The sequence below is a fragment of the Streptomyces vinaceus genome (genome assembly GCF_008704935.1).
Classification (GTDB): Bacteria; Actinomycetota; Actinomycetes; order Streptomycetales; family Streptomycetaceae; genus Streptomyces; species Streptomyces vinaceus.
Window position 1 is genome coordinate 7,086,354 of record NZ_CP023692.1, and the last position, 55,645, is coordinate 7,141,998.

The following is a 55,645-nucleotide window of genomic DNA, read 5'->3' on the forward strand; positions in this document are numbered from 1 at the left end:
GCCGCGCTGGTCTTCGGCTTCGCCGTCACCCGCCTCTACGACCGTCGCGGGCTGCACCGCATCCCCCGGCCCGACGCCGAGTCCGGGTCCGCGGCCGTGGCCGGCACTCCCGAGGCCCCGGACGCCCCCGACGCCCCCGAGGCCGCGGCGAACGCCACGGCCTGAGCAGGGCCTCAGAGCCGGACGACGACCAGGGCGGTGTCGTCGGTGGCACCGCCGACGGGGAGCAGGTCGACCAGCAGGGCGTCCGCGACCCGCTCGGGATCGGCCTCACGGTGGCGGACGAGGGCTGCGGCCAGCCGGTCGAGGCTGGTGTCGATGTCCTCGCCCCGCCGCTCCACCAGCCCGTCCGTGTACAGCACCAGGGTGTCGCCGCTCCCGAACGCCGTCGTGGCCTGCGGCCTCGGGAGGTGCTCGGGCCGGGCCCCCAGCGGCGGATCGGTGGCCTGGTCGAGGTGGTCCACCGTTCCGTCGAGGCGTACGAGCAGGGGCGGCAGGTGGCCGGCGCTGCTGTAGGTGATCGTGTGGGCCGCCCAGTCGATGCAGGTCTCGACGACGGTGGTGTTCTCGGCGCCGTCGACGGAACGCGCATAGAGGCCCAGGACCTCCAGCGCCTTGGCCGGGCCCTCGGCCACCCGCGAGGTCGCGCTCAGTGCGCTGCGCAGCTGGCCCATGACGCCCGCGGCGACGAGGCCGTGGCCCACCACGTCGCCGACGGCCACCCCGATGCGGTCGCCGGGCAGGTCGACGAGGTCGTACCAGTCTCCGCACACGTTCAGCGAACCGACGGCGGGACGGTAGCGCACCGCGATCCTGGCGTCCCAGCTCGGCAGGGTGACGGGGAGCATCGCGCTCTGCAGGGCGAGGGCGACCTCGCGCTCGCGGGCGTGGGCCGTACGCAGGCGTTCGTTGAGCTCCTGGAGTTCACGGGCCCGCGTGTAGAGCTCGGCCTCCAGGACCCGGCCCCGGCCGCTCGTCGGCCGGCCCCGGGCCCGGATCAGTTCGGTGACCTCCTCCACCCGGTGCACCAGGAGCACGACCCGGCCGTCGGAGTCGAGGACCGGCGCGTTCACCGGGCTCCAGTACCGTTCCTCCCACTCGCCGGGCCGGTCCGCGGACTCCACGTCGTAGCGCTGCAAGGCCATGGCGTCCCGCTCGCCGGTCTCCACGACGCGGCGCAGCGACGCCGCCAGGTTCCGCATCCCGGTCGCGGACGGGTCGTTCGGGTTGTCGGGGAAGACGTCGAACAGGTAGCGGCCGATCAGCTGGTCCCGGGTGCGGCCCGAGGAGTAGAGGAACTCGTCGTTCGCGTCGGCGTACACCAGGTCCGGGGTCAGCAGGGCGACCATCCCGGGCAGCAGCCGGAACACCGCCGCGTAGTCGATCACCGTATCCGGCATGTACCGCCCGCCTCCGTGCCCGCTGCGTCCGAGAACCTCCCCATATAAACCCGCGACGGCCGCCGCGGGAATCTCGCCACGACGGCGTTCACGGCAACGGACCCCCGCGCCCGGGACGGCGCGCCGTCGGCATGACGTGCCGGGCGGGACGCCGGGCCCGCCTTACCGTCGGCGGTATGGACGGTGATCACGGACAATGGCGCCGGTGTCTGCTCGGCGGGGCGGTGTTCGCCGTGTGCATGGCCGGCACCACGCTGCCGACCCCCCTCTACGGCCTCTACCAGGAGAAGTTCGGTTTCTCCGAGCTCCAGGTGACGATCGTGTACGCCGTGTACGCGTTCGCCGTCATCGCGGTCCTGCTGCTGGCGGGGAACGCCTCCGACGTCGTGGGCAGGAAGCCCGTACTCCTGACGGGCCTCGCACTCGCGGCGGCGAGCGCCGGCTGCTTCCTGTGCGCCACCGCGCTGGGCTGGCTCTACGCGGGCCGGCTGCTGTCGGGCCTGTCCGCCGGCCTGTTCACCGGGGCCGGCACGGCCTACGTCATCGAGCTCGCGCCGAAGGACGGCTCCTCCCGCGCGACGTTCGTGGCGACGGCCGCCAACATGGGCGGGCTGGGCTGTGGCCCGCTGCTCGCCGGCGTCCTCTCCCAGTACGCTCCCTGGCCGCTGTACCTGCCGTTCGCCGTGCACCTCGCCCTCGTCGCCGGCTCGGCCGGCGTCCTGCTGCGACTTCCCGAGACGGTACGGGAGCGACAGTCGCTCGCGGCGGTACGGCCTCAGCGGCCCGCTCTGCCCGCGTCGGTGCGGGCGGTGTTCCTGCCCGCCGCGACCGCCTCGTTCGTGGGGTTCGCGCTGTTCGGCGTGTTCACCTCGGTCAGCCCGGCCTTCCTCGTCGAATCCCTGGGCGTGCACAACCGGGCCGTGAGCGGGCTGGTCGTCGCGCTGGCCTTCTTCGCCTCGACGGCCGGACAACTCGCCGTCGGCCGCGTCGGGGTCGGCCGCTCCCTGCCGCTGGGCTGCGCGGCGCTCCTGGCCGGTCTGGCGCTGCTCGCGGGCGCCCTGTACTGGGACCTGCTGGCCCTGGTGGTGCTGAGCGCGCTCGTCGGCGGCGGCGGGCAGGGCCTCGCCTTCCGCGGGGCGCTCTCCGCGGTGGCCGGGGCGTCCCCGCCGGACCGGCGCGCGGCGGTCATCTCGATGCTCTTCGTGGTGGCGTACGCGGGTATCTCGGTGCCGGTGATCGGAGTGGGCGTCCTGACGGGCCCCCTCGGCCTGGAGGGCGCCGGACTGGTGTTCCTCGGCTGTATGACCGCTCTGGTGTCGACCGCGGCCGTCTACCTGCTGCGCCACCCCGTACGCCAGGCGTAGGCCCTGGCCTCGGGATCACGAGGGGCCCGCGTTTCCCCGATCGGGGGATGTGCGGGGCGGGGGCGATTCGTATGCGGCCGTACGGCGTTACACGATCTGGAGCTTGATCAGAGCCCCGGCGTGCGCCGGGGCGCGACACGGCCCGTGACCGGATGTCCGGACGCGGGCGAGGGAGCACGATGCCAGACCTCATCCAGACGTCCACCGGTCGCGAGAGACTTGCCGCGCGCTGCCGCGACGTGTGCGAGGCACCCGTGTTCTCGTTGGCCGTCATGTCCGTAATCCTCCTCAACGCCCTGCTGCTGGGTGTGGAGACGTACAGCGGACTGTCCGTGGAGTACCGCGTTCCGCTCCACTCCGCCGAACGGTTCTGCGTCGCGGCGTTCAGTCTGGAGATGCTGATCCGCCTGGGCGCGCACGCCGACCGGCCGAAAGCATTCTTCCGCGATCCGTGGAACGTGTTCGACCTGCTCGTGGTCTCCTCGGGCTTCGTCCCGTTCCTGCGGGACAACACCACGCTGCTCCGGCTCCTGCGCCTCGCGCGGGTGCTGCGCACCGCGAAGTTCATGCCGCAGCTGCGGGTCCTGCTGGTCGCCGTCGGCCGCAGCCTGCCCGGAACGGTCAGCTTCCTGTTCGTGGGCGCCCTGATCCTCTACGTGTACGCGATGATCGGCTGGATCTGCTTCGCCGGCCACGACCCGGCGCACTACGGCTCCCTCGGCCGGGCCGGGCTGACCCTGTTCCTGCTGATGACGCTGGAGGGCCTGGGCGATGCCGTCCACGGCGGGCTGGCGGTCTCGCCGTTCAGCATCCTCTACTACGCCTCCTACGTGCTCCTCGCCTCCTTCGTCCTGGTCAACGTGTTGATCGGGGTCGTCCTCAACGCCTTGGAGGAGGCGCGCGAGATGGAGGAGGAAGAGAAGCGGGCCGAACGGGCCGCGGCCCGGCGCCTCGCACGGCCCGCAGGGCCGGTGGCCTCGCAGGAGGCGGACGAACTCCGCCTGCGGATCGCGGCGGTGCGCCGCGCCCTCGACGACGTGGAGGCCCAGCTCGACCCCTCGGGCCCGGCGGCGTCGCCGGTCACGGCCGCGTCCCCCTCGCTGGCGGGGGCGCCGGCGGGCGCCCGGTAGGGGGTGTCCGGCCCGGGTTCGGGCCGTCAGCCGTGCGGGCCCCGGGCCCGAGCCGCCGGCCGTCAGCCGCGCCGCTGCCATTCCTCCGCCAGCAGGCGGTAGGAGTGCACCCGGTCCGCGTGCCCGTGGGTGATCGTCGTGATCAGCAGCTCGTCGGCGCCCGTCGCGTCCCGCAGCCGTTCCAGGTGGTCGGCGACGGTGCGGGGCGAGCCCACGAACTGCGTGTCCACCCGGTCGGCGACCAGCTTCCCGTCCTCCCGCGACCAGGGCAGGTCCCGCGCCTCGGCCGGCGTGGGGTACGGGATCGCGCCCTCGGCCGTACGGATGCTGCGCACCCAGGGCGCGTACCCGGTCGCCAGCTCGCGGGCCGTCGCGTCGTCCTCCGCGACCACCACGTCGGCGGAGACCGTCAGGTACGGCCGGTCCAGCTCGGCGGAGGGCTTGAAGGCGGCCCGGTACCCCTCGGCGGCCTCCAGTACGGTGGCCGGGCTGACGTGGTAGTTCGCCGCGAAGCGCAGCCCGTTGCGGCCCGCCGTCTCCGCGCTCACCCCACCGCTGCTGCCCAGGATCCACACCTGTAGGTCGGCTCCCTCGCCGGGAACGGCGTGCGCCTCCACGCCCTCCGCCGTGCGGTACTCCCCGCGCAGCAGCGCGAGGACGTCGTCCACCTGCTCGGAGTAGTCCTGCGGCTGCGCGCCGGGCAGGTTGAGCAGCTTCTGCTGGAGCGCCACCCGGGGATGGCCCAGCAGGTGGGCGAAGGAGAACCGGTCCGGGATGCGCAGCCCGTTCGGGGTGCGGCCGTCGACGACCGGGGTGGCCGGGACGACCGGCTCGGACGGCGCCGCGCCCTCGCCCCCGCTCTCGTCCTCCGCCGGGCGGCGGCGCTGCGGCGGCCCCGCCGAGCGGCCCAGCCCCAGGTCCAGTCGGCCGGGGTGCAGCGCGTCGATGAGGCCGAACTCCTCCACCGTGGACAGCGCCGTGCGGTGCCCGAGCTGGACGGCGCCCGAGCCGATCCGGATGGTGCTGGTGGCGGAGGCGGTCAGGGCCAGGACCACCGCCGGGGAGGTTCCGGCGACGCCCGGATTGAGGTGGTGTTCGGCGAACCAGTAGCGCGCGTAGCCGAACTCCTCGGTACGGCGCGCCAGGTCGATGCTGTGGGCGAGGGCCTCGGCCGCGGTCGAGCCGGACGAGACCGGCACGAGGTCGAGGACCCCGAGGGGGATGGGGGACATGACCTGGCTCCTTACAGTTCGGGGAAGGACGGGTCGGGTATCTCCCGGCGCAGCACCGGGGCGATCTCCGACTGGAAGAGTTCGAGCGAGGCCTGGTGCTCCGCCTCGGGCAGCCCACCCGCCTCGGCCTGGAGGTGCAAGACGGTGTGGCCGAACTGCGCGTGGTAGCGGTGCACCTTCTCGATCACCTGCTGGGGACTGCCGATCAGCGCCGAGCTGCGCTCGACGAAGTCCTCCAGGGTGGCGAAGACCGGCTCCACGCCCTGCGCGCGGTGCGCCGCCAGGTACCGGGCGAAGGCCGGCCGGTACGCGGCCACGGCCTGCTGCGAGGTGCGCGCCGCGTGGTAGCCGGCCGTGCCCGCGCCGACGACGGCACGGGCCGGATCGTGCCCGTAGTGCTCCCAGCGCTCCCGGTAGTGGCGGACCAGCTCCGCGTACGGGCCGATGGGATGGGTGACGTTCGCCGAGAACAGCGGATCCCCGTAGCGCGCCGCCAGGTCCACCGATTCCCGGCTCGTCGCGCTGCCGTGCCACACGCGCAGGGTGCGCTGGTACGGCCGCGGCAGCACCTCGGCGCCGGCCAGGGCGGGGCGGAAGCGCGGCTCTGCGCTGACCTTGTCCTCGCGCCAGATCCGCCGGAACAGCTCGTAGCTCTCGGAGTTGCGCTCCCACTGGTCTTCGGGGGTCACGTGGAACAGCTCGCGCTGCGCCGTACCGTTCCCCTTGCCGATCATGAGTTCCAGGCGGCCGTCGCAGAGGTGGTCCAGGGTCGCGTAGTCCTCGTACGCCCGCACCGGGTCCAGCAGGCTCAGGGTGGTGACGGCGGTGAACAGGCGGATCCGCCGGGTCAGCGCCGCGATGTGGCCGAGCACCACGGGCGGCGAGGACGACAGGAACGGCCGCTCGTGGCGCTCGCCCACGCCGAACCCGTCGAAACCGAGCTCCTCCGCGCGCAGCGCGCTCGCGACGACCTCCCGGAACCGCTCCCGGACGGGGGGTGCGGCGCCCGTCACCGGGTCCGCGCCGTCGGTGATCAGGGTGATGGCGAGGAACTTCACGAGGCCGCCGCCCGTCGGCCGGAGGCCGCCCGCGGCGCCGCGAGGCCGAGGTGGTCGCGCAAGGTGGTGCCCTCGTACGCGGTGCGGAACACCCCCCGTTCCTGGAGCAGCGGGACGACGGTGTCGGCGAAGGCGTCCAGGCCGCCCGGGGTGATGTGCGGGACCAGGATGAAGCCGTCGGCCGCGTCGGCCTGGACCAGCGTATCGATCTGCTCGGCGACGGTCGCGGCCGAGCCGACGAAGGTCTGGCCGGAGGTGGTGGCGATGACCAGTTCCCGGATCGAGAGGTTCTTGGCCTCGGCGAGCGCGCGCCACTGCCGGGCGGTCTCCAGCGGGTCGCGGAACTGGCGCACGCTCGCCCGGCCGAGGGCGATGGTGTTCTCGCCGGTCTCCGGAGCGATGTCGGGCAGGGGACCGTCGGGGTCGTAGCCGGACAGGTCCCGGTTCCAGACGTGTTCGAGGTATTTGATCGCGGTCTGCCCGCTGACCTGGAGGCGGCGCACCTCGTGAGCGGCCTCGTGGGCCTCGGCGTCCGTGTCGCCGAGGATGAAGGTGGCCGCGGGCAGGATCTTCAACTCGTCCTGCGTACGCCCGTACTTCGCCAGGCGGCGCTTGACGTCGGCGTAGAACGCCCGCCCCTCGTCGAGGGTCCCGTACCGGCCGAAGATCGCGTCGGCGTCGGAGGCGGCGAACTCGCGGCCCTCGTCGGAGTCACCGGCCTGGAAGATCACCGGGCGGCCCTGCGGGCTGCGCGGCACGTTGAACCGGCCCTCGATGTCGAACTGCGGGCCCTTGTGGGCGAAGGCGCCGGCCCGGGCGTCGCGCAGGAAGGTCCCGGATCCGGCGTCGGCGACGATCTCGCCGCCGTCCCAGGAGTCGAACAGCTCGTGCGCGGTGGCCAGGAACTCCTTGGCCCGGCCGTAGCGCTCCTCGCGGGGCAGGAAGCCCCCGCGCCGGAAGTTCTCGCCGGTGAACGCGTCCCAGGAGGTGACCACGTTCCAGGCGGCCCGCCCGTCCGACAGGTGGTCCAGGGAGGCGAACTGGCGGGCCACCTCGTAGGGCTCGTTGAAGGTGGAGTTGATGGTGCCGGTCAGCCCCAGGCGGTCGGTGACGGCCGCGAGGGCGGCCAGTACGGTGAAGGTGTCGGGCCGCCCGACGACGTCCAGATCGTAGATCTCCCCGCCCTGTTCCCGCAGGCGCAGCCCCTCGGCGAGGAAGAGGAAGTCGAACTTGGCGCGCTCCGCGGTCCGGGCGAAGTGGACGAAGGAGTCGAAGTCGATGTGGCTGCCGGCCGCCGGGTCGCTCCAGACGGTCGTGTTGTTGACGCCCGGGAAGTGGGCCGCGAGATGGACCTGCTTGAGCGGCTTGGTGGTCATGTTCTTCCTTCGGAGGCGGGGCGGGGCGGGCGGGCTGGGGCGTGCTTCAGGCGGCCGGGAACGGGGCCGCGGCATAGCGGTTGGCCGGCCGGCCGAGCCCCAGCAGCCCGCGCAGGGTGTCCGCCTCGTACTCCCGGCGGAACAGGGCCCGCCGCTGGAGCTCCGGCACCAGGGCGCGGGTGATGGCGGGCAGGTCGTGGGCGATGACCGCCGGTCGCAGCAGGAAGCCCGACAGGCCCGCCTCCCGGCGCTCCTGGAGCAGCTCCGCCAACTGCCCCGCGGTACCGGTGAACACGGAGGTGTCGCCGTCGAACGGCTCGCGCGCGGCCTCGTCGAGGCGGCCGCGGCGCTCGGCCGCCGCCCCGGCGCTCTCGTCGAGGAACACGGTCAGCTCGCCGAAGAGGTGCAGCGGCCGCTCGGCGAGCCCCGCCGAGGCCCGGAGCCCGCGGACGGCGGTCACGGCCGCGCGCGTCTCCGCGGTGTCACGGGCCACCAGGTGCCCGATGTCGGCGGACCGCGCGATGAGCCCGTACGCCGCGCTGTCGGCGGCGCGCGCGCTCACCAGGGGCTGCCCCTGGGGCGGGCGCGGGGTGATGGACGGGCCCCGCACGCTGAAGTGGCGGCCCTCGAAGTCGATGTGGTGGATCTTGCCGCGGTCCACGAACCGGCCCGTGGCCACGTCGCGGATCTCCGCGTCGTCCTCCCAGCTGTCCCACAGGCGCCGCACGACCTCGACGTGGTCCACGGCCTCCTCGTACAGCTCCTCCTCCGCGAGCGGCCCCGGGCGCCGACCGAAGTGCCGCTCCTCGTACGGGAGTCCGGACACCTGTACGTGCAGTCCGGCGCGGCCGCGGCTGACGTGGTCGAGGGTGGCCACGGCCTTGGAGATGTGGAAGGGCTCGGTATGGGTGGCGGTCACGGCGGCCACGAGCCCGATGCGGCGGGTCAGCGGCGCCACCCGGGCGGCGGTGAGGACCGCGTCGAGCCGGCCGCGGACCCGGTCGGTGCGCTCGTCGTGGCCGGCGGGGGAGGAGGACTGGAGGGTGAGCCCGTCCTCGAAGGCGACGTAGTCGAGGAGCCCGGCCTCGGCCTCCGCGACGAGGCCGGCCCAGTAGCGGGCGGTGAACAGCTCGGCGGGCCGCGCCCCCGGCTCGCGCCAGGCGGCCGGGTGCCGGCCCGCGCCGTCCAGCGAGACGGCGAGGTGCAGAGGTGCGGAATGGGAAACGGGCATGCTGAATTGCGCCTTCCTGACCGGCGTGCGGAAAGAGGGGCCGATGCGGGATGGGCGAATTCAACCCGTCATCAAAATCTTTCGAAAAACGCTACGCCGGGCGGCTGTGCCGTTCAATGGCAGGAACATTAAGAGAATTTGGCGGTCGTGTTGCCCGGTCCGCCCCGCCCGCCCGGTGCCCGTACGGCCATGAACGAGGGCCGCCTGCGCAGGGTGAAGCCGATCGACTCGTAGAGCCGGATCGCAGCGGTGTTGCTCGCGGCCGTGTGCAGGAAGGGGGTCTCGCCCCGCTCCCGGATGCCCGCCGCCACGGCGCGGACCAGCCGCGTCGCCAGGCCCTGCCCCCGGTGCTCGGGATGGGTGCAGACCGCGCTGATCTCGGTCCACCCGGGCGGCCGCAGCCGCTCTCCCGCCATCGCCACCAGCCGGCCGCGGTCGCGGATGCCCAGGTACGTGCCCAGCTCGACGGTGCGGGGCAGGAACGGCCCGGGCTTCGTCAGCGCGATCAGGGCGAGGATCTCCGGAACGTCCGCCGGGCCCAGTCCGACCGCCTCCGGCGCGGCCTCGGCGCGCACGGCGGTGTCGACGAGTTGGACCCCGGGAACGGCGCCGACCGTCTCCCACCCCTCGGGCGGGTTCAGCACTCCGGCCAGCGGCGCCGTCCCGCCCTCGCCGACCAGCGCCCGCAGGTCTTCCCAGGAGCGGGGGTCGGCCGGGTCCGCGAGGGCGGCCCAGGGCGAGACGTCCGGGTGGTAGCGGGCGGCGCGCGGGGCGCCGGGCCCGCCCCCGCCGGGGTGCTCGGCGAAGGCGGCGTGCGCGCCCCGCAGCGCCGCCCAGGCGGGGTTGTCCAGGACGTGCGGGCCTTCGGGGCCGGTCACGGCGCTCACGAGTTGGTCAGCGGCAGGCCGGGCGGGTTCACCTCGGAGGCGGTGACGGCCTCGTTGGAGAGGTTCCACGCCTCCAGCAGCCTCCCGTACTGGCCGTCCTTGATCAGGTGGTTGAGGGTCTCGGCCACCGGCTTCGCCAGTCCGCTGTCCTTCTTGGCCGTCGCGGCGATGAGCCCCTGGAGCGACTCGCCCGCACCCGAGAAGGAGCCGGCGTTACGGGTGGGCGTGCCGGTGCTCGCAGTCTGGGTGATGTGGTAGGCGATCGACGGGTTGGGCCCGAAGTTGGCGTCGATCTTCTTGCCGCTCAGCGCGAGCGCGACGCTGTTGGCGTCGGGGAAGTACTTGACCGTGATGTCCTTGCCCTCGGCCTGGAGCTTCTTCTGCCACTCCAGCAGGATCTTCTCCTGGTTGGTGCCGGCGCTGACCGCGACGGTCCTGCCGGCGAGGTTGCGGTAGTCGCCCCCGAAGTTCCAGGGGTTGTCCTTGAGGACCTCGAAGGCCAGGTTGTCCTGCCGGTACGAGGCGAACTCGTACTTCTTCTTCCGCTCCTCGGTGACGGTGACGTTGGTGAACGCCACGTCGACCTTGCCGCTGTCGACCCCGATGAAGAGGTTCTCCCAGGTGGAGTTCTTCACGACGGGCTTGAGGCCGAGCGTGGCGGCCACCAGCCGGCCGAGGTCCGGCTCCGCGCCGGTCAGCGTCTTCTGGTCGGTGCCGACGTACGCGAGGGGCGGGAAGCCGGCGGGCAGCGCGCCGACCCCGATGACCAGCTCGCCGCGGTCGCGTACCTCCGCCGGCAGCTGGGCGCGGAGCGACTCGACGACCGGGACGCTCAGTTCGGCCTGCCGGGCGGCGCCGTTGGAGACCGCGCCGACGGTGACCTTGCCGGAGGACGCGGCCCCCGTCGCCTCGGCGTCGCCGCCGCACCCGGTCAGGGCGGTGGAGAGGGCGACGGCGGCGGCCGCGGCGCCGAAGCCGCGGACGAGTCTCGGACTCAGGGAGGGGCGGCGCAGCATGGTGATGGTGCCTTTCTGATCAGGGGAACAGCGGGAGACGGGGAACGGCGGGAGAAAGGGAACAGGGGAGACGGGTACGGCGGCGGGCGGGTGCTCAGAGGACCTTGCTGAGGAACTCGCGGGTGCGGGGGTGCGCGGGACGGTCCAGGACCTGTTCGGGCGGGCCCTGTTCGACGATCCGGCCGTCGTGCAGGAAGACGATCTCGTCGGCCACCTCGCGGGCGAAGCCGATCTCGTGCGTGACGATGACCAGGGTCGTACCGCCGGTGGCCAGGTCCTTGATGACCGACAGGACCTCGCCCACGAGCTCGGGATCGAGGGCGGAGGTGGGCTCGTCGAAGAGGATGACCCCGGGCCGCAGCGCGAGCGCCCTGGCGATGGCCACCCGCTGCTGCTGGCCGCCGGACAGCTGGCGCGGGTACGCGCCGGTCCGGTCGCCGAGCCCGACCCGCTCCAGCAGCTCGCGCGCCAGCGCCTGTGCCTCGGCGCGGCGCAGCCGCCCCGTGGCCACCGGGGCGGCGGCGACGTTGTCGAGCACCGTCAGGTGGGGGAAGAGGTTGAAGTTCTGGAAGACGAAGCCGATCCGGCCGCGCTGCGCGAGGATCGCCCGCTCGCTCAGCTCCTTCAGCCGGGCCCCCTGCCGTTGCACGCCGATCAGCTCGCCGCCGACGCTGACGTATCCGGCCTCCGGCTTCTCCAGGTGGTTCACGACCCGCAGCAGCGTGGACTTGCCGGAGCCCGAGCGGCCCAGGACCACGGTGACCGTGCCCGGCCGTACCGTCAGGCTCACCCCGTCCAGGACCCGTCGGCCGCCGAACCACTTGTGCACGTCGTGGACCTCGATCGCGGCGGGCGCCGGGGGTGGCGGTTCCGCCGGTGTCTTCGCTGCCGCCGGTGTCGTCGGTGTCGTCGCGGCGGTCATCGCGCCGCCTCCTTCCGGTAGCGGCTGCGCAGGTCGTCCAGGGCCGCCCGGGACCGCTGCAGGGGAGTGGGCGGCAGGCTGCGCAGGGCGCCGCGGGCGCAGTACCGCTCGACGTAGTACTGCACGGCCGACAGGACGCTGGTGAGGATCACGTACCAGACGGTCGCCACGACCAGCAGCGGGACCACGTCGCCGGGATAGGTGCTGCCGAGGCCCTGGACCGTGCCGAACAGGTCCAGCAGGGAGACGTAGAAGACCAGCGAGGTGGCCTTGACCAGCCCGATCAGCAGGTTGACGTAGGCCGGGACGATCGCGCGCAGCGCCTGCGGGAAGACGATCCGGGTGAACTGGTAGCGCCTGGGCAGACCCAGCGCGGCCGCCGCCTCGTGCTGCCCCTGGTCCACGGAGAGCAGCCCGGCCCGGACGACCTCGGCCGCGTACGCCGCCTCGACCACGCTCAGCCCGACGACCGCCACGACCATGTCGGTGGCCTGCCGGGACGCGTCGAAGGTGAGGAAGGCGGGGCCGAAGGGAACCCCGACGCTCAGCGTCGGGTAGAGCGCGCCGAGGTTGTTGAGGAAGAGCAGGACGACGATCAGCGGGACCGAGCGCAGCAGCCAGACGTACGTCCAGCTCACCGCGCGCAGGACCGGGTTGCCGGAGAGCCGACCGAGGGCGAGCAGCACGCCGCCCGCCAGCCCCAGGAGCGCGCTGTACGCGGCCACCTGGAGGGTGATCAACATCCCTTCCAGCACGACCGGCCGCAGGAACCAGTACGCGAACCGGTCCCACTGGTAGAAGGGGTTGGTCAGCAGCCCGTGGCCGGCCTGGGCGACCAGGACCAGCACGACGGCGCCGGCGAGCCACCGGGCGGGGCGGCGCAGCGGGAGCACCCGCTCGGCCTGGCCCGGAGGTTCGGGCGGGCCGGCGGGTGCGGCGCGGACAATCGATTCACTCAAGGACACGGGAGCAGCTTCGATAAGGCCGAGAATCGAAGTCAACGGTCCGGATATCGATGGCCACACAAGCGCGTGCGCTTTTCATACCCCGTACACACAACGCGTTCCGTTGTAATGAAAGGGGGGCTCGCGTTCACAGCCAGGGAATCTCGTCGGCGGCGTAGCGGTGGGCGCGGAAGACGGAGTTCTGCGCCCCGGCCGAGGACTCCAGCCCCACTCCGTCGCCGAAGGAGCGGAACTGCGGGACCACGAACTCCCAGACCACCTCCCGGTCCGGGGTCACCTCGAAGAGCCGTCCGAAGGAGCCCTCGGCGATGAAGGTGTTCCCGTTCGGCAGGCGCTGCGCGCTGGACATGTAGGGGCTGTAGAAGTTCTGCGGCGGGTTGTCCTCGTACGACCACACCTCCTCGCCGGTGCGCGGGTCGAGCTCCAGCACCCGCGAGTACGGCACGGAGGTGGTGTCGCGGTAGGTGCCGTTGTCGAAGACCAGGACCGTGCCGCCGGGCAGCTCGTGCGGGTGGTGCTGCTGCGCCAGTACGTCGGGGCCGATCAGCCACTGCACCGACCCGTCGGTGCGGTCGATGGACACGGTCGTCGAGGCGCTGCGGAAGCCCACCACGACGGAACCGTCGGCCCGCTCGTTGACCGTGTTGGCCATCGGCCAGTGGTTCCGCGCGAAGTGAGGGTTGAGCACCACCTCCTCCGGGTCCAGGTGCTCGATCGCGGCCCAGCGCCACACCACCTCCCCCTCCCAGGTCAGCTCGTAGACGACGTCCCCGTAGACCACCCCGCCGGGAGCCTCCGAGCCCGGGATGCCGCCCCGGATCCGGGCCGCGTCGGCCGGGTCGAGGGGCTCGACCACGGCGATGAGCAGGTTGCCGTTGCGCAGCACCGTGGCGTCGTGGTGGTGGAAGGGGTGCCGGGCCTCGCGCAGCACCGTCGAGTCCGGGGCCAGTTCCTGGAAGATGCCGCCGTGGTAGACGTCCCAGATCGGGAAGAGGGTCGGGCTCGTGGTGTCCTTGGCCGCGTAGAAGAGGTTGCCGTTCGGCAGGATCTGAGCCTGACGGCCGGGCGGATGGGGGGAGTTCCACGTGTGGGCGGTACGGCCCTCGATGTCGACGAGGTGGATCTCCCCGGCGCTGGTGATCGGGGTGTAGAGCGTGTAGCCGCCGTAGCTGCGCTCGGGGTCGTGGGCGATCAGGCCGACGCCGCGGCGGCGCAGGGTGTTCTGTTCGACGGTCATGGTGAACTCCTCAAGGGGGAAGGGACGGGCGGGTGCGGGGTCAGCGGAGGGTCACGGCGGCCGGGTCCGCGGCCGTCAGCGGGGCGGGGTCCAGGTGGCCGCGGACCACGGCGCCGTCGGCGGTGCCGGGCAGCTTCTGAGCGGCCTTGGCCCAGGCGGCCTCCTGCGTCAGCTCGGCGAGCAGCTCGGGGGAGAGGGAGGCGCCGTAGGCGTAGCGCGGCTGGAAGGCGTCGACGTACGAGGCCTGCAGCGCCCCCTTGGACTGGGCGAGCACGGCCTGCCGCGCCCCGGCCGGGTCCGCGGCGAGCTCGCGCTGGGCGCGCAGCAGGGTACGGACCACCGCGGCGGTGGTCTTCTCGTCCGCGGACGGGCCCGCGATCAGGAGGGTCCTGGCGGTGTAGCCGGTGAAGGCCACCTCCGCGTACCGCTCGCCGAGCGCGGTGCGCGCCGCGTCGTAGAAGCTGGGGAAGGTGACGCCGGCGTCGACGTCGCCGCGGGCCAGGGCCGGAGTCACCTGGGTCGGCGCGAGGTTCACCACGGTCACGTCGCCCGCCGACAGACCGGCCGAGGCCAGCATGCGCGAGAGCGCGTACTCCACGTTGGTGCCCTGCGGGACGCCGACCTTGCGGCCCTTCAGCGCGGCGAAGCCGGTGACGCCCCGGTCGGTGCGGGTCAGCAGCCGCCAGTCGGTGAACCGGGACAGGTCGGCGACGATGCGCAGCTCGCGGCCGCCCAGCGCGGCGGTCACGGCCGGCAGGTCGCCCACGACCCCGAGCTGCGCCTGACCGCCGAGCACCGCGTTGAGGGCGTCGCGGCCGGTGGGCTGGGTGGTGACGGAGGCGGCGACGCCCTCACCGGCCCACAGGCCGCGCTCCTGCGCGAGGTAGACGGGGGCGCCGCCGAGTTGGTCGCTGGCGGCGATGGTGACGGACGGGCGCGAGCCGGCGGCGGCCGGGGCGGCGGATCCGTCGGAGCAGGCCGTCGTGACGGCGGCGAGCAGGGCTGCCAGGAGTACGGCGGCCAGCGCGCGGGGTCTGGACATGGGGGAACGGTCCTTCCGGTTGTGGGTCGGGTCGGGGGGACGGTGGGTCATCCGGCGGGCAGGGAGTGGAGGTGACGGGTGATCAGGGAGCGCAGGTCGGGGTCCGGCGGCCCGTCGGGCACGGCGTGGTCGGCCAGCACCCGGCCGGGGGTCCCGCCGAGGACGACGACGCGCTGGGCGAGGGCCAGGGCCTCGTCGATGTCGTGCGTGACGAACAGCACGGTGGTGCCGCGGCGCTGCCACAGCTCCCGCAGCAAGGTCTGCATCCGGGTCCGGGTGAGCGAGTCGAGGGCCCCGAACGGCTCGTCCAGCAGCAGGACTTCGGGTTCGGCCGCCAGGGCGCGGGCCAGGGCGACCCGCTGCTGCATGCCGCCGGACAGCTGGGCCGGATACTTCTCGGCGCCCTCCGCGAGACCGACCTCGGCGAGCGCGGCCAGCGCCCGCCGGCGGCGCTCCGCGCGGGGCAGGCCGAGCCGTTTGAGCGCGAACTCCACGTTGCCGCGGGCCGTGCGCCAGGGGAACAGGGCGTAGTGCTGGAAGACCACGCCCCGGTCCGGGCCCGGTCCGCGCACCGGACCGGCTCCGGCCGTCACCAGGCCGCCGTCCGGCGGCACGAACCCGGCCACCGCCCCGAGGACGGTCGACTTGCCGCAGCCGCTCGGGCCCAGCAGGGCCGTGAACGATCCTGCGGGGAGGTCCAGTTCGACGGGGTCCAGCACGCGCGTGCGCCCGTACGCGACGGAAACGCCCTCCAGCAGTACCCGCTTGCTCATGACGTCCCCCAGTGCACGAACCGGCGGCCGATCGCGGCCAGCACCAGGTCCACGGCCACGCCGAGCAGTCCGAGTACCAGCAGCCCGGCGAACATCCGGTCCACGCGCAGGAACTGGCCGTCCACCTGGAGCCGGTACGCCAAACCGCTGTCGGCGCCTCCCAGTTCGGCGGCCACCAGGGCGAGGAGTGCGACCGAGGCGCCGTAGCGCAGCGCCGCCAGCAGGGCCGGGGCGGCGGCCGGCAGGAGCACCTCGGTGAACCGCCGGTGCAGCGGCGCCCCCAGCGTGCGGGCAGCCCGCAGGTGGGAGACGGGCACCCGCGAGACCCCGTCGTGTACGTACAGCCAGACCGCGAGCAGGACGGCGTACGCGATGAGCAGCCGCTTCGCGGTCTCACCGATACCGAACCAGGCGGTCGCCAGCGGCACCAGGGCGATCGCCGGGATCGGCCGGAGGAAGGAGACGAGCGGCGTGACGGCGGCGGACAGCCTCGGCAGGTAGCCGGTGGCGAAGCCGAGCGCGCTCCCGAGCACGGCACCGAGCGCGAAGCCCTGCCCCGCGCGGGCCAGGCTGGCGGCGACGTCGGAGGCGAGCAGACCGCTGCGCGCGCCGGCGGCGAGCGCGGAGGCGGTCTCGACGGGCGTGGGCAGCAGCCCCGGAGCCACCGCGCCGGACCAGGCGGTCAGGGACCACAGGGCGAGCACCGCGCCGGCCACGCCGAGGGCGGGGCCCAGCCGGCCGCGGGCCCGGCCTGCCGGTGAGGGGGTGGAGTGCACGGGACGGCTCCTCGTTCGTTCGAGCGGTTCATAAGTGAGGTCAATAATTGACGACGCTTATGAAGGGCGTGTTTCAGCAGTGCGAAACGTTCCGGGAGCCACCGGGCCGCCAATCCGGCATGCGGTACGTTCACCAGCGTGTCTCGCCCCGAACCCACACCCGAAGCGATCGAGGTCGGACGGGTGATACGCGCCTGCCGCAAGCAGCGCGGAGTCTCCATGGCCGTACTCGCCACCCGTTCGGGCCTCTCCCAGCCCTTCCTAAGCCAGCTCGAACGCGGACTCGCCACGCCCAGCCTCAGCTCGATCTACCGGATCGCCGAGGCCCTGGACGTCACCCCGGGCACCTTCCTCAGGCCGCCAGGCCGCCCCGGCACGGTCAGCCACGAGGCCGACCCGCAGGTGATCCGGGTGGAGGAGAGCGCCGGACAGGTCGCGCACGTACTCATCCCCGGCGGGCGCAGCGCGGTGATGGAGGCCTACGAGCACCACTTCGAGCCGGGGCGCGGGGAGCGCGGGTGGTTCCAGCACCCGGGAGAGGACTTCCTCTACGTACTGGAGGGCGAGATCGTCCTGGAGGTCGAGGGGGAGGAGCCGCTGACCCTGCGCGCGGGCCAGAGCGCCCACCACCGCGGCGAACTCCCGCACCGCTGCCGCCTGTCGGGCCCCGCGCCCGCCCGCACCCTGCTGGTCATCACGAACGCCTGACCCGACACGCCTAGGCCGTGTCGTCCGGCCGGATGGCGGTGCGGACGCCGGTGATGACCACGGCGATCAGGCAGAGGGCGATGACGGTCTCGGCCCACAGGAAGGCGAACCAGTCCAGTACGCAGCCGATGGGCGGCGTGCCGGGGGCCGTGTTGCGGAACGCCGCCAGGGCGAACAGGGTGGCGGCCATCCAGGAGAGGGCCGGCCAGACCAGGCCCTCGCGGCGGGTGGTCAGGTACCAGGATCCGATGAGCACGGCCGCCGCCAGCGCCCACATCACCACCATCATGAAGACGGCGAAGACGACCAGGCTGCCCGACCGCATCAACTCCAGCTCCACGGCGGCCTCCTGCGGGTTCGGCCCGGGTGTCGCGGTGACCGAGAAGAGCGTGTCGTTGTTGGAGAACAGCATCCGTACCGGCACCGGTTTGCCGTCCAGCAGTGCCCGGAAGCCGATGCCGGTCTCGTAGGTGTCGAACGGGTAGTCGCTGACCGATCCGCCCGTCATCGCGACCTGCACGTCCTTGGTCGCGAGCCGCTCGTGCGCCTTGAACTCCAGATCCCCGAGGGTCGCGGCGGAGGTCTGGAGGCTGAGGTCGCCCACCGGTGCGCTCTCCCCCTGTTCGCCGAGGGTCCCGAGCGGGGTGACCCGGACCCGCAGCAGCAGCTCTCTGGCCGCCGCGTCGACCCGTTGGACGGTGGCTTCCACGTCCAGCCGGTCGGGGGCGGAGGATCCGACCGTGTCGACCGTGTCGATCGCCTGCCGTTCGGTGAACTGCAGCCACGAGCCCACCGCCACCGCCACCACGATCAGGATCGCGATGGGAAGCAGGACCGGCAGGAGTGAGGCCCCGGAGCGCCTTTGGCGAGGAGGGAGCGGGGGTGCGGCCATGGTGACTCCGGCGGGGTGAGAAGGGCGGCGGCTCTCCGTAGCGCGATCCTCCTCGACCCGACCGGCGAACCACGGCATCCGGGCGGCGTGTCGGTGCCGGAGGACGGGTTCTGCGGATGATCATCGCGAAGGCGAACCGGGATCGCCTGCGCTTTACCGGCCGGACTCCCCGGTGAGGTGCTCGGCCGAACGGCGTTGCTGTCGCCGAAGTCGCCCCCGCGATCCCGGGCGCTACCCCCCATCGGTAGGTATCAATCCCCGCAACGGACGGCTAAGTTGCTCAAACGTTTCAACTGCGCAGCACGGGTTCAAATCGGGACATCATGGCGTGGTTTTCGGCCGCACACGGGCAAAGTGATTGCAGGCAGCATCGACCACACGCGACTCTCGATGTGCAACCGCGAAGGCCGCTGAGTGGTACGTCGCGGTGCGGTGGTCAGCGTGCCCGTGGGCGCGGAGCCACCTTTTTCCGCTCGATTCCCGTGAAGGAGAGATCGTGCTCAAGTCGACCAGGTTCGTTCGATCGGCTGCCGTGGCGTTCGTCGCGGCGGCATCACTCACCCTGACCCTCCCCGGCAACGCCTTCGCCATCGACCACGTCGAATGCCGGGGAGGCGAGGACTTCCTGAAGATCTGGTCCCACAGCGACGGCCGGGACAGCGTGGACTGCTACGCCAACAAGGGCCGGATCGGATTCGGAGGCTGGTGGGTCGACAGGATCTCCACCGGAAACAACGACTTGATCTACTACGACGCCAACGGCGACTCGGTGCGGATCAACCGTTGGACCGACATCACGTTCCCCAACCGCCCGCCGAAGGTCAACTCCATCGAGATCCTGTGACCCGCTGATTCCCTGATTCCCTGATGCTCTGAATCCCTGATGCCCTGACGGCCGCCCTAGCGGGGCCGGCCCCCGGCCCGGCCCCGCGAGGGCGCGGCCCGTCCCCACCGCCAGATGCGCGGCGCCCCGCCCGTTCAGGGCCTGCGAGGAGGGTGGTGCGGTGGGTGGTGCGGCGGTGGCGGGATGGTGGCCGTGCCGGGCGGTGTCTCCGGCCAGACCAGCAGTACGGGGCAGGGCGCGTGGTCGACGATGAACCGGCTGGCCGGCCCCAGGCTGCGGGGTCCCAGATGGGTGCGGTCGCCGTCGCGGGCGAGGATGAGCAGGTCGGCGCCTTCGACGGCGGCCACGACCTCCCGTTCGACGCGGCCCGAGCGCTCCTGCCGGGTGCACGGGCGACCCAGCCGCTCGGCGGCATCCGCGAGGAGCCGCTCGGCGGAGGCGGCGGCCAGGTGTTCCACGGCGGTGCCGGGATCGCGGTCGGGGCGCGCGCGGCCCAGCAGTCCGGCGTAGGCGCCGTGAGCGGCGCCGGGCACCTCGTGGCCGGTGACGTGGAGCAGCACCAGATCGGCGTCCGCGGGCGTGTGGGTGCGCGCGGCGTCGACGCAGGCGGGCCAGGTGCCCTCCACGATCCAGACGATGACGGTCACGGTGTTCAGCCTCCGATCGCTTGCAGCGATACCCACAGTGCCACCACCGACAGCAGCAGGGCGGCGGGCACGGCGAGCAGGCCGAGCCGGGTGAACTCGCCCAGTTCCACGTCCGTGTCGTGTTCGTGCACGATACGCCGCCACAACAGGGTGGCCAGGGAGCCCGCGTAGGTGAGGTTCGGGCCGATGTTCACGCCGAGGAGCACGGCCAGGACGGCTCCCGGTCCGGTGGGGGCGGTCAGCGGGAGCAGGACCAGGACGGCGGGCAGGTTGTTGATGACGTTGGCCAGTACGGCTGCCAGTACGGCGATCGCCAGGAGGGCGGGCAGATCGCTGCCTCCGGGGACCAGGTGGCCGAGGGCGTCGGCGAGACCGTTGTCGACCACCGCGCGGACCACGACGCCCAGGGCCAGCACGAAGGCGCAGAAGGGCAGGCCGGCGGCCCGGACGACGGCCGTGGGGGTGGTGCGGCGCCGGGCCAGGGCGCGGGCCGCCAGCACGGCCGCGCCGGCGGCCGCGGCCCAGGCGGGATTGATGCCGACCGCCGAGGTCAGTACGAAGCCGGCCAGGGTGCCCGCCACGGTGACCAGGGCGAACAGCGGCAGTTCGCGGGGCTCGTCGGTGGGTGGGGCCTCGGCGCCCGCGTCCAGGTCGGTGGCGAAGAAGCGGCGGATCACCAGGTACTCGGCGCCGATCGCGACCAGCCAGGGCAGCGCCATGAGGGCGGCGAAACGGGTGAAGGTCAGGCCGCTCGCGGCGAAGGCCAGCAGGTTGGTGAGGTTGGAGACCGGCAGCAGCAGCGAGGCGGTGTTCGACAGGTGGGTGCAGGCGTAGACGTGGGGCTTGGCGCGGGCGCCCAGCCGGGCGGCGGTGGCGAACACCACCGGGGTCAGCAGCACCACCGTGGCGTCCAGGCTGAGCACCGCGGTGATCAGGGAGGCCGTGACGAAGACGAGGACGAGCAGGCGCCGGGGCCGGCCGGCCGCGCGGCGGGCCATCCAGGCGCCGCAGGCGTGGAACAGCCCCTCGTCGTCGCACAGCTGGGCCAGCACCAGCACGGCCGCGAGGAACCCGATGACGGGGCCCAGTCGGGCGGCCTCGGCCGCCGCGTGGTCGAGGGAGATCGCACCGGTGGCGATGACCACCCCGGCGGCGGGGACGGCCACCACCGCCTCCGGCCAGCCCCACGGCCGGATCACCGCGCAGGCCAGCACTGCCAGGAGCAGGGTGACGGACAGACCTTCTGCGAGCGAGGTGTTCAGGGTAGGGGCCTTTCGGGGAGGGAGAGCTGGCGAAGCCGGACCCACCGGGGGCCGCGGAGCGCTCCCGGGTCTCGGGATGCGGCTTCAGCAGCACATCTTCGCCGACGCGACCGTCGCGCTCCGACAGGGCGCGTCCTGACCGCGGCGGCCGGCTCGGGCACCACCGCGCCGGCCGGGGCCGATCGAGGCCCGTCACGCGCTCGACCCGGCGGGGGCCCGGTGCCCCGTTGCCTCACTCAACTCGCCTCAATGGAAAAGGAGTTGACTCGCTCCGTGCCCGTACGGTGTCATCTCGCCCTGATCGAAGACCAACCGGAAGGGAATCCCTGATGAACCTGAAGCGGCTGACGCGGGTTGGGCTGGCTCTGGCGGCGAGTGCCGTCATGGTCGCCGGGATGGAAGGTTCCGCCTCCGCGAGCGGGCTCAACGTGAGCGTCAGCAAGAGCTGGGGGACGTCCACCTTCTATCCGGACGGCGACTGGCTCTACATCACCGACCACGTCGCCGACGGCTACTCGGTGCACGGCAAGATCCAGCAGCGGGTCTGCGCCAACGTGGGCTGTGACGGCTACGTCTGGACGGACCTGCGCACCGGGTGTTACGACACCACCAGCATCGGCGACAACGGCACCGAGATCCGCCAGTGCAACTACGACATCACCGAGAACATACCGGTGCGCGTATGCGAGGCCCGGTACAGCGGCGGCAGCCGCTACGGAGACTGGTACTGCAGCAACGAGACCAAGTCCTGACCCGTACCCGTACCGGTACCCGCCGCACCCGGAGGCCGGGACGCGGTCAGCGCGTCCCGGCCTGCGGGGAGCCCGCGCTCCCTAGCCTCCAGCGGTGCAGCCGGTCGTCGCCCTCGCGCGTCAGCCACGTACCGTCCCCCAGGACGGTGATGTCCTCGCCCACCGGCGCCGGGTAGTCCAGTCGGCCGAGCGGACGCAGCGTGTCCGCGTCCAGCAGCCAGTGCCGCGTCTGCGGCGCCCCGCCCTCCGGGTGGACCCGGCCAGGGACCAGCACGTGGCGCGCGTCCAGGACCTCGGCGGAGGAGAACTCGTCCTCCTCCGGGTCGACGGCCAGCTCCGCCAGGTCCAGCAGCGCCGTCTGCTCCCCGGAGCCGAGGTCGTACACCGCCAGCTCGTCGCGGTCGTCGGCGGGGAACAGGTACTCGGCGAACCGCTGGGTCAGCACTCGCGAGCCCGGGAGGAATCCCGCCAGCGCGTGCATCCACGTACCGCCGAGCATCCGCATCCCCTCGGCGCACGGCTGCGCCCACCAGGTCGACCAGCTCTGCCAGGCGGTCCAGCAGGACACGACCACGGCGGCGCCGTCCGGAGACCAGGACTGCACCGCGGCCGACGCCAGAGAACGGATCTGCTGCCGGCCGACCACCTCACCGCTCGCCGCGTCCAGGAGCAGCAGGTCGTCCCAGGTGTAGTTGCGGCCCGGCTCCCCGTCGTACACCAGGGCGGCCTTCGCCTTGTCGGGCTCCAGCACCGGCACGACCACGCTCACCAGCCGGCCGTCCGGACCGACGGCCGGGGCGGAGTGCGCCCGGGAGGCGCCGTGCCACGGGTCGTGGGGGAGTACCCACCGGGTTCCGCCGTCGGATCCCAGAGCCCGCACCGAGTCAGCCCCGGCCACCACGAACCCGCCGTCGGCCGTGGCGGTCACCCGGTCCTCGTCCGACGTCCGCAGGGCGGCGATGGCGCGGTCGGCGGTGCCGGCGAGGAACTCCTCGCGGTCGTGGACCTCCACGAGCCCTTCCGTACGCACGAGAAGCCGCCCCGCGCCCACCGCCTCGACCGTCCCCCGCACCCGCACGGTGCCGAGCGGCGCCACGCCGATCCGTTCATCCCCCGTCGTGTCCATGGCCCGCATGCTCCCAGGCGCCGCAGGCCCGGCGCCATCGGATTCCGCGGCGAGGTGGTCAGCGTCGAGGGGGTCCGCGGTGTCGGACGGCCCCGGCGTTAGAGTGAGTTGGAGGGGATCTTGGAGCTGGGGGAGTGCTCATGACGGCAGCGGCGGACGTACCGGCCATCGTCTTCGTCCACGGGACGCGGTTCAGCGCGGGGCAGTGGAGCTCGCAACTCGCCGCGCTCCGCGAGGAGTTTCCCGTAGCGGCGGTCGACCTCCCGGGGCACGGCTCCCGCTCCGATCAGCCGTGGAGTCTGAAGGCGGCGACGGAGGTCATCGGCGCCGCGGTGGAATCGCTGGGCCGTGGTCCGGCCCTGGTCGTCGGGCATTCCCTGGGTGGATACGCCTCGCTGGAGTTCGCGCGGTACCGGCCGGAGCAACTGCGCGGTCTCGTCCTCGCGGGAGCCAGCGCCTCGACCCGCGGCGGATGGGCGCTGCCGTACCGATGCGTGGCGGGGCTCGTCCCGCGCGTACCCGCACAGCGGCTGACGCGGTGGAACGACCGTTTCCTGCGCCGGCTCTATCCGCCCGAGGTGGTGGAGGCGACGATCCGTTCCGGCTACGCCTTCCATACGCTGCCGGCCGCATGGGGCGAGGTCCTCGGCCGTTTCGACGCGAGCGCGATGCGGCATGTGGCGGCTCCCGTCCTCATCCTCAACGGCGAGAAGGACCCCGTCTTCCGGGCCGGCGAACGGGACTTCGCCCGCGCCCACCCGAACGCCCGCATCGAACTGATCCCCAGAGCACGTCACTTGGCCAACTTCGACGCACCCGAAGCCTTCACCGACGCCGTCCGCCGCTTCGCCCGTCAGCTGCCCGACCGCAGCTGAGGGCGAAGGCGCCGCCCCGCCACAGGCGGATCAGGCGTGCGTCGCGGCGCCGCGTGCGCGCGGCAGCGGTGCACCGCCCGGTGGTACGCGTCAGCGACCGTACGAGCCCCAGGAGGGCGGACAGCAGCGCTCCGGTCAGGGGAGCCGAGTCCGGAGCCCGTGACGTCGACGATGCCACCAGCCCGAAACGACGGCAGCAGGCGCGTCCTCACCCGGCCGGGCCCCCGGCCCTGCCCGGCACGACTCCGCCGTCCGGCCCATCAAGGCCACCCGCCGGCACGCCGAAGAGGATCAAGCGGAGTCGTCCCACCCCCGAGTTCCGGTACGGCCCCGCACCCCACGCCGCCCCGATGACGGCGGCCCCGCCCCCGGCCGCCGACGCCCGGAGGAGATCCCGCATGCGCGCCCTCGTGCCCTCGACCGCCGCCGCCACCGCCGCGCTCCTGCTCGCCACCATCACCGGCGCGACGCCCGCCGCGGCCGACCACGGCCCCGACGGCCCACCGCTGATCAAGGTGTCCCACGGCGACCCGTACGCGGACTGCACCATCGGCGCGATGTCCCCCGACAGCGTCGTGTATCCGGGTACGGAGGTCGAGCCGTACCTGTCCGTCGACCCGCACGACCCGAAGCGTGTGGTCACCGTGTTCCAACAGGACCGCTGGAACGACGGCGGGGCCCGCGGACTGGTGGCCGGCTGGACCACGGACGGCCGCACCTTCCACCACAGCACGCTGCCCTTCAGCCTGTGCGCCCCGGGCGGCGCGGACTTCGAACGCGCCACCGACCCCTGGGTGAGCACGGGACCCGACGGCACCGTCTACGCGAGCGGAGAGGGCGTCGACTTTACGAAGAGCACGCGCAGCGGCCTCCTGACCGCCACGTCGCGCGACGGCGGCCGCACCTGGCAGAACCTCACCACCACGCACGTCGACGAGCAGCCGTTCTTCAACGACAAGCCCTCGCTCACCGCCGACCCGATCCGCAAGGGCACCGCCTACCAGGTCTGGAACCGCCTCGACAACGACCCGCCCGGCACCGGCTCCCTCGACGGGCCCGGCTACATCTCCCTCACCCGCGACGGCGGCCGCACCTGGAGCGAGGCCCGGCGCTTCGTCGACACCAGCGCCGTGCCCAACACACAGACCATCGGCCACCTGATCGTCGTCGACCGGCACACCGGCACCCTGTACGACTTCTTCGACCGGATCACCTACTCCGACGACCTGAGCACCGTCGTCGAGGCCCACTACGCGATGGTCACCTCCACCGACGCGGGAGAGACCTGGAGCGCCCCGGTCACCGTCGCCCGGGACACCTCCGTACCGGAGGTCGACCCGAACGACCCCGCCAAACTGCTGCGCGCCGCGTCCACCCTGCCCAGCCCCGCAGTCGACCCGAAGACGGGCACGCTGTACATGGCCTACGAGGGGTCGGACTTCTCCGGAGGCAGGTTCGACTCCGTCCAGCTGGTGCGCTCCACCGACGGCGGACGCACCTGGGGCGCCCCCGAGCTGATCAGTCCGAACGGCGTGCCGGCCTTCTCCCCGTCGATCGCGGTCGACGAGCGCGGCACGGTCGCGCTCACCTTCTACGACCTGCGCTTCCTCAAGCCGGGCGACACCACCACCCTGCCCACCGCCTACCAGCTGGTCACACTGGCGCACGGAGACCCGAAGCGCCGGACCGAACGGCGGATCTCGCGGATCTTCGACTGGCTGCAGGCACCGTACGCCGGGGGCTACTTCCTCGGCGACTACCAAGGCCTGGTGACGGACGGCAAGGGAGGAGTACGGGCGGTGCTGACCGAGACCCACTCCGGCGAGCCGCGCAACCGTACGGACGTGTACACGGTCGGTCTCCGCACCCGGTGACGGCGCCCCGACCCGACGCCCGAGCGGGCATCGGGGTGGGTTCCTCCGTACTCGACGTAACCGGACGGTGTGAGGGCGGTCGAGAGCTCAACGCGCGTGTGGCGGTCCTTGTCGCCGGGCCGACTCCGCCAGCCGCGCAGCGAACCGGGTGACGAGTCCGCGCAGTTCGTCGGGGCGTTCGATGACGAACGGCCGGTCGAGCGAAGCGAGTACGGCGGGCAGCCAGTCGAGCCGGTCCACACGCATCTCGACGCGGGACCAGCGCTCGGTCTCTGCCTCCGGTCCGCCCTCCGACGGCAGGTCCTCCACGATCGCGATGCCCGCGGGTAGCCGGGCCCGGACGTACTCGGCCGTCCCCTGGACCCGTACCGTCACCTCGTGCCGGTACGGAGCCGAGGCGATCCCGGACAGCACGCGTTCCGCCGGGTCGTACCCGGTCGGCGGATCGAAGGTGCCGGTCAGGGTCTTCGCCTCGGTGATGCGGTCGAGCCGGAACGAGCGGTCCTCGCCGAGCGCGGGATCCGCGCCCGTCACGTACCACCTGCCCGCGTGGGCGACGAGCCCGTACGGGTGCAGCGTGCGTTCGCTGCGTCGGCCGTCGGCGGCGGTGTACCGGATCGAGACCGGCCGGTGATGGCGCACCGCGTCGGCGAGGGAGAGCAGGACGCCCGTCTGCGGAACAGCCGTCTGCGGAACAGCCGTCCGCGGAACCGCCGGTGTTCCGGGCGCGGCGGTGAAGGCGAGGGAGCCGAGCACGGCGTCGAGCCGTCCGCCGAGCCGTGCCGGCAGGACCCGTCGGATCTTGGCGGCAGCCGTCTCGCTCGCCGCGCCCGTGGCCGTCATGAGGCCGGCCCGCCGGCCGGCGAGGAGGCCGAGCAGCACGGCGAGCGCTTCGTCGTCGCTCAGCATGAGCGGAGGCATGCGGTAGCCGGGGGCGATCCGGTAGCCGCCGTGGCGGCCGCGGACCGACTCGACGGGCAGGTCGAGGTCGAGGAGGTGCTGGGCGTACCGCCGCACCGTGCGCTCGTCGACGTCGAGCCGGGCGGCGAGTTCGGCGACGGTCCGCAGGCCGCCCGATTGCAGGAGCTCCAGCAGCATGAGCACGCGCGCGATGGGTCGGGACATGTCCGGAAGTCTCTCGCACATACCGGGCGGGTTCTGTCCGGTATCCGCTCTAGCGTGAGGTCACCACCACGAAACGACCGGAGAGACCCCATGGACTTCGTATCGATCCGCATCATCACGAGCGACGTCGCCCGCCTCGTCGACTTCTACGAGCGCGCCACCGGAGCGGTGGCGGACCGGGTCACCGAGGACTTCGCCGAGCTCAGGACCACGTCGGCCACCCTCGCCATCGCCGGAACCCGGACCGTCCCCCTCTTCGCACCCGGCGCGGCCCGCCCGGCCGAGAACCACAGCGTCGTCATCGAGTTCCTCGTCGACGACGTGGACCGCGTGCACCGGAAGCTGAGCGGTTCCGTGGAAGAGTTCGTCCAGGTGCCCACCACGATGCCGTGGGGCAACCGCTCCCTGCTCCTGCGAGACCCCGACGGCAACCTCGTCAACTTCTTCACCCCCGTCACCCCGGCCGCCGTCGCCAAGTTCGCCCGTTGACGACGCCGCACCGACGCTTCCGGGGTTCCCGGCCTTCCGGCTTCCGGGCTTCCGGGCTTCCGGGCTCCCGGCACAGGAATGGCCCTCAGGCGTGCTCGCGCCCCTCAGGCGTGCTCGCGCAAGGTCTCGGCCTGAGCGGTCAGCCAGGCCGGGCGGACCATCTCCACGTTGCCGCCCGCTGCCCGCGCGGCCCGGACCAGGGCGTCGGCGGCCTCACGCGCGGCGGGCACGGACCGGGCCCGGGCCGCTTCGCCGAGCGCCTGCGCCGCCGCGGCCTCGGCGGCCCCGGCGCGCTGCAGGGAGGCGGCCGAACGCTCGGCCGCCTCGGCCGCGCGTTCGTACCGGCCCAGAGTCCACTGCGTCCAGGCGGTGTTGTAGAGGCAGACGCCCTCGGTCCGCGGATTCTCCATGGCCGACGCCGCGCGCAGCGCCTCCTCCAGGCAGGCCAGGGCCTCCTCGGGCCGGCCCAGGGCGAGCAGGGACACGCCCTTGGCGTTCAGCGCGTAGTCCGTCGCCTCCTGTACGCCGGCGGCCGCGTAGGCGCGTACGGCCAGGTCGCCCGCGGCGATGGTCTCCTCCCAGCGCCCCAGGGTCAGGAGGGCCGTGAAGCGGGCGTTCAAGGAGCGGGCCTCGGTGAGCTCGTCCCCCGAGACCGCGGCGAGTTCGGCCAGCCGGTCGGCGCCCGCCAGGGCCGCCTCCCCGTCACCGAGGGTGCTGTGGGCGAGACTGAGGCTCAGGACGGCGTGGGCCTCCGCCTCGGCATCGCCGTTCTCCCGGGCCAGCGCGCCGGCCCGGGCCAGCGGGCCCGTCGCCTCTTCGAGGCGGCCCAGCTGCCGGTGCGCGTCGCCGAGGCCGAACATGGCCTCCTGGAGCGCGCGACGGTCTTCCACGCGCTCGGCCACCTCCGCGGCCTCGGTGAAGAGTTCGAGCGCGTGCGGCAGCGGGCCGCCGTTCAGCCGGGCGTGACCGAAGCTGATGAGGTGGGCCAGTCGTGCCCGGTCGTCGTTCACTTGTTCCTCCAGTGTCAGGTGCATCGAGATCGCGGCGGCGGTGGAGCCGTGCCACACCATCCATTGCCCGATGGCGCCCATGACGAACGCCGCCTCGTCCATGTCCCCGGCCCGCACCCGGTGGTCGAAGGCGCGCCGGTGGGCCTGGATGTCGTCCAGCGTGCGCCAGTCGCGGCGGGGCGGGGCGATCCGCGCGTACCACTCGGCGGCCCGCCGCTCCAACGCGGGCCGCCCCAGCGGGCCTTCGGCCGGCAGGGCGCCGTACGCGAGGTCGGCGTCCATCGGGTGCAGTACGTACGTACGGGTCCTGCGGTCCACCGCCAGCATGCGCATCCGCAGCAGGCCGGACAGGGCCGCGGTGACGTCGAGGGCGGGATCGAAGCCCGCCGTGATCCACTCGACCGCCTCACGCGGGGCGGGGGTGCGCAGCACGGCCAGCACGTTCAGCACGCTGCGGTGGTCGGCGGACAGGCGATGGTAGCGGTCCTCCGCCAGCCCGGCGACCACGTCTTCGCGCAGGGTGAAGTCCTCCAACACTTCCTCCAGCGTGGGCAGCAGCAAGGTGTCGTCGGCCATGGCGCCCACCAGCAGCTCCAGCGCCCGCGGCACCCGGTGGACGCGGACCGCGGCCTGGAGCAGCTCCGCGTCCGAGAGCTGCGCCACGCCGAGGCTGCCGTCCTGGTCGAACTCGCGCAGCAGCGCGACGGATTCGGCGGGCGGCAGACCGTCGGACAGCTCGACCTCGGCGGCGAACCGGCGCAGCTCGGGCGGCAGGCGCAGCGGCAGCTGCGAGGTGACCAGCAGCCTCGGTGTGCCCCGGGCCCGGAAGAGGCAGTCGAAGAAGGTGTCGAGCTCCCCGTCGTCGAGCCGGCCGTCGTCCAGGAGCCGGTCCTCCAGGTTGTCGACGAGGACGACGAAGAGCCGGTCGCCCATCGCGGCGAACAGTTCGTCGATCTTGTCCGGCACGGGGCGGTCGGCGGCCCAGACCTCCAGCAGGCGTGCCTCGTGCGCGGGCCCGAGGGCCCGGGCGCAGTCGAAGTACAGGCGTTCGAGGGAGACCCCGGAGGTGCGGGTGCTCAGGTTGATCAGGCCCGCCGGGAGCGGCGCCCGGGCGTGGCCCGGCCACTCGCCGCGTTCCAGCAGCTCCATGACCTTGGCGGCGACCGCGCTCTTGCCGATGCCCCGGCGCCCGGTGACGGTGACCATGCGGATGCCCGGGTCCGCGAGATGACGGCCGATCATGTCACGGGCCTCGACGCGGTCCTTGAACAGTTCCAGCCCGTGCGCGACGGGCAGCCCTATGACCTTGGACGAGACCGGCGTGACGGGCGGCACCGGCGGGACCGGGGCGTCCGGCTCTGCGGCGACGTCGGGCAGCACCGCAGGGTCGGGAAGGGCCAGCAGCGCGGCCAGCCGCGCCCGGGGGCCGTCGGCGAGCTGCCTCAGGGTGTGGTCGATGCGGACCGCCGTGAGCCGGCCGAGGCCTTCCCCGCGGTGGTGCTCGGCGACCACGCCGACGAGGAAGGGCCCGGCCCACACGGCGGCCCCGGACATGCCCGACCAGGGTGATACCGCGGGGTCGGGGTCGGCGGCCGCCGCCGGGACCGTGATCTCCAGGGTGCCGGTGCGCAGGTTGGACAGGGCGGCGACGGTTCCGTCGGCCTGGTGCAGCTCCCTGAACTGCCGCCCGTCGGCGCCGCGTCGGCGCTTCCACAGGGGGAAGCCGGCCGCGTGCACGTCGATGACGGCGTGGCGGTCGTCGCCGATGCGTCCGAACCGCGCGGCCGGGACGGGTACCCCGCCCGGCGGGGTCGTGAACGTCAGCACCGCGACGTCCGTTCCGGGATCCGACCAGGCGAGCTCCGCAGCCGCGGCCCACTCGCCCGGCCGGTCGGCGTCGAAGCGCACCCGCACCGCCGCCGCCCCCGCCACCACGTGGAAGGCGGTCAGGACCGCCGTGTCGCCGACCCGGTACCCCGAGCCCCGCCGCCCGCCTCCGGCGGCGGTGGCGACGATGACCTCGGCGATGCGGTGCGGGTCGAGTCCGCCGCGCCGGGCGGTCGCCTCAGCGTTCACCGAGCAGCTCGTCACCGGAGATCAGCGCCATCTGCTCGGGCGCGTCCGCGTGTACGGGCTGGAGCGTGAGGGTCAGCTTCTGCGTGACGGTCGCCGAGCGCTTCGCCGAGGCGCCGGCGTCGAACACCCAGAACCGCACCTTCACGCCGGGCTCGCTGGTCCGCTCCACCCCCACGGTCAGTTCCAGCTCCACCCGCTCCGCCTTGAACTTCAGGTCGGAGTCCTCGCCGGCGGACATCGCCCGGCTCAACTCCCGGCGCAGCTGCGCAATCATGTCCGCCAACTCGACCGCATCATTCACAGGAGGCCCCCCGGCCATATCCGCACGTCAACTACCCAAGATGGTAGGCAACATCATCCCGCATCAGCGGCCCGTCGGCGTCCATCGGAAGCTGCGGCGTGCGGAGTTCGCGCATGGGTGGCGCAGACGAGGGCATCCGGCACGCAGGAACGGTCCGTGGTTCAGGAGGTGGAAGCGGTGCACCGTACGAAGGTGTTGAACTCCTTTCCCGCCGGTGACCCCTACGGCAGCTGGCCCGCCGAGGAGTACGCGGCCAGGTGCCGGGAGCGGGGCCAGCGGGCGACCGTCGTCATGGACCTCGACAGGGACTCCTTCCTCGTCGTGGCCCTCGACGCCGACGGGTCGCACAGCACGGCCTGAAACCCGCCCACCGCCGCTCAGCCGGGTCAGTTGCCGCGGTGCGGTCCGAGGTCCCGGAGGACGGCCGCCAGCTCCTGCGCGGTCGGGGCCGGGGCGGGCAGCGGGGTTGCGGGGCGGGTTCCGGCCCGCAGGCCGTCGAGGAACAGGGACAGCTGCCGCCGCCAGGCGTTCGGGGGCCCGGCGGCCGCGAGGGAGGGTACGGCGCGGCCGAGCGTGGCCAGGCTCAGGAGCAGGTCCTCGACGGTGACGTCGGGGCGCATCACGCCGTCCCGCTGGGCGCGGCCCATCAGCAGGGCGATCGTCTCGTGGTTGTGGGCGTGGACGGCGTCGAGCGAGGTCACGCCCTCGATGGCGGTGGTCATCAGGTCGTTGGCGCCCCGGTCATCGGCCAGCACGGTGAAGACCGCCTCCAGGTAGTGGCCCAGTGCCGTCCAGGCGTCCGCCGCGCCGCGGGCCTCCTCTCCGGCGTCGACGGTCCCCTGGAGGGAGTCCCGGAAGACGGCGTCGATCAGCGCCGCCCGGGTGGGGAAGTGCCGGTAGAGCGTGGCGTTCCCTACCCCGGCCCGGCGGGCGATCTCGTCCAGCGGGGCTTCCAGCCCCTGGGCGGCGAAGGCGTCGCGCGCGGCGGCCAGGAGCAGCTCGCGGTTGCGCAGCGCGTCGCGCCGTACAGGCGCGGGCCGTTCCGTGGCCGGGGTCAATGTCCGCTCCTCGCGCCTCGCCTCGATGCCCCTGGGCGTATCCGTACCGGGGATCCTTGTCCGGTACGGATGCTAGCGCCACCGGGGGCGGTGTCACGCGGGCAGCCGCCGCGACCACCGTACGGGCAGGGCGGCCACGCCCCTGAGCATCGCGCCCGGGCGGCGTACGAGGGATTCGGGCGCGGTGTCCAGGGCGAGGTCCGGCAGCCGTCGCAGGAGCGTCCGCAGGGCGGTCCGGGCTTCGATGCGGGCGAGCGGGGCGCCCAGGCAGTGGTGGATGCCGTGGCCGAACGCGAGGTGTCCCCGGGCGGGGCGGCGGACGTCGAAGCGGTCGGGGTCGGGGAAGTGCGCGGGGTCGCGGGAGGCGGCGGCGAGGGAGAGCATGACGCTGTCGCCGGCGGGGATGCGGACCCCGGCGATCTCCACGGGTTCGGCGGCGTGCCGGAAGGCGGCCGCGGTGACGGGGCCGTCGTGGCGCAGCGCCTCCTCGACGGCGCCGTCGGTCAGGCGGGGGTCGGCGCGCAGCGCGGCGAGCTGGTCGGGGTGGCGCAGCAGGGCCAGGACCGCGCTGGAGATGAGGTTGACCGTGGTCTCGTGTCCCGCGACGAGCAGGAGGAAGGCCATCCCGAGCAGTTCCTCGGGGGAGAGTCCGCCCTGCCCGGCGGAGTCCAGGACCAGGGCGCTCATGAGGTCCGTGCCGGGGTCACCGGCCTTGGCGGCGATGAGGGCGGCGAAGTACGCGCTCATCTCGCCGGCGGCGGCGCCGGCCGCGGCGGGTGAGGAAGGCGCCACGAGCTCGGTCGACCAGGCGTGGAAGTGGTGCTGGTCGGCCAGGGGGACGCCGAGCAGTTCGCAGATGACGGTGAGGGGCAGGGGGAGGGCGTAGCCCGCGACCAGATCGGCGGAGCCCGCCGCCGGGAGGGCGTCGAGGAGCCCGTCGGCGATCTGCCGGACGCGGGGCCGCATCGCCTCGACGCGTCCGGCGGTGAACTCGCGTGAGACCAGGGCGCGCAGGCGGGTGTGGTGCGGGGCGTCGGTCTGCAACATGTTCAGCCCGATGGCGTTGCCGCCGTCGCTGCGCCACGTCGAGGAGTGCCGTATGTCGTTGCGCAGCCGGGGGTCGGTCAGGGCGGCGCGCACCTCGTCGCGGCCGAGCACGAGCCAGACGTCGCCGCTCCCGGGCACGTGGACGCGGTGGACGAGCCCCTTCTCGCGCAGGGCGGCGTAGACGGGGTACGGGTCGGCGGCGAAGTCGGTTCCCTCGGGGGCGAGTTCTTCGAGCGTGGGCGCGGGCATGGCGGTTCCCTTCCTCCTCGCATCAAACGGGGACTTGTCCCCGTTTCGTCGATCGGGAACGCTACCCCACGAAACGGGGGTTCCGACGGCCGGGTCGGTGGAGACCGCCCGTCCGGACGCCGTGCCCGGCCCCCGCACCCGACCCCGCGCCCGGTCGCCCGATCGGAAAAACGGTTGGCGGTCCGCGGCGGCCGTTGTTAATCTCCCCGCAGGCCGTGTGGGAGAACGAGGAGGTGGTACCCGTGAACGCTGTATCGACATGGGTGCTCCCCTTCGGGGTCACGGCCGGGCGATAGGTCGTCCGGGAGCGCCGTTCAAGAGCCCTCCCGAAAGGCACGACCATGCATTTCACTTCCGAACAGCGCCTCGACGACGGCGTCGTCGAGCGCGAATTCACCCTGGGCGAGATCCCCGGCACCCTGTGGACGCCCGAGTCCGCCGCGTCGGCCCCGCTGGTGCTGATGGCCCACAACAACGGTCTGCCCAAGGCGGACCCCCGGCTGGTGGCCCGGGCCCGGTACACCGCGGCGCGCGGCTACGCGGTGGCCACCATCGACGCCGCGGGGTGCGGTGACCGGCCCCGCTCCGCAGCCGACGAGCAGGCCCGCGCCGACCTCCGGCGGGCGATGCAGGCCGGCGAGCCGGTCGACGAGATCTTCGAGTCCTTCATCGGGCCGATGGTCGAGAAGGCGGTCCCGGACTGGCGGACCACCCTGGACGCCCTCCTCGCGCTGCCCGGGATCGACGGCCCGGTCGGGTACTCCGGCGGGTGGACCGCCCTCGGCATCCGGCTGGCGGTGGTCGAGCCGCGCATCGCGGCCGCGGGCTTCTTCGCCGGGGGGTACGTGCCCCGCGCCCAGCGCGAGGAGGCCCGGCAGGTCACCGTACCGCTGCTGTTCCTGCTGCAGTGGGACGACGAGGGCAACCCCCGCCAACGCGCCCTGGACCTGTTCGACGCCTTCGGCAGCGAGGAGAAGACGCTGCACGCCAACCTGGGCGGGCACACCGGCACCCCGTGGTTCGAGCTGGAGGACGGGTGCCGGTTCCTGGACCGGCACCTGAAGTGACGCCGGGCCGCCCGCCGGGCAGCGGACGGTAGGCGGCCCCGGCCGGGAAGCCGTCATCGAGGAGAGGCCGCGGCCCTCCTCGATGACGGCACCCGACCACCGAGGAACCGGCGCGCGGACACGGCCTAGCGGCCGCGTCCCCGCTGGATCTCGAAGTGGTCGATCCGCTGGCCCGTCTCGGCGAGGGCGCTGACCTTCAGCTTCGGGGAGCGGCCCGTCTCGACCTCGACCGCGAGGAAGGAGTAGTTGGTGTACCGCACCCGCGACCACTCCACCGTCTCGGTCGCCTTGGTCCCGCCCTTGACCCACCGGTAGGACTCGACGCTGTCGCGGTCCGCGACGTGGCCCTCGTACGAGTCCGGCACCGGGAAGCTGTACAGCGAACGCCCCGCCGCGCCGGCCGTGACGTACACGATGCCGTCCTGCGTGGGGTCGGTGCGCTCGCCGATGGGGACCTTCCGGCCGACCTTGTTGCCCTTGATCGCGTCGGTCCGCTCGTACACGTGGTTGTGCCCGTTGATGACCAGGTCCACCTGGTGCTTCTCGAACAGCGGCACCCACACGTCCCGCACCCCGCCCTCCGAGGCGTGCGCGCTGGTGGTCGAGAACGCGCAGTGGTGGAAGAACACCACGATGAAGTCCACGTCGCGGTGGTGGCGCAGTTCGCCCAGCCGCCGGTCCAGCCACGCGGTCTGCTTTCCGCCGCTGATACCGAAGTTGGCGGGGATCTCGTACGAGACGTCGTTCGCGTCGAGCGCCACCACCCCGACGTTGCCGTGCACGAACGAGTACACGCCGGGCTGGTTGACCGGGTCCGGGCCGTTGCCGGGCAGGGACCAGCGGGCGTTCTGGCCGCCGTAGCCCTGGGGCGAGTACCAGGCCTCCATGTCGTGGTTGCCGGTCGTCACCATCCACGGCACGGTCTTGGCCACCGTCTCCGTCTGGGCCAGGAACTGGTCCCAAGCCCGCGCGTCGTACGTGTCGCCGGAGGTGCCCGAACCGGAGGAGTCGGCGTAGCAGATGTCACCCGCGTGCAGGTGGAAGGCCGGGTTCTGGGCCAGCAGCACCGCGTCGTTGCCGAGCGCGTGGTAGCTCACGCCCTGGTCGCCGAAGGCCGTGAAGGTGAAGTTCTCGGCGCGCGAGGGGGCGGTGGTGAAGGTGCCGAGCGTACCGAGGTTGCGGTGGTCGGCGGGGTCGAAGCCGTCGTGCCCGACCCCGTAGTAGTAGGTCTGTCCGGGCCGCAGCCGGTCCAGGCCCACGTGCAGGTAGAACTGCTCGGCCGCGGCGATCTTGCCGCCGTTCAGGACCGGGGTGCTCAGGTGTCGGACCTCGGCGTCGATCTTCACGCTCAGCGCCCAGGGGCTGGTGCCCACGCGCAGGTACGGCTTCTTCACCGCGAACGGCACCTGCCACGACACCCGCATCTGCGTCTTGGGGTCCGCGCCGTACTGCAAGTGCCGTGCGAACGGCGCGGCCAGCGCACCGTCGACACCGCGCCGCTCGGTGGAGGCCAGCACGGTCGGAGCCGCGTACGCGGGCGAGGCCGAGCCGACGGTCAGGCCGCCGCCGGCGACGGCCGCGGTCACCGCACCCGCGCGCAGCGCGCCGCGCCGGGTGAACTTCGTACGCAGGTAGTCGTGCTGCTCGGCCATGCTCATCCGCGAGGCGAGCTTCTGGGGGATACCGAAATCGGGAAGGTCCATGGCTGCAAACCTCATCGTCCGAGGCGACGCGGAGTTCGCCGAGAGGTGAACGGACGGGGGCGTAACCCCCATGAGAATCCCCGGAATCACCCATCTTTTGCCACGCCGGACCGAAGCCCGGACGGCGGCGTCCACCGCTCCGGAGGCGTACTCGGAGGACGGGTCACCGCCCCGGCGGACCGCGCCCGCGGCGCGACCTGGAGAATGCCACGATATGAACTCTCCGTCGCCGTGGGGTCTTTCGGGCAGAGCGCTGCGCGCCGTGCGGGAGTACCCGCGCCGTGCGCCGCTGACCTTCGCCTACGTCTGCCTGCTCCTGGCCGGACACGCCTGGGTCGGTCACGGGCTGTCCGCCGAGCGGGCGGCCACCGTACTGGGATACCTCAGCACCAATCAGGACAACCTGCAAGATCATCCGCTCTCCGCGCTCCTCGGCAGCGTGCTGTTCTTCGACGGAACCCTCACGGACGTCACCTCGGTGGGCTTCGTGGGCACCCTGATCACCTTCGGCCTCGGCGTCTGCTGCTTCCTGGCCCGGGCGGAGAGCCGGTGGGGAAAGCGGCGCGCCGCGGCCGTGTTCCTCGGCGGGCACGGCGCGGCCACCCTGCTCACCGCCGTCGTCATCGCCGTCGCGCTGCGGCGCGGCTGGTATCCGGCGGACGTGCGGCAGGCCCTGGACTACGGGGTCAGTTACGGAGCCCAGACCGTACTGGCCGTCGGTACGCTCACCCTGCCGCGCCGGGGCCGTATCCCCTGGGCCGTCTTCGTCCTCGGATGGCCCCTGGGCGGGGCCGAATGGACGGGGCCGCTGCCGGACTTCACGACGGTCGGGCATCTCGTGGCGGCGGCCCTCGGTTTCGCGCTGCTGGGTCTCCCGGCCTTCAGGCGGCGACGGCGGGGCGCGGGCGCGGCGACCGGCCGCGCCTGCGACGGCGCACGCCGCACCGGCTCACGGGGACTGCGCGCCCCGTGGTCCGCGCAGGCGCACCGCGAGGGCGGCGACGTCGTCGTCGAGCCGGCCCTTGCTGTGGCGCAGGAGGTCGCGATGGAGAGCCGTGAGTACCTCCCGGGGCGCGAGCGGGGGCTGCCGGCGCATCCAGGCCGCCAGCGGGAAGAACTCGCCGTCGCGGACGCGGGCCTCGGCGATCCCGTCCGTGTAGAGGAGCAGCAGGTCGCCGGGGGCGAACTCGAAGCTGTCCACGCTGTAGTGGTCACCGATCAGCTCCGCGAGGCTGAGCAGCGGTGAGGGGGACGAGGACTCCAGCACGCGGAGTTCCCCTCGGTTCAGCAGCAGTGGCGGGGGGTGTCCGCAGTTGAGGACGTCGATCCGGCCGCCCTCGTGCGGGATCTCCACGAGCAGGGCGGTGGCGAAGCGCTCCATCGGGCCGTCGGAAGGGAAGGAGGCGTTGTACCGGGTGCTGCTGGCATCCAGCCTGCGCGCGATGCCCACCAGGCCGCTTTCACCGTGGGCCGCCTCCCGGAAGGCGTTGACGATCGCGGCGGCCTCACCCACGGCCGGCAGGCCCTTGCCCCGTACGTCACCGATGAGCATCCGGATCCCGTACGGGGTCTCCACCACCTCGTAGAAGTCCCCGCCGATCCGCGCCTCCGCCGCGGCCGCGAGGTACAGCGACTCGATCTCGATGTTCCCGAAGAGCCGCGGCAGGGGGCTCAGCACCACCTGCTGCGCCGCGTCGGCGACGAGCCGCACCTGGAGGAGGGTGCGCTCCCGCTGGAGCCGCAGGTGGCTCCCGTAGGCGGCGGCCACGGTGACCGCGATGATCCCCGCGCACGTCCACCACGTTCCCAGATCGGGGAAGACCAGGCTGAGGCCGATCATCAGCAGGAGGCAGACCGTCCCGAGCAGGACGGTGGGGAGGACCGGCCACATCGCGGCGGCGAGGGCCGGCGCGGCGGGCAGGAGGCGGCTGAAGGCCATCTCCGGCGGAGTGGCGTAGGCCAGGCTTGCGATGACGACGGTCAAGATGACCGGCGACAGCCGCACAAGTCTTCCCCGGCCGGGGCGCCGACGGAGCCACGGTCGTCCAGACTCGATCACATTTCCTAGAATATCCATGGAACGGGGACATGGCGCTGCGATGCGCCGGCCGCCGTGCCGCACGGCGCTCACAGCATGACGTGCTTGACCTGGGTGTAGTCGAGGAGGCCGGACAGGGAGAGGTCGCTTCCGTAGCCGGAGTGTTCGACACCCCCGTGGGGCATCTCGGAAACGGTGGTGCCGTGGGTGTTCACCCAGACGATGCCCGTGTGGAGCATCCGGGTCGTGCGCATGGCCCGGTCGTGGTCCGAGGTCCAGACGCCGGCCGCGAGGCCGAAACGGACGTCGTTGGCCAGGCACAGGGCCTCCGCCTCGTCGGCGAACGGCTGGACGGTCACGACGGGGCCGAAGGTCTCCTCATCGCCGGGCGGGCCCGTGCGCAGTTGTCGAGCCGACGCCGCGAAGGCCGCGAGGAACGCGTCGTGCACCCGGTGGTGGACCAGGAGCCGGGTGGGCGCGGTGCAGTCCTGGCCGGCGTTGTAGTAGGCGACGGCGGCGAGGGCCGCGGCCGCCGCCCGGACATCTACGTCGTCGTGGACGATGACGGGGGCGTTCCCGCCCAGCTCCAGGTGGACGCGTTCGAGCCCGGCCGCCGCGGCCGCCGCGATCTCCTGGCCCGCCCGCACACTGCCCGTGACCGCGATCAGGGCCACGTCGCGGTGGGCCGTGAGCGCCCTGCCGGTGTCGCGGTCGCCGCAGACGACGTTGACCACGCCCGGTGGCAGGTGTGCGGAGGCGATCCGGGCGAGGAACACGGACGAGGACGGGGTGGTGTCGGCCGGCTTGAGCACGGTCGTGTTCCCGGCGGCGACCGCCGGGGCGATCTTCCACGCCGCCATCATCAGCGGGTAGTTCCACGGGGTGATCTGGGCGCAGACCCCGACCGGTTCGCGGCGCAGCAGGGAGGTACGGCCCGGCGTGTACTCGGCGGCGGCCGCGCCCGGAAGGTTCCGGGCCGCCCCGGCGAAGTAGCGCACCGTGTCGACGATCGTGGGCAGCTCCTCGTCCCTGAACTGCCGTACCGGTTTGCCGGTGTCCGCCGTCTCCGCGGCCGTCAGGGCGTCCGCGTGCGCCTCCATCGCGTCGGCGAGGGAGAGCAGGGCGCGCTGGCGGACCGCCGGGGTGGTCGTGGACCAGCCCCCGTACGCGGCCGCCGCCGCCGCGACGGCGGCCTCGGTGTCGGCCCTGCCGGAGTGCGGAGCGCGGGCGTGCACCCGGCCGGTGGCGGGGTCGGTCAGTTCCATCGTCTCGCCGGAGGCGGCCGGCCGGTCCACGCCGCCGATGTGGTTGAGCAGGGCGCCGCTCACGGCGTCGGTCAGGGCGTCAGCCACGGCGCAGCACCTCCTCGGCGGTGTCGCGGCCGGTGCGTACGGCGCCCTCCATGTAGCCGGCCACCCACTGGTCGGACCCGCAGACGTAGAAGGGCGGCTCATGGGTGCCGTGCCGGGGGCCTACGGCCATGACGTCGCCGGGAGTCCACTGGGTGACGTACCCCCGGGTCCACGGGTCGGTGCCCCACATGCGCAGGTGCGTGGCGAGCGGGCGGTACGCCTCGTCGCCGTACAGGCGGGCGACCTCGCCGAGCAGTTCGCGCTCCCGCAGGTGGGCGGGCGCCCCCAGGAGTACGCCGAACCGCTGGGGCGGGACGAGGGCCGAGAGGACGCCCTCGCCCTGCGGCCAGGTGCTGCCGAGGACGCCCTCGCACTCGGAGAGGCCGCTGAGGCCGCGGTCGCGCCAGAACGGCCTGTCGTACGCGGCGGTGAACTTGGCGGCGAGGGCGTTGCGCTGGCGGTGCAGCGAGGCGAGGCGGCCCTCGCTGACGCCGGTGACGGCGACGGAGCGGAGCGGGCCGGCACGCCTGGGTCGGCGGCGCCGTGGAACGGGGCATCGCATCGGGCGAGTTCACCGAGTGTGACGTCGCCGCGCTCAGCACGCTGGTCCTGGCCCTCTGCGACGGCCTCGGCATCCGCCTGATGCTGGACGACCCCCGGGTCGACCTCGCCACGGCCCGGTCGACGATCTGGGGCGCCATCGCCCCGGCGCTCGGGATCGCCCCGGTCTTCCCGTAGCTGTGACACCGCCCTCGGGAGGTGCGCCCTCGTCACCGGGCCAGGTCGTCGGCTCCGCCCGCCGCCTCCGCCGGCTGAGGCGTCATGCGCTCCAGCCCCCTGCGCTCGTAGAAGCGGGTCATCGCGAAACCGACGACCAGGGCGAGGACCGTACCGACGGCGATCATGGTCCACGCCCGGGTCAGACCCGCGTCGGCGCGCGCGTCGAAGAAGAGGATGGCGCGCACCCCGTCGCTGAGCTGGCGCATGGGCTCGAAGAGGGAGAGGAAGCGGTAGAAGCCGGGGACGGCCTGGAGCGGGACGGTGGCGCCCGACGACGGCAGGCCCAGCGCGATGAACACGAACATGGACACGAGCTGGCCGATCCCGCCGAACGCCGCGTTGATCGCCTGTACGCCCAGGCCCACCGCGAGGCCCGCGCAGTAGGAGTAGATCCACAGCAGCGGGATGTGTGCGGCGTCCATCCCGAGGATCGAGATCGTGGCCACCATGACCAGCGTGGTGGTCAACACCGTGATCACGGCCGTCATGACCACCTTCAGCAGCAGCGTCTGGGTGCGGCTGATCGGCACGGTGGGGCGGCGGGTGTGCCAGGGGCCGAGCTCGCTGTCCGCGTAGCCGAGTGCGGTGTCCACGCCGGTGTTGATGAGGTTGGCGCCCAGGAAGCCGATGAGTACCAGCAGCAGGGTGTAGTAGAACGCGCTCAGCCCCAGACCGCTGTGCTCGCCGACGGGATGTCCCACCCGGTTCACGATCTGCACGGGGTCGGCCAGCAGCAGGCGCGTGGTGGGATCGGCCTGCGCGGTGGCGGGGGAAGCCGTGAGTCCTTGGCCGATGGCCTTGGAGGACTGCCGGGCCGCCGCCGTGCTGATGCGGTCGGCCAGGGATGAGCCGATGCTCCCCATGCCTGGGTTGGTGAGCACCGTGATCGTCGGCCGGACCGTGGCGTTGCCGGTGGTGAGCGCGGCCACGGAATCGGTGAAGTCCGCGGGGATGACCAGGGCGCCGTAGATCTTGGCGGAGGAGAGCTGGTCCTGTGCCTGGGCCTGGGTGAGCGGGCGCCATTGGACCTTGCCGGACTTGTCGCCGCCCGTCACGGCCTCGGTGACCTGCGTCCCCACGTTCTGCCGCCGGCCGGGCAATGGCTTGCCCGTGTCCGCGTTGACGATGCCGACGGGCAGATCGCGCAGCCTGCCGTTCGGATCGACGATGCCGCCCATGTACAGCAGCGACAGGAGCAGGGCGAGCAGTCCTGTCAGCACCGTGGGTACCGCCCACAGCTTCGGGCGGCGGAGCAGCGCCGAGGCGCGTGCCCCGACGGCGGCCACGGGGCGGGTGTCGTCGCTGTGGTTCATGTCGGCGTCCATGGTTCTCGTTCTCGGCGAGTTCCGCGGCGACACCGGGGCGGCGTACGCGGACGGCCGCCCTCCGGGGTCCGGGGGTGCCCGTGCCCGCAAGCATGGGACGTGACGCGGGGCGGCGTCCGCAGGCTCACCGGGCCAGTGCGGCCCGGGCGGCCTCCAGGATCTCGTCGGAGAGCGGGGAGTCCTTGGTGGCGCGGGCCAGTACGAGCGCACCGAGCATCGTGCACAGCCGGACGATGCCGTCCTGGTCGTCGGTGGCGAGCCAGTCGGCGAAATCGGAGATGCCGTCGGTGTAGGTACGGTGCGCTCCGCGGTCCCCGGGGTCACGGGCCATGTCGGTGGCCAGTCCGGCGGCGGGGCAGCCCGTGGCGGCGGAATCCCGGTGCCGGGGGGAGAGGTAGCTGTCGATCATGGCCCGCTGGGCCGCGGGGCGCTCGCCCTCGTTCTCCTCCAGGACGCTCGCCCGCCGCTCGGCCAGTTCCCCGAAGGCGTGCGAGACGGCCTCGTCGATGAGGGCTTCCTTCGAGTCGAACTGCTTGTAGAAGCCGCCGTGCGTCAGGCCTGCCGCCTTCATCAGGTCGGCCACGCTCACGCTCGTGCCCTGTTCGCGGAAGAGCTGCGACGCCATCTCCACGACCCGCTTGCGGTTCTCCTGCGCCTGAGCCTGCGATACCCGGCCCATGGGCACCTCCTCGTTTGGATGACGGCTGACATCTATCGTACGCTCGGTATAGATTATGAATGTAATCTAAATCGGCGTCCGGGGAGTCCCTACCCCGGGCCGCCGCTGCACCCCTTGGGAGATGCCATGGAACTGAAGGACGCCGTCGCCGTCGTCACCGGAGCCAACCGGGGCCTGGGCCGTCACCTCGCCGCCCAGCTCACGGAGCGCGGGGCCAAGGTCTACGCGGCCGCCCGCCGTCCCGAGTCGGTGGACCTGCCCGGAGTCGTACCGCTGCGAATGGACGTCACCGATCCGCAGTCGGTGCGGGAGGCCGCGCGGACCGCCTCGGACGCCACCCTGCTCGTCAACAACGCCGGGATCTCTACGGGCAGCGCGCTGGTCGCGGGCGACTGGGACGCGGTGCGGCTGGAGATGGAGACGAACTTCTTCGGCCCGCTGGCCGCCACCCGGGCGTTCGCGCCGGTCATCGAGGGGAACCGGGGCGGCGCCGTCCTCAACGTCCTGTCCGTCCTCTCCTGGTACCACCCGGCCGGCCTCGGCGCCTACGCCGCCGCCAAGGCCGCCGGCTGGGCGATGACCGACGCGATCCGCGAGGAGCTGGCCCCGCGCGGCATCGCGGTCACCGCCCTCCACGTCGGCTACATGGACACGGACATGGCCGCCCGGGTTCCGGCCGGCCAGAAGAGCGACCCCGCCCTCGTCGCCGCCCTCGCCCTCGACGGCCTGGCCGCCGGAGCACCGGAAGTCCTCGCCGACGACCTCACCCGCAGCGTCAGGCAGGGGCTCGGAGCCGTACCGTCCGCCGTCTGACCCGCGCGGCCGCCGCCCACAGCCCGTCACCGCCGGACCGGACCAGGAAAGACCCCTCATGGCAACCACCGCCCCATCCGCCACACCCGTCCCCGCTGTGGCGGCCGGTACGCCCGCCCCGAGCGCCCCGCCCGCCCCGCCCGCCCCCGGCACCGGCCGCCGGCCGCCCGTACGGGCCTGGCTCCAGCCCGCCGTGATCGCCCTGGTCCTGGCCGCCGCCTTCATCGGCTGCTACATCGGCCTGCAACGCGACCCCCAGCCCCACCACGTCCCCATCGCCGTCACCGGACGGGAACTCGCGGACCGCATGCGGGGCGCACTCGGCGACAGCGTCGAGGTGCACCCGGCCGCCGATGCCGCGTCCGCCCGCCGGGCCCTGGAACGCCACGAGGTCTCGGCCGCGCTCGGCGAGGGCCCCGGCGGCCGGCTGAACCTGGAGGTCGCCGGAGCCTACGGACCCTCCACCACCTCGGCGGTCAAGAGCCTCGTCGGCGCGTACGCCGAGGGCGCGGGCCGGCAGGTCACCACCGAGGACGTCGTGCCCCTGACCCGCTACGACACGCGCGGCCTGGCCGGGTTCTACCTGGCCTTCGGCGTGACCCTCGCGGGATTCGTCCTCGCCCAGAACGCCCTGGGCCTCGCCGGCCTGCTCCGCCTGCGCCACCGGTTCTGGCTGCTCTCCGCGGTCTCCGCCGCCGTCGGGACCGTGGCCGCCGTCTTGGCCGGGCCCGTCCTGGGCGCCGTACCCGCCCCGGTCCTCCCGCTGGCCTTCACCCTCACCCTGCTGGCCGCCGCGGCCGCCTTCGCCACCAAGCTCCTGGGTACGTACCTGGGCCCCGTCGGGGTGCCGGCCGCGACCCTGCTGCTGCTCACCGTGGGCAACTCCACCAGCGGCGCCGCCATCAGCGCGGACCTCCTGCCGCCGGCCGCGCACGCCGTCTCGGCACTCCTGCCGCCGGGGGCGGCCGTACGCGCGATCACCGACCTCAGCTACTTCCACGGTGCCCACGTCACGGGCCCGCTCGTCACACTGGCCGCCTGGGCCGTGACCGCCGCCCTCCTGGTCGGCCTGCGGAGCCGCCTGCGCCGCACCGCCACGGCCGGCTGAACCGCCGTGGCCGCCGCGGGCGCGGCACGGCGGGGCCCCGGCCCGCGCGCGTCGCAGGACGACCGCGCGGACCGGGGCCCCGCCCGTGTGTGCGGGCCCGGCCGGCCGTGGCCGGGCGCCTGGGGTCAGCAGACCGGGTTCTTCAGGGCGCTCCAGGTCTTGGCACCGACGATGCCGTCGACGGGCATGTGGCACATGTCCTTCACCCGGCGCTGGAACTCGCGCACGGCGCGGTCGGTGTCGGGGCCGAAGTCGCCGTCGACGCCGGACGGGCCGATGTTCACGTTCCAGGTCTTGAGCAGACACTGGGCCTGCCTCACCGCGTCACCCTTGGAACCCTTGCTGATGACGGGCTGCTTGTCGGTGTGGTTGCAGCCGCGCGAACCGGTCACCGCGGTGCCGGAGTTGGTGGCCGCCACGGCCGAGGGGGCCAGGGCGACACCGGTGCACAGGGCAGTGGAGGCGACGAGGAGCGCGAGACGCTTGCTGACGAGCATGGCTGTGTTCCGTCCTTCGATCGGTGCGGGCCGTTTCCCCCGTGGACGTCCCCGAGTCGGCCCGCGGTCCTGATGTCCGGGACCGGTGGTCGGCCGGTCCCGTGCTGCCGGGGCATGAAGCTACGGGCCGGGGCCCGGGCCCGTCGTCCCGTACTGGATGGATCTGCGCGTCAACCACCGGTGCAGGGAAGTCGCTTCTGCAACTCAGGGGCGAGTACGCGAGGAGGAGGCCGGTCCGTGCCGTGCGGGCTAGGCTGCGGCGATGCGGATCCGCCCCTCCTCCATGGACGCGCTGACGGCCCTCGCGCAGACGGGTGTCGCCGTGCTGCTGGGCCGGGAGGCGGTCGTCCAGGGCTGGCCTCCCCTGGACCTCGCCGCGTACCTGCTCGTCGGTCTGGTGACGGTGCCGGTGGCCGTGCGGACCAGGGCACCCGTCGCGGTCTGCCTGTTCACCCAGCTGATGTGGGTCGTGTACATCACCGCCGGATACTGGCCGGTGGTCACCTGCTTCGGCCCCATGCTCGCCGTGTACACGGTGGCCGCGCTCTGCCCGGTACGCACCTCGGCGGCCTGCGCCGCCCTGATGGGGGCCGTATGGGTGTACGCGGGACTGCTCGGCAACGGCCCCGGCGGCTCCCTGGCGACCGTCCTCGCCCAGGCCGTGGTCTTCCCGGCCGTGCTGTGGCGGTTCGGCCTGATGGCCCGCCGGTCGGCCGAACTGGCCCGCCAGCTACGGCGCGAGCGCGACGAACGGGCCCGCCGGCACGTGGCCGAGGAACGCGCGCGCATCGCACGGGAACTGCACGACATCGTGGCCCATCACATGTCCGTGATCTCGATCCAGGCGGGCCTGGGCGGGTACGTGTTCGACTCGGCGCCCCACACGGCCCGGACGGCCCTGTCCACCATCCAGGACACCAGCGCCGAGGCATTGGACGAACTGCGCCGGATGCTCAGCCTGTTGCGGGACACCGACCGGGACCGGGTGGACGACGACGGGACCGGCCCGGCCGCCCCGGGCCGGGACGCCCCCATGCCGGGCCTGTCCCGGCTGGCGGAGATGGCCGAACGGGTCCGGGCCGCCGGCGTTGCGGTGGACCTGCGGATAACGGGTGATGCGCGCGAACTCGCCCCCGGCGTGGAGCTGTGCGCGTACCGGGTGACGCAGGAAGCGCTGACCAACGTCCTCAAGCACGCCCCGGGCGCCCGCGTGAGCGTGGCCCTCGACTACCGGCCCGCGCACCTCTCGGTCACCGTGACCGACGACGGCGCGGGCGCGGACCCCGTTCCGGCCAAGTTGGTACGAGGGAGCGGGAACGGGTTGATCGGCATGCGCGAGCGGGCCAAGCTCTACGGAGGAACGATCAGCACCGGGCCGCGCAGCGAAGGGGGCTACACCGTGTGCCTCACGCTGCCGACCTCCGCCCGGACCGTAGCGCCGCGCGAGGACGGTGGCCCGGCATGACGGGATCCTTACCCTTGAGGGTGCTCGTGGCAGACGACCAGTACCTGATCCGGGCCGGGCTCGTGGGCCTGCTGGAGGTGGCCGACGGCTTCGAGGTGGTCGGCGAGGCGACGGACGGCGCCGAGGCGGTCGAGCTCGCCGCCCGCACCCGCCCCGACGTGATCCTCATGGACATCCGGATGCCGCGCATGGACGGGATCGCCGCCACGGAGAGGATCCTCGCGCAGACCCCGCCCCCGGCGCCCCGCGTCCTGATCCTGACCACCTTCGACCTGGACGAGTACGTGTACGGAGCCCTGAAGGCCGGGGCCTCCGGCTTCCTGCTGAAGGACTCGGGCCCCCAGCGCCTACTGGCCGCCATCACCGCCGTGGGCAGCGGGGACGCCCTCTTCGCGCCGACGGTGACCCGGAGGCTCGTGGAGGCGTTCGCCACCCGCTCGGGCGGCGAAGGGGCCGGTGACACCGCCAGGTCCGGGGCCACCGGACTGGAGGCCCTGACGGGCCGGGAGATCGAGGTACTGGAGCTGGTCGGACAGGGCCTCGCCAACGCCGAGATCGCCTGGCGGCTGTTCATCACCGAGGGCACGGTCAAGAGCCACCTCAACCGGACGATGACCAAGCTGGGCCTGGAGAGCCGGGCCCAGGCGGTTGTGACGGCGTACGAGAGCGGACTGGTGGTCCCGGGCCGGAACACCTGAGGGGAGTCGAGCAGCCCCGGGCAACCGCGCGCAGATCTGAGGAGATCCGTCAGGCCGCCGTGTCCCGGGGGAACTCCACGGGGTACGTCTCGGCGAAGTCCGCGGACCGCCCGACGGCGCTCCACCTCTCGTCCTGCTCCAGCAGCCGACGGTTCTGGGCGAGCGCCCCTTCCGACGCCATCACCCCGAGCGCGAGATTGGTCGGGACGTCCCGGCGCTTCGCCATCCGCACCAGGATCTCCGCGGCGCGCACCGGGTCGCCGGCCGGGCCCTCGGTGCTCTGCCGGATGCGTCGGTTGATCGCGCCGACGGTGCCCTCGTAGCCCTCGGGCACCTCGTGCACGGTCATCGAGGATCCTGCCCAGTCGGTGCGGAACCCGCTGGGCTCCACGACCAGTACCCGGACGCCGAACGGCGCGGTCTCCGCGCGCAACACCCGGCTGAAGCCGTCGATCGCGAACTTCGCCGCCTGGTAGGAGGCGATGCCGGGGGAACCGCCGACCCGGCCGCCCATGGAGGAGAACTGGACGACCAGTCCGCCGCCCTGTTCCCGGAGCAGGGGGATCGCCGCCTTGGTGACGTTGTAGACCCCCCAGAAGTTCGTCTCGAACTGTGCGCGGAAGTCGTCGTCGTCCGTGGTCTCGATCGGGGAGACGTTGGCGTAGCCGGCGTTGTTGACCAGTACGTCGACCCGTCCGAAGCGCTTCCTGGCCTCCTCCAGTGCCGCCTTCGCGGCCTCGGGGTCGGTCACGTCGAGCGCGATCGGGGCGATCCGGTCGCCGAACTCGCAGACCAGGTCGTCGAGCTGTTCCGGCCGGCGGGCCGTGGCCGCCACGGTGTCGCCGGCCTGCAGGGCGGCGCGGACGAGGGCGCGCCCGAAGCCGCGCGAGGAGCCGGTGATGAACCAGGTCTGCTGCGTGTTCTCGGTCATGGTTCTTACTGCAACACGGTTGCGTTAATAGTGCAACCTCGTTGCGCTAATGTGGGGCCCGTGGACACCACCGATTTCCAGCGCGCCCGGTCCCCGCGGGCCAAGCAGCAGCGGGAGGCCGCCATCCTGGACGCCGCACGGGCCCTGGGCGCCGAGCGGGGCATCCGGCAGGTCACGCTGACCGACATCGCCGCGGCCGTGGGCATGCACAAGTCCGCGCTGCTGCGCTACTTCGAAACGCGGGAGGCGATCTTCCTGCGCCTGACCGCGGCCGACTGGCAGGAGTGGGCGCCGGCGCTGTGCGCCGAGATCGGCCGGGTCGCGGACGGCGACGCGGCGGGAGTGGCCGCGGCCTTCGCCCGCACCCTCGCTGCCCGCGGCATGTTCTGCGACCTGCTCTCGCAGGCACCGATGAACCTGGAGCGCAACGTCTCGGTGGAGGCGGTGCGCGCGTTCAAGCTGGTGACCCTGGCCGCGGTGGACGAGATCGCCACCGCGGTCCGCGCGCGACTGCCGGAGCTCACCGAAGCCGACGGAGTGGACCTGATGGCCGCCGCGACGTCGATGTCCGGCTCGTTCTGGAACATCGCGACGCCGGGGCCGGAAGTCGCGGCGCTGTATCGCGACGATCCGCGGCTGGCGCACGCGATCGTGGACGTGGAGCCACGGCTGGCCCGGATCCTGACCGCGATGCTGGAGGGAACCGTCGCGCGACGGCTCCGCGAGCGCCCGTAGGGGGCCGCCGTGGGGCCGGCCCCTACGGGCTGTGGGGTGCGCTGAGTGGCACCTGATCAGCGCTCAGCGCTCAGCGCTGTCTTCACCGCTGAGCGGTCTCAGTGCTCGCAGAGGGAGAATTCTCGTTCGTAGAGCTGCTCGTTGTGCTCGTCGACGAAGAACTTCCTTTCCTGCATGAGTTCTTCGCGGTAGGCCTTCGCCTGTTCGAGCGTCATGGTCGAGGTCTTGGACCACGGTTGCTGCGGCGGCACATCGGAGGTCGAGACGATCTCTTGCCCCGGGTCCACGAGGAAGAACGCGAGGATCTTGCGATGCCCCGGGCGGCTGCCGTCCGCGAGGCGGAACGGGCCGACGCGGTGTTGCAGGATGTTGGGGAACGCCAGAGAGCGGCCCGCCGGGGTCGCGGTCGATCCCAGCACCTGGTTCAGCGCGTCCTCGTCCTCCAGGCCGTAGACCTCACGCAGGCCGTTGTCGTCGTTCTGTTCGTAGTTCGGGTCGTCGAGTGCCGCCCGGAAACTCAGCCGGCTTTCGGTGATGTTCTCGCTGTCCCAGTAGTAGAGGGCGGTCGAGACGATCCGCTCGTTCATCATTCCCTCGACGTGCCAGGAGCCGCCCGGGTACTCGGGCTTGTCCGGAGTGAGGTGGATGGTGGCGAGCTTGGTGATGACCTGGAGGCGGCGGCCGCGCAGGTCGACCCGGGCCGACGGGTCGGGCAGCGGGGGCGCGGTGAAGGCCGGGGCGTCCGGGATGACCGGGCGGCGGTTCTCCCACCACTCGTCCTGGGCCTGTTCCCACGCGGTACGGGCTTCCGCGTAGGCCTCGTCATCACCGTGGGAGGCGCGGTCGGGATACTCCGGTTCCGAGTCGTACCACCCGTAGGGATCGGCCTCGATCCGCACAGGCCGCGGATGGCGCAGATCGGTGAGCACGTTCTCCAGCAGCGGGAGCAGGCACGCGAACAACTCCGGCAGGACGGCGGCGAGTTCGCGGTGCAGCTCAGGGTGGACGTTGTTGACGTACGAGCGGAAGGCGACACCGCCGTCGTCACTGACGTCGACATCCGTGGGCAGCCACTGGAACCGCTCCGAGAACTCGTACTTCGAATAGCGGTCCGTCGGATTCCGCCAAGCCCGCTCGGGCGCGCCGCTCGCCTCTCTCACCAGGCAGAACAGCGAGGGGTGGACCAGATCCAGTACCTGGCCGTCGGAGCCGGGGTGCCAGTCCCGTTCCGCCTCGGGGACCTGTTCCAGAACCTGAACCGCCTCGCGCAGCCGGGACCTGAGCTCGTCGTCGACCAGCGTGTCCGAATGCCACACCCCGTCGACGGAGGACACCTCGACACCGGTTCGTTCGTCCCGCAGCGCGGCGTAATGTGCGAGCTCGGCGAGCACGTACCGCACCTGCGCTCCGGTGAGGCCTTGCGCGACCGCCTCCTGAGTCCACCTGGCGACGACGTCGGCGTCGTTCATCTTGTCGAACCAACGCGGCTTCGCCCGAAGGTGGGAGCTGCACTGCATCATCTGAAGCTCCCGCAGCGTTCGGGGTGTCGCGAACGCTATGGAACGGGAAGCATGGAACGGCAGTGGGAAAGCGGGCAGGCCGGTCAATTCTCTGGGTCCTCCGAGTCGGTGTGCGGTGGCGGGAAGGATACTTCAGCGGACTGACAGCCCAGCCGTGGTGCCCGATCCGTTTCTCATCCGGAGTCGTCGATGACCGTTCGCCGTGTGGTTCCCAACATCCAGTCAGAGGCTGCGCAGGAGAGCCGGCAGTTCTATGGCCTGCTGGGCTTCGAGGAGGTCATGAACCACGGCTGGATCATGACGCTCGCCTCCCCGACCACTCCGGCGGCGCAGATCAGCATCATGACGGGGGACAAGACCGCTCCGGTCACCCCCGACATGAGCGTCGAGGTGGACGACGTGGACGCGGCGTACGCGGCCGTGCGCGACAGCGGCGCGGAGATCGTCCATCCCCTCCAGGACGAGGAGTGGGGCGTGCGGCGGTTCTTCGCCCGCGACCCCAATGGCCGGGTGGTCAACGTACTGAGTCACCGGCCCTCCCGCTGACCACGACGGGGGCGGACCCCGCCGCGGAGGGCTCCAGGTTCCGCATGCGGCCGTAGGCGTAGACGCAGCCCGCGAGGGCGAGGTCGGACAGGAGCATGAAGCCGATCGAGTACGAGCCCTTCGCGCTGTAGACGGCGCCCATGAGCAGCGGGGGTACGAACCCCCCGAGGCCGCCCACGGCGCCGACGATCCCGGTGACGCTGCCGACCCGGTCCTGCGGCGTCACCTGCGAGACGAGGGCGAAGACGCTGCCTCCGGCGGCCCCGAGGCCGGCCGCCATCAGGAGCAGGGCGACGGTGCCCACCGGGTACAGCGGGGGATCGAAGGCCTGGACCACGGCGAAGAGCGCGACGAGGGCCAGTGCCCCGGCGGTGACCACGGCCGGGTGGAAACGGTCCGACAACCTGCCCCCGACCGGCCGGAAGACGACGGTGACCAGGGCGAAGCCGGCCGCCTTGGTGCCCGCTTCGGTGGGCGACAGCTCGTACCACGTCTTGAGGTAGGTCGGGAGGTAGACGCCGAACGCGACGACCCCGCCGAACCCGATCGCGTACAGGCCGGACAGCTCCCAGGTGACCCGCAGCCTGCCCGCCTGGCCCAGCCGGGTGGAGAGCGGGGCGGTGGGGACGGGCCGGCCGGGGCGGTCGGTGATGAGGAAGGCGGCGGCGACGGCGAAGACGGCGAGTGCGATCGCGACGACGATGAACGGGAGGTTCTCGCCGTGTGCGGCGATGCGGGGCGTGAAGTATCCGGAGAGGGCGACACCTCCCGTTCCCATGCCGAACACGCCCAGGGCGAAGCCCCGCCGGTGGGGCGGGAACCAGGAGTTCACGAGGGGCACGCCGATAGCGAACGTGGTCCCGCCCAGGCCGAGGAGGAACCCGGCCAGCAGGACCCACCCGTAGCTGTCGCGGGTGGGGATGAGGAGCAGCACCGGAACGATCGTGAGCGCCGCGACCAGCGGGAAGACGGTGCGGGCGCCGTAGCGGTCGGTCAGTGCGCCGACCGGGATGCGGCCGAGCGACCCGACCAGCACCGGAACGGCGACCAGCACCGACTGCTGGACGTCGCTCAGGCCCAGGCGGTCCTTGTAGCCTGCGGCGAGCGGGGCGATGAGGTCCCAAGCCCAGAAGGTGAGGGCGAACCCGACCGTGGCGACGGCGAGGTTCCGGTACGCCTCGGCGGGAGGTTTCGCTTCCGTCTCCATTCGGCCAGTCAAAGCGAAATCGTCCGGCCCGTCGCCCGGACTGGGCCATCAGTGGGCCCTCGGTCGACGGGCTCCGTGACCGAAGGCTGTGGCAGGATGCCGAGATGATCTCCAGCTCACGGATACCGGAAGTCGTCCCCGCGGGGCGGATGGCCGGGATGGAGCAGCCGGTGCTCGGCCTTCCGAGCGGCCTGGAACTGCGGCCCTGGCGCCCGTCCGATGCCGACGTCTTGGTGGCCGCAGGCCGGGATCCCGCGATTCGCCAGTGGAACCGGCTGCTGGTCGAGACGCCCGGGGACGCGCGCCGGAGGATAGAACGCATGCATGAGCGTTGGCGCGCCGAGCTGAGCGCGATGTGGGCCATCGCGCGACCGGGCGAGGAGGCGAGGGGACTGATCGGGTGGGGCGACATCGACCTCACGGGCGGCAGTGCCGAGATCGTGTACTGGATCCTCCCCGCCGCGCGCGGTGGTGGTGCGGTGGTCGAGGCCACGAAGCGCGTCAGCGAGTGGGCCCTGAACGATCTCGGCCTGCACCGTCTGCGACTGTGCCACTCGGTGGCCAACCAGGCATCCTGCCGGGTGGCCGACAAGGCCGGATTCGCCCTCGAAGGCACCATGCGCAGCGCGCTGCTGCACACGGACGGATGGCACGACGAGCACCTGCACGCCCTGGTCCAGGGCGACATCTGACCCCGCGGCAGACGATCGGCCCGCCGTCGCCGGGAGGCGGGGCGGGCCGGGGAGGCTTGCGGTGGGGCGTGGTCAGGAGCCGAGTACCAGGGCCGCGGCGACCGCCGGGCCGAAGGCGCCGCCGAGCTGGTAGCAGAGGGCGAACAGGCCGATGGCGACGGGCCGCTGGTGCTCGGGGGCGCCGGCCGCGGCGTGCATCGAGAGGCAGGCGTTGGCGCCGGTGGCGGCGAAGACCCCGCCGACGGTGGCCGCCAGCAGGAGCGGGCCCCAGTCGCAGAAGGCGGCGGCGGCAGCGGCCAGCACCCCGACGCCGATCAGGACGGTCAGGACGGCCGGGCGGCCCATACGGGCCGAGGAGGCGGCGAGCAGCCAGGACAGTGCCGAGCCGACGAGCAGCGCGACCAGCTGACCGGCCCCGGCGGCGCCGGTGTCCCAGCCGGCCCGGTCACCGAGCAGCCGCGGCACCGCGAAGAGCAGCGTGAAGTACGAACCCGACAGGGCGAGCGCCAGCAGTCCCGAGGTGACGAAGACCGGCGTGCGCAGCAGGGCGGCCGGGACGAACCCCTCGGGGCGGCGCCGGATGTGCAGGGCGAGCAGCACCGCGGCGACGAGGGCCGCGCCGAGTGCGGCCAGCGGGGCGTGCGGGAGGGTGACCAGGGCGGTGGCCAGCACGGTCAGCAGGGCTGCGCCGCGGCCGTCGAAGCGGTCGGACGAGGGCGTGATGGCCCCGGCGTACCGGAGTACCGCGGGCACGGCGAGCACCGCGACCACCGACACGGAGAGGGACAGCCGCCACGAGGCGGCGTGTGCGAGCTGTTCGCCGAGGAGCGGACCGGCCGCCCCGAGCATGCCGAACCCGGCGCTGATGACACCCATCCGGCGGGCCGTCCCGGCCAGGCTCATCGCCGACGCGACCAGTCCCGCGCCTCCGGCGGCCTGGGCGGCCCGGCCCGCCAGGGTGAGCGGGAGCCAGGGGGAGACCGCGACGAGGAGGGTGCCGCCGAGGACGAGGACGGAGGCGAGGCGCAGTACGGGCCGCAGACCGGTGCGGCGCAGGAGTCCGGCGAGCAGCGGGGTACCGACCGCCATGGCCCAGGCGAAGGCGGATACGAGCCAGGACGCGGTGGAGGTGGATACCCCGAGCGAGCGGGCCATGTCCGGCAGGATCAGGACCGGGGCGTTGGCCCCGGCGGCGATGGGGGTGGCGAGCAGCGCGAGCCAGAAGGCGGGGACGGGTCCGCGGGCCGCTGGGCGGCCGGGGGCAGCCGGGCTCCCGGGTGCGCGGGTGGCGGAAGTGCCGGTCCCGGCACGGATGCCGGTGTCTGTGCCTGCGGGCGCGGTGGTCATGGCGCCGCTCCAATCCATCTGAAGGTTAACAATCTCAACGTTGAAATAAAATCACCAGAGGCCCCTCAACGTCAAGTCTCTTAACGCTGAAACATCTGGGTTATGCTGGATCCGGCGCGAGCGCGTGATCGAGACGGTGGACGGAGACCCGATGAGTGACGCGGTGGATGTGATCGTGGGCCAGTGGGCGGCGCAGCGGCCCGACCTGACGGACGAGCTGTGGCCCATCGAGGTCCTGGCGCGGATCCAGCGGATGAACCGCATCATCGAAAAGCAGCTCAAGGCCTTCGTGGCCGAACGCGACCTGGAGGTCGGCGAGTTGGACATCCTGACGACGCTCCGGCGCTCGGGTCCGCCGTACACGCTCACCGCCGGGGCGCTCGTCCCGGCCGCGATGGTCACCTCGGGAGCCATCACCAACCGCATCGACCGGATGGAGGCCAAGGGCCTGGTCGAGCGCATCCGCGACGGCCAGGACCGCCGCTCGGTCCGGGTCCGCCTGACCGACCAGGGCCGTGAGGTCGCGGAGAAGGTGATGGCGGAGCATCTGCAGCACTTCGCCTCCCTCCTCGCTCCCCTGGACCGCGACACCTGTGACACGGTGGCCTCGGCGCTGCGTACCCTCTTGGAATCCCATGGGGACACCTCGATCGGCTAGGGCCCTCCGGGCGCTGTGTCAGGTCGCCCCCTCACATCCGGCCATGCCTCCTCCGCGCCGCCGCTGATCTGCGAGAAGCCGTACGGGTAGGGGAGTTGGCGCCCCGCCCTGCGCGCGACCGGCGCCGGCCGGCCGCTGTCCGCCCCGGCCCCTTCCATCCGATGTGGCCGGTTTCGCCCGCCGCCCCGTCACCGCCCGGTGCGGGCCGACGCGGTCTGCGCAAGCGCTCGGCCGGGGGTGGGGAGACTCCGAAAAGCAGGGTGACGGTCCTAGGCCGTGTCTTTCGGATCACGGCGGGGTCGCGGCGCGCGGTGCCGCACCTCGTCGCGTTGTCGTCGGTCGCCGACGCTCCGCGTCGACTCCCTCCTCCGCCTTGCGATGCACGGCACCGCGCGCCGCGCCCTGATCCGCCCTGATCCGAAAGACACGGCCTAGGTGAAACGGCGTCACCTCCAGTAAGTTACCGCCAGGTAAAGCCGCTGCGGCTCGACTTACGGGGGAGTAATGAACCGGAGAACCACGGCTCTGCTGTCTACCGCCATCGTGACCGCCGTCAGCCTCGGCATCGGCGTCGGTACGGCGCCGTCGGCGTCGGCCGCGCCCCGCGCGGGCGCACGCGTGGCCGCCGCGGCGCCCGACGCCTTCTACCGCTACGACGGCGGCGAGCCGCTGGCCTCGTACCGGCCGGGCGACGTCCTGAAGAAGCGCACGCTGAACTACCACGTCTTCGGGATCCCGACCCCGCTGAAGGCCGTCCAGCTGCTCTACCGCACGACCGACGCCCAGGGCAGGCCCTCGGCCAACGTGACCACCGTGGTCCGCAGCCCCCACGGCGACGGCGGCAAGGCGGTGTCGTACCAGTCGTTCTACGACTCCCTCAGCCCGGAGGACGGCCCCTCCCGCGCCATCGCGGGTGGCGTCTCCCTCGGCGGCGTCATCGCCAACGCCGAATCCCTCATCCTGGCACCGCTGTTGGCCAAGGGTTACGACCTGGTCATCCCGGACACCGAGGGCCAGAACGCCGACTTCGCGGCCGGCCCGGAGTACGGAACCAACACGCTGGACTCGATCCGCGCCGCCACCCGCACCGGGGAGACCGGCCTGCACGCGGGTACGAGGATCGGCCTGTTCGGCTACTCGGGCGGGGCCGTCGCCACCAACTGGACGTCGGCCCTCGCCCCCGCGTACGCGCCCGAGGTGAACAGCAGGCTGGTCGGCTTCGCCGAGGGCGGGCTGCTCGTGGCCCCCGCGCACAACCTCAAGTACGTCGACGGCGCGCTGGCGTGGAACGGGGTGATCCCGATGGCCGTCATCGGCGTCTCGCGCTCGTACGGGATCGACCTCAGCCCGTACCTCAGCGCGAAGGGCCTCGCGATCGTCAAGGAGCTCGAACAGGGCTCGATCGTCGACGCGCTGGGCCGCCACCCGGGGATGACCTGGAAGGACATGGCGAAACCGCAGTACGAGGACCCCAACTCCATCCCGGTCTTCGTCGATGCCGTCAACAAGATCAACCTTGGCCAGGCCGCCACCCCGACCATCCCGGGGTTCATCGGGCAGGGCAACGCGGGATGGCTCGAAGGGACGTTCAACACCCCGCCGGGCATCGGCACGGGGGACGGGGTCATGGTCACCGGTGACGTACGGGCGCTGGCCCGGCAGTACTGCGCCAACGGCAACCGCTCGATCAAGTACGAGCAGTACGGCCTGCTCAGCCACGTCGGTGCCATGCCGTACTGG

54 protein-coding genes and 1 pseudogene (2 of these 55 only partly in view) are annotated in these 55,645 nt (G+C 72.7%); 22 read left to right on the forward strand and 33 right to left on the reverse strand.

The window, feature by feature from the left end:
* On the forward strand, positions 1-165 hold the 3' portion of the coding sequence (locus CP980_RS31910; RefSeq protein WP_150529722.1) for a YhgE/Pip family protein. The gene continues 1,200 nt to the left of window position 1, outside the view; only the last 165 of its 1,365 coding nucleotides appear in the window; the start codon falls outside the window, past its left edge; it ends in the stop codon at positions 163-165.
* 8 nt (positions 166-173) lie between these two features.
* On the opposite strand, the gene CP980_RS31915 is transcribed toward CP980_RS31910, so the two are convergent.
* The gene (locus CP980_RS31915) at positions 174-1,400 is read right to left on the reverse strand and encodes a PP2C family protein-serine/threonine phosphatase (protein WP_150529723.1); all 1,227 of its coding nucleotides are present in this window, start codon (positions 1,398-1,400) and stop codon (positions 174-176) included.
* Positions 1,401-1,576: 176 nt separating this feature from the next.
* Between CP980_RS31915 and CP980_RS31920 the strand changes: the two genes are divergently transcribed.
* Together CP980_RS31920 and CP980_RS31925 are read left to right on the forward strand one after the other, a co-directional pair.
* Positions 1,577-2,764: an MFS transporter gene (locus CP980_RS31920; protein WP_150529724.1), complete on the forward strand. Its 1,188-nt coding sequence runs from the start codon at positions 1,577-1,579 to the stop codon at positions 2,762-2,764.
* A gap of 179 nt (positions 2,765-2,943) precedes the next feature.
* Entirely contained in the window at positions 2,944-3,894 is a 951-nt protein-coding gene (locus CP980_RS31925; protein WP_150529725.1) for an ion transporter, read from the forward strand.
* A 62-nt stretch (positions 3,895-3,956) separates the two neighbouring features.
* On the opposite strand, the gene CP980_RS31930 is transcribed toward CP980_RS31925, so the two are convergent.
* From CP980_RS31930 to CP980_RS31985, 12 genes are all read right to left on the reverse strand, one after another.
* Positions 3,957-5,126: an LLM class flavin-dependent oxidoreductase gene (locus CP980_RS31930; RefSeq protein ID WP_150529726.1), complete on the reverse strand. Its 1,170-nt coding sequence runs from the start codon at positions 5,124-5,126 to the stop codon at positions 3,957-3,959.
* A gap of 11 nt (positions 5,127-5,137) precedes the next feature.
* The gene (locus CP980_RS31935) at positions 5,138-6,184 is read right to left on the reverse strand and encodes an LLM class flavin-dependent oxidoreductase (protein ID WP_132761501.1); all 1,047 of its coding nucleotides are present in this window, start codon (positions 6,182-6,184) and stop codon (positions 5,138-5,140) included.
* A complete protein-coding gene (locus tag CP980_RS31940) occupies positions 6,181-7,560 on the reverse strand; it encodes an NtaA/DmoA family FMN-dependent monooxygenase (RefSeq protein ID WP_150529727.1) in 1,380 nt (459 codons plus the stop codon). The genes CP980_RS31935 and CP980_RS31940 overlap by 4 nt, the downstream gene beginning before the upstream one ends.
* 46 nt (positions 7,561-7,606) lie before the next feature.
* Entirely contained in the window at positions 7,607-8,791 is a 1,185-nt protein-coding gene (locus CP980_RS31945; protein ID WP_150529728.1) for an LLM class flavin-dependent oxidoreductase, read from the reverse strand.
* A 128-nt stretch (positions 8,792-8,919) separates the two neighbouring features.
* Positions 8,920-9,678, reverse strand: coding sequence for a GNAT family N-acetyltransferase (locus CP980_RS31950; protein WP_189999164.1), 759 nt, complete (start codon positions 9,676-9,678; stop codon positions 8,920-8,922).
* Complete coding sequence (locus CP980_RS31955; RefSeq protein WP_150529730.1) at positions 9,675-10,694, reverse strand: ABC transporter substrate-binding protein; 1,020 nt, start codon at positions 10,692-10,694, stop codon at positions 9,675-9,677. Before CP980_RS31955 ends, CP980_RS31950 begins: the two co-directional genes overlap by 4 nt.
* Before the next feature lie 94 nt (positions 10,695-10,788).
* Entirely contained in the window at positions 10,789-11,616 is an 828-nt protein-coding gene (locus tag CP980_RS31960; protein WP_150529731.1) for an amino acid ABC transporter ATP-binding protein, read from the reverse strand.
* Positions 11,613-12,575 carry an amino acid ABC transporter permease gene (locus CP980_RS31965; RefSeq protein ID WP_229907451.1) on the reverse strand — a complete coding sequence of 321 codons (963 nt, stop codon included), beginning with the start codon at positions 12,573-12,575 and terminating at the stop codon, positions 11,613-11,615. The genes CP980_RS31960 and CP980_RS31965 overlap by 4 nt, the downstream gene beginning before the upstream one ends.
* Positions 12,576-12,708: 133 nt before the next feature.
* The gene (locus tag CP980_RS31970) at positions 12,709-13,818 is read right to left on the reverse strand and encodes an aryl-sulfate sulfotransferase (protein WP_123510708.1); all 1,110 of its coding nucleotides are present in this window, start codon (positions 13,816-13,818) and stop codon (positions 12,709-12,711) included.
* Between the two features lie 40 nt (positions 13,819-13,858).
* Entirely contained in the window at positions 13,859-14,860 is a 1,002-nt protein-coding gene (locus CP980_RS31975) for an ABC transporter substrate-binding protein (RefSeq protein WP_150529732.1), read from the reverse strand.
* 47 nt (positions 14,861-14,907) lie between these two features.
* Entirely contained in the window at positions 14,908-15,633 is a 726-nt protein-coding gene (locus CP980_RS31980) for an ABC transporter ATP-binding protein (protein WP_150529733.1), read from the reverse strand.
* On the reverse strand, positions 15,630-16,409 hold the full coding sequence (locus CP980_RS31985) for an ABC transporter permease (protein ID WP_150529734.1): 780 nt from the start codon (positions 16,407-16,409) through the stop codon (positions 15,630-15,632). Before CP980_RS31985 ends, CP980_RS31980 begins: the two co-directional genes overlap by 4 nt.
* A 138-nt stretch (positions 16,410-16,547) precedes the next feature.
* Between CP980_RS31985 and CP980_RS31990 the strand changes: the two genes are divergently transcribed.
* A complete protein-coding gene (locus CP980_RS31990; protein ID WP_132761509.1) occupies positions 16,548-17,117 on the forward strand; it encodes a helix-turn-helix domain-containing protein in 570 nt (189 codons plus the stop codon).
* A 10-nt stretch (positions 17,118-17,127) separates the two neighbouring features.
* Here the strand turns inward: CP980_RS31990 and CP980_RS31995 are convergent, their stop codons facing one another.
* Positions 17,128-18,009 carry a DUF4436 family protein gene (locus CP980_RS31995; protein WP_150529735.1) on the reverse strand — a complete coding sequence of 294 codons (882 nt, stop codon included), beginning with the start codon at positions 18,007-18,009 and terminating at the stop codon, positions 17,128-17,130.
* Positions 18,010-18,505: 496 nt separating this feature from the next.
* Between CP980_RS31995 and CP980_RS32000 the strand changes: the two genes are divergently transcribed.
* Positions 18,506-18,853 (forward strand): beta/gamma crystallin domain-containing protein, encoded by a 348-nt coding sequence (locus CP980_RS32000; protein WP_373313011.1) that lies wholly within the window; start codon positions 18,506-18,508, stop codon positions 18,851-18,853.
* A gap of 134 nt (positions 18,854-18,987) precedes the next feature.
* On the opposite strand, the gene CP980_RS32005 is transcribed toward CP980_RS32000, so the two are convergent.
* Complete coding sequence (locus tag CP980_RS32005; protein WP_150529736.1) at positions 18,988-19,500, reverse strand: universal stress protein; 513 nt, start codon at positions 19,498-19,500, stop codon at positions 18,988-18,990.
* Positions 19,501-19,505: 5 nt separating this feature from the next.
* Entirely contained in the window at positions 19,506-20,762 is a 1,257-nt protein-coding gene (locus CP980_RS32010; RefSeq protein ID WP_150530433.1) for an SLC13 family permease, read from the reverse strand.
* A gap of 329 nt (positions 20,763-21,091) precedes the next feature.
* On the opposite strand from CP980_RS32010, the gene CP980_RS32015 reads away from it, so the two are divergent.
* A complete protein-coding gene (locus CP980_RS32015; protein ID WP_123510697.1) occupies positions 21,092-21,514 on the forward strand; it encodes a hypothetical protein in 423 nt (140 codons plus the stop codon).
* Between the two features lie 46 nt (positions 21,515-21,560).
* On the opposite strand, the gene CP980_RS32020 is transcribed toward CP980_RS32015, so the two are convergent.
* The gene (locus tag CP980_RS32020; RefSeq protein ID WP_150529737.1) at positions 21,561-22,640 is read right to left on the reverse strand and encodes a hypothetical protein; all 1,080 of its coding nucleotides are present in this window, start codon (positions 22,638-22,640) and stop codon (positions 21,561-21,563) included.
* 140 nt (positions 22,641-22,780) lie between these two features.
* Here CP980_RS32020 and CP980_RS32025 point away from each other — a divergent pair, with 140 nt between their 5' ends.
* Complete coding sequence (locus tag CP980_RS32025; RefSeq protein ID WP_150529738.1) at positions 22,781-23,515, forward strand: alpha/beta fold hydrolase; 735 nt, start codon at positions 22,781-22,783, stop codon at positions 23,513-23,515.
* Between the two features lie 398 nt (positions 23,516-23,913).
* A complete protein-coding gene (locus CP980_RS32030; RefSeq protein WP_150529739.1) occupies positions 23,914-25,389 on the forward strand; it encodes a sialidase family protein in 1,476 nt (491 codons plus the stop codon).
* A gap of 87 nt (positions 25,390-25,476) precedes the next feature.
* On the opposite strand, the gene CP980_RS32035 is transcribed toward CP980_RS32030, so the two are convergent.
* A complete protein-coding gene (locus tag CP980_RS32035; protein ID WP_150529740.1) occupies positions 25,477-26,514 on the reverse strand; it encodes a helix-turn-helix transcriptional regulator in 1,038 nt (345 codons plus the stop codon).
* A 90-nt stretch (positions 26,515-26,604) separates the two neighbouring features.
* Between CP980_RS32035 and CP980_RS32040 the strand changes: the two genes are divergently transcribed.
* Positions 26,605-27,003 carry a VOC family protein gene (locus CP980_RS32040; RefSeq protein ID WP_150529741.1) on the forward strand — a complete coding sequence of 133 codons (399 nt, stop codon included), beginning with the start codon at positions 26,605-26,607 and terminating at the stop codon, positions 27,001-27,003.
* A gap of 104 nt (positions 27,004-27,107) precedes the next feature.
* Here the strand turns inward: CP980_RS32040 and CP980_RS32045 are convergent, their stop codons facing one another.
* Both CP980_RS32045 and CP980_RS32050 read right to left on the reverse strand, forming a co-directional pair.
* Positions 27,108-30,089, reverse strand: coding sequence for a trypsin-like peptidase domain-containing protein (locus CP980_RS32045; protein WP_167535912.1), 2,982 nt, complete (start codon positions 30,087-30,089; stop codon positions 27,108-27,110).
* Positions 30,079-30,372 (reverse strand): trypco2 family protein, encoded by a 294-nt coding sequence (locus CP980_RS32050; protein ID WP_132761518.1) that lies wholly within the window; start codon positions 30,370-30,372, stop codon positions 30,079-30,081. Before CP980_RS32050 ends, CP980_RS32045 begins: the two co-directional genes overlap by 11 nt.
* A gap of 174 nt (positions 30,373-30,546) precedes the next feature.
* On the opposite strand from CP980_RS32050, the gene CP980_RS32055 reads away from it, so the two are divergent.
* Positions 30,547-30,750 carry a hypothetical protein gene (locus tag CP980_RS32055; protein WP_189999166.1) on the forward strand — a complete coding sequence of 68 codons (204 nt, stop codon included), beginning with the start codon at positions 30,547-30,549 and terminating at the stop codon, positions 30,748-30,750.
* Between the two features lie 26 nt (positions 30,751-30,776).
* Here CP980_RS32055 and CP980_RS32060 read toward each other — a convergent pair whose 3' ends face one another.
* Positions 30,777-31,448, reverse strand: coding sequence for a TetR/AcrR family transcriptional regulator (locus CP980_RS32060; protein ID WP_150529743.1), 672 nt, complete (start codon positions 31,446-31,448; stop codon positions 30,777-30,779).
* Positions 31,449-31,541: 93 nt separating this feature from the next.
* Positions 31,542-32,744 carry a cytochrome P450 family protein gene (locus tag CP980_RS32065; protein WP_150529744.1) on the reverse strand — a complete coding sequence of 401 codons (1,203 nt, stop codon included), beginning with the start codon at positions 32,742-32,744 and terminating at the stop codon, positions 31,542-31,544.
* A 341-nt stretch (positions 32,745-33,085) separates the two neighbouring features.
* On the opposite strand from CP980_RS32065, the gene CP980_RS32070 reads away from it, so the two are divergent.
* Positions 33,086-33,811, forward strand: a complete 726-nt coding sequence (locus CP980_RS32070; RefSeq protein WP_150529745.1) for a dienelactone hydrolase family protein — start codon at positions 33,086-33,088, stop codon at positions 33,809-33,811.
* Between the two features lie 125 nt (positions 33,812-33,936).
* On the opposite strand, the gene CP980_RS32075 is transcribed toward CP980_RS32070, so the two are convergent.
* Positions 33,937-35,514, reverse strand: coding sequence for a purple acid phosphatase family protein (locus CP980_RS32075; protein ID WP_150529746.1), 1,578 nt, complete (start codon positions 35,512-35,514; stop codon positions 33,937-33,939).
* A 214-nt stretch (positions 35,515-35,728) separates the two neighbouring features.
* Between CP980_RS32075 and CP980_RS36600 the strand changes: the two are divergent.
* A pseudogene (locus tag CP980_RS36600) lies at positions 35,729-36,328 on the forward strand (rhomboid-like protein); the annotation flags it as partial.
* 135 nt (positions 36,329-36,463) lie between these two features.
* Here CP980_RS36600 and CP980_RS32085 read toward each other — a convergent pair.
* The 3 genes from CP980_RS32085 to CP980_RS32095 all read right to left on the reverse strand — a co-directional run bounded on the left by CP980_RS32085 (position 36,464) and on the right by CP980_RS32095 (position 39,466).
* Positions 36,464-37,519 carry a PP2C family protein-serine/threonine phosphatase gene (locus tag CP980_RS32085; protein ID WP_229907452.1) on the reverse strand — a complete coding sequence of 352 codons (1,056 nt, stop codon included), beginning with the start codon at positions 37,517-37,519 and terminating at the stop codon, positions 36,464-36,466.
* Between the two features lie 122 nt (positions 37,520-37,641).
* Complete coding sequence (locus CP980_RS32090) at positions 37,642-38,817, reverse strand: aldehyde dehydrogenase family protein (protein WP_229907458.1); 1,176 nt, start codon at positions 38,815-38,817, stop codon at positions 37,642-37,644.
* Between the two features lie 79 nt (positions 38,818-38,896).
* Positions 38,897-39,466 (reverse strand): FAD-dependent oxidoreductase, encoded by a 570-nt coding sequence (locus CP980_RS32095; protein WP_229907453.1) that lies wholly within the window; start codon positions 39,464-39,466, stop codon positions 38,897-38,899.
* Here CP980_RS32095 and CP980_RS32100 point away from each other — a divergent pair.
* Positions 39,448-39,642 (forward strand): TetR family transcriptional regulator C-terminal domain-containing protein, encoded by a 195-nt coding sequence (locus CP980_RS32100; RefSeq protein ID WP_229907454.1) that lies wholly within the window; start codon positions 39,448-39,450, stop codon positions 39,640-39,642. The genes CP980_RS32095 and CP980_RS32100 overlap by 19 nt on opposite strands.
* A gap of 32 nt (positions 39,643-39,674) precedes the next feature.
* Here the strand turns inward: CP980_RS32100 and CP980_RS32105 are convergent, their stop codons facing one another.
* Positions 39,675-41,009, reverse strand: a complete 1,335-nt coding sequence (locus CP980_RS32105; RefSeq protein ID WP_229907455.1) for a YhgE/Pip domain-containing protein — start codon at positions 41,007-41,009, stop codon at positions 39,675-39,677.
* A gap of 124 nt (positions 41,010-41,133) precedes the next feature.
* On the reverse strand, positions 41,134-41,688 hold the full coding sequence (locus tag CP980_RS32110; RefSeq protein ID WP_150529748.1) for a TetR/AcrR family transcriptional regulator: 555 nt from the start codon (positions 41,686-41,688) through the stop codon (positions 41,134-41,136).
* A 126-nt stretch (positions 41,689-41,814) separates the two neighbouring features.
* Between CP980_RS32110 and CP980_RS32115 the strand changes: the two genes are divergently transcribed.
* Together CP980_RS32115 and CP980_RS32120 are read left to right on the forward strand one after the other, a co-directional pair.
* Positions 41,815-42,501: an SDR family oxidoreductase gene (locus tag CP980_RS32115; protein WP_150529749.1), complete on the forward strand. Its 687-nt coding sequence runs from the start codon at positions 41,815-41,817 to the stop codon at positions 42,499-42,501.
* A 58-nt stretch (positions 42,502-42,559) separates the two neighbouring features.
* On the forward strand, positions 42,560-43,609 hold the full coding sequence (locus tag CP980_RS32120; RefSeq protein ID WP_150529750.1) for a hypothetical protein: 1,050 nt from the start codon (positions 42,560-42,562) through the stop codon (positions 43,607-43,609).
* A 125-nt stretch (positions 43,610-43,734) separates the two neighbouring features.
* On the opposite strand, the gene CP980_RS32125 is transcribed toward CP980_RS32120, so the two are convergent.
* On the reverse strand, positions 43,735-44,106 hold the full coding sequence (locus CP980_RS32125) for a peptidoglycan-binding domain-containing protein (RefSeq protein ID WP_132761527.1): 372 nt from the start codon (positions 44,104-44,106) through the stop codon (positions 43,735-43,737).
* A gap of 262 nt (positions 44,107-44,368) precedes the next feature.
* Between CP980_RS32125 and CP980_RS32130 the strand changes: the two genes are divergently transcribed.
* Both CP980_RS32130 and CP980_RS32135 read left to right on the forward strand, forming a co-directional pair.
* On the forward strand, positions 44,369-45,571 hold the full coding sequence (locus CP980_RS32130) for a sensor histidine kinase (protein ID WP_132761528.1): 1,203 nt from the start codon (positions 44,369-44,371) through the stop codon (positions 45,569-45,571).
* On the forward strand, positions 45,568-46,269 hold the full coding sequence (locus CP980_RS32135) for a response regulator (RefSeq protein WP_123510645.1): 702 nt from the start codon (positions 45,568-45,570) through the stop codon (positions 46,267-46,269). Before CP980_RS32130 ends, CP980_RS32135 begins: the two co-directional genes overlap by 4 nt.
* Before the next feature lie 49 nt (positions 46,270-46,318).
* On the opposite strand, the gene CP980_RS32140 is transcribed toward CP980_RS32135, so the two are convergent.
* Positions 46,319-47,200 (reverse strand): SDR family NAD(P)-dependent oxidoreductase, encoded by an 882-nt coding sequence (locus tag CP980_RS32140; RefSeq protein WP_150529751.1) that lies wholly within the window; start codon positions 47,198-47,200, stop codon positions 46,319-46,321.
* Between the two features lie 60 nt (positions 47,201-47,260).
* Between CP980_RS32140 and CP980_RS32145 the strand changes: the two genes are divergently transcribed.
* The gene (locus CP980_RS32145) at positions 47,261-47,935 is read left to right on the forward strand and encodes a TetR/AcrR family transcriptional regulator (RefSeq protein WP_150529752.1); all 675 of its coding nucleotides are present in this window, start codon (positions 47,261-47,263) and stop codon (positions 47,933-47,935) included.
* 98 nt (positions 47,936-48,033) lie between these two features.
* Here the strand turns inward: CP980_RS32145 and CP980_RS32150 are convergent, their stop codons facing one another.
* Positions 48,034-49,542, reverse strand: coding sequence for a DUF4246 domain-containing protein (locus CP980_RS32150; protein WP_150529753.1), 1,509 nt, complete (start codon positions 49,540-49,542; stop codon positions 48,034-48,036).
* Between the two features lie 102 nt (positions 49,543-49,644).
* Between CP980_RS32150 and CP980_RS32155 the strand changes: the two genes are divergently transcribed.
* Positions 49,645-50,001 (forward strand): VOC family protein, encoded by a 357-nt coding sequence (locus CP980_RS32155; protein WP_150529754.1) that lies wholly within the window; start codon positions 49,645-49,647, stop codon positions 49,999-50,001.
* On the opposite strand, the gene CP980_RS32160 is transcribed toward CP980_RS32155, so the two are convergent.
* A complete protein-coding gene (locus CP980_RS32160; RefSeq protein ID WP_132761533.1) occupies positions 49,970-51,208 on the reverse strand; it encodes an MFS transporter in 1,239 nt (412 codons plus the stop codon). The genes CP980_RS32155 and CP980_RS32160 overlap by 32 nt on opposite strands.
* A gap of 104 nt (positions 51,209-51,312) precedes the next feature.
* Between CP980_RS32160 and CP980_RS32165 the strand changes: the two genes are divergently transcribed.
* On the forward strand, positions 51,313-51,900 hold the full coding sequence (locus tag CP980_RS32165; RefSeq protein WP_150529755.1) for a GNAT family N-acetyltransferase: 588 nt from the start codon (positions 51,313-51,315) through the stop codon (positions 51,898-51,900).
* Between the two features lie 72 nt (positions 51,901-51,972).
* On the opposite strand, the gene CP980_RS32170 is transcribed toward CP980_RS32165, so the two are convergent.
* A complete protein-coding gene (locus CP980_RS32170) occupies positions 51,973-53,247 on the reverse strand; it encodes an MFS transporter (RefSeq protein ID WP_132761535.1) in 1,275 nt (424 codons plus the stop codon).
* Between the two features lie 151 nt (positions 53,248-53,398).
* Between CP980_RS32170 and CP980_RS32175 the strand changes: the two genes are divergently transcribed.
* Both CP980_RS32175 and CP980_RS32180 read left to right on the forward strand, forming a co-directional pair.
* Positions 53,399-53,905, forward strand: a complete 507-nt coding sequence (locus CP980_RS32175) for a MarR family winged helix-turn-helix transcriptional regulator (protein ID WP_132761536.1) — start codon at positions 53,399-53,401, stop codon at positions 53,903-53,905.
* Between the two features lie 504 nt (positions 53,906-54,409).
* Positions 54,410-55,645: the 5' portion of a lipase family protein gene (locus CP980_RS32180; protein WP_150529756.1), read on the forward strand. It continues 120 nt past the right edge of the window; only the first 1,236 of its 1,356 coding nucleotides appear in the window; the start codon lies at positions 54,410-54,412; its stop codon lies beyond the right edge, outside the window.

Bases quoted from the DNA above. Each gene is read 5' to 3' on its own strand.
- CP980_RS32075 (WP_150529746.1), bottom strand. From the start codon at position 35,514: ATGGACCTTCCCGATTTCGGTATCCCCCAGAAGCTCGCCTCGCGGATG.
- CP980_RS32140 (WP_150529751.1), bottom strand. From the start codon at position 47,200: ATGACCGAGAACACGCAGCAGACCTGGTTCATCACCGGCTCCTCGCGC.
- CP980_RS32025 (WP_150529738.1), top strand. From the start codon at position 22,781: ATGACGGCAGCGGCGGACGTACCGGCCATCGTCTTCGTCCACGGGACG.
- CP980_RS32170 (WP_132761535.1), bottom strand. From the start codon at position 53,247: ATGACCACCGCGCCCGCAGGCACAGACACCGGCATCCGTGCCGGGACC.
- CP980_RS32030 (WP_150529739.1), top strand. From the start codon at position 23,914: ATGCGCGCCCTCGTGCCCTCGACCGCCGCCGCCACCGCCGCGCTCCTG.
- CP980_RS31925 (WP_150529725.1), top strand. From the start codon at position 2,944: ATGCCAGACCTCATCCAGACGTCCACCGGTCGCGAGAGACTTGCCGCG.
- CP980_RS31930 (WP_150529726.1), bottom strand. From the start codon at position 5,126: ATGTCCCCCATCCCCCTCGGGGTCCTCGACCTCGTGCCGGTCTCGTCC.
- CP980_RS31915 (WP_150529723.1), bottom strand. From the start codon at position 1,400: ATGCCGGATACGGTGATCGACTACGCGGCGGTGTTCCGGCTGCTGCCC.
- CP980_RS31995 (WP_150529735.1), bottom strand. From the start codon at position 18,009: ATGGCCGCACCCCCGCTCCCTCCTCGCCAAAGGCGCTCCGGGGCCTCA.
- CP980_RS31940 (WP_150529727.1), bottom strand. From the start codon at position 7,560: ATGACCACCAAGCCGCTCAAGCAGGTCCATCTCGCGGCCCACTTCCCG.
- CP980_RS32175 (WP_132761536.1), top strand. From the start codon at position 53,399: ATGAGTGACGCGGTGGATGTGATCGTGGGCCAGTGGGCGGCGCAGCGG.
- CP980_RS32125 (WP_132761527.1), bottom strand. From the start codon at position 44,106: ATGCTCGTCAGCAAGCGTCTCGCGCTCCTCGTCGCCTCCACTGCCCTG.
- CP980_RS32120 (WP_150529750.1), top strand. From the start codon at position 42,560: ATGGCAACCACCGCCCCATCCGCCACACCCGTCCCCGCTGTGGCGGCC.
- CP980_RS32105 (WP_229907455.1), bottom strand. From the start codon at position 41,009: ATGGACGCCGACATGAACCACAGCGACGACACCCGCCCCGTGGCCGCC.
- CP980_RS32115 (WP_150529749.1), top strand. From the start codon at position 41,815: ATGGAACTGAAGGACGCCGTCGCCGTCGTCACCGGAGCCAACCGGGGC.
- CP980_RS31980 (WP_150529733.1), bottom strand. From the start codon at position 15,633: ATGAGCAAGCGGGTACTGCTGGAGGGCGTTTCCGTCGCGTACGGGCGC.
- CP980_RS32160 (WP_132761533.1), bottom strand. From the start codon at position 51,208: ATGGAGACGGAAGCGAAACCTCCCGCCGAGGCGTACCGGAACCTCGCC.
- CP980_RS32020 (WP_150529737.1), bottom strand. From the start codon at position 22,640: ATGGACACGACGGGGGATGAACGGATCGGCGTGGCGCCGCTCGGCACC.
- CP980_RS31945 (WP_150529728.1), bottom strand. From the start codon at position 8,791: ATGCCCGTTTCCCATTCCGCACCTCTGCACCTCGCCGTCTCGCTGGAC.
- CP980_RS32095 (WP_229907453.1), bottom strand. From the start codon at position 39,466: ATGCGATGCCCCGTTCCACGGCGCCGCCGACCCAGGCGTGCCGGCCCG.
- CP980_RS32070 (WP_150529745.1), top strand. From the start codon at position 33,086: ATGCATTTCACTTCCGAACAGCGCCTCGACGACGGCGTCGTCGAGCGC.
- CP980_RS32040 (WP_150529741.1), top strand. From the start codon at position 26,605: ATGGACTTCGTATCGATCCGCATCATCACGAGCGACGTCGCCCGCCTC.
- CP980_RS32110 (WP_150529748.1), bottom strand. From the start codon at position 41,688: ATGGGCCGGGTATCGCAGGCTCAGGCGCAGGAGAACCGCAAGCGGGTC.
- CP980_RS32165 (WP_150529755.1), top strand. From the start codon at position 51,313: ATGATCTCCAGCTCACGGATACCGGAAGTCGTCCCCGCGGGGCGGATG.
- CP980_RS31920 (WP_150529724.1), top strand. From the start codon at position 1,577: ATGGACGGTGATCACGGACAATGGCGCCGGTGTCTGCTCGGCGGGGCG.
- CP980_RS32015 (WP_123510697.1), top strand. From the start codon at position 21,092: ATGAACCTGAAGCGGCTGACGCGGGTTGGGCTGGCTCTGGCGGCGAGT.
- CP980_RS31970 (WP_123510708.1), bottom strand. From the start codon at position 13,818: ATGACCGTCGAACAGAACACCCTGCGCCGCCGCGGCGTCGGCCTGATC.
- CP980_RS31960 (WP_150529731.1), bottom strand. From the start codon at position 11,616: ATGACCGCCGCGACGACACCGACGACACCGGCGGCAGCGAAGACACCG.
- CP980_RS32155 (WP_150529754.1), top strand. From the start codon at position 49,645: ATGACCGTTCGCCGTGTGGTTCCCAACATCCAGTCAGAGGCTGCGCAG.
- CP980_RS32130 (WP_132761528.1), top strand. From the start codon at position 44,369: ATGCGGATCCGCCCCTCCTCCATGGACGCGCTGACGGCCCTCGCGCAG.
- CP980_RS31975 (WP_150529732.1), bottom strand. From the start codon at position 14,860: ATGTCCAGACCCCGCGCGCTGGCCGCCGTACTCCTGGCAGCCCTGCTC.
- CP980_RS32035 (WP_150529740.1), bottom strand. From the start codon at position 26,514: ATGTCCCGACCCATCGCGCGCGTGCTCATGCTGCTGGAGCTCCTGCAA.
- CP980_RS32135 (WP_123510645.1), top strand. From the start codon at position 45,568: ATGACGGGATCCTTACCCTTGAGGGTGCTCGTGGCAGACGACCAGTAC.
- CP980_RS32065 (WP_150529744.1), bottom strand. From the start codon at position 32,744: ATGCCCGCGCCCACGCTCGAAGAACTCGCCCCCGAGGGAACCGACTTC.
- CP980_RS32090 (WP_229907458.1), bottom strand. From the start codon at position 38,817: ATGGAACTGACCGACCCCGCCACCGGCCGGGTGCACGCCCGCGCTCCG.
- CP980_RS31955 (WP_150529730.1), bottom strand. From the start codon at position 10,694: ATGCTGCGCCGCCCCTCCCTGAGTCCGAGACTCGTCCGCGGCTTCGGC.